This window comes from Enterococcus sp. LJL99 (assembly GCF_054871725.1).
The window spans coordinates 1-57671 of record NZ_JBTXLT010000007.1; the positions used below are offsets into that span (position 1 = coordinate 1).

Genomic DNA, 57671 nt, shown 5'->3' on the forward strand with positions numbered 1-57671 from the left:
TCCTCTTTCCAAGTGAGTGCAAGCACTCGATAGGAAAGAAGCGTTCGACTTGCATGTATTAGGCACGCCGCCAGCGTTCGTCCTGAGCCAGGATCAAACTCTCATAATAAAAGTTGAACACAATCTTTCGATTGTTAAGCTCATTTTGTTTGCTAGCATATTGCTTCGCTTGTTTTAAAAATTGTTGTTTGTTTTTACCATTGTAAAAACAACCTACACATTTGGTTCGTCTTGCTTTGTTCAGTTTTCAAAGGTCTACTTAAGTCGCCGTGCGGCAACTTCTAAATTATATCATGTCTCTTTTTCGATGTCAACTACTTTTTAAAAAAACTTTTTAGTAGTTTGTTTCGATTTGTTATCACTTCATCAGCGACAACTGTTATATCATATCAACTTATTTGTTATTTGTCAACAACTTTTTTGTTGATATTTCAATGTTTTTGAACAACTTGTTTGTTATCCAATTTGTTACTGTTTGTTTCGCCAGCAACTTTTATATCTTATCAAGTTTCTCATCATTTGTCAACAACTTTTTTAAAATTAAAAACTATTTTTGATGACTTAATTTTTTCAATCACTTAGCGTTTTGTGTTTCCCGCCTAGCGACAAGTATTAATATATCAATAAATTCGTTGTAGGTCAACTAAAAATCGCACTTTTTTTAAGTTTTTTTTATTCCCGTTTATTTATTGTTTTATAGACTTAATTGTTCGTATTTTACTATTGATATTTGTAATTTAAAGCAATATTATTTACAAAAAAAGCTTAAGTGAGATTTTTTGTCGTCTCCTTAAGCTTTCTTCTATTTGATTAACGCATAGTTGGGAATAATAAAACGTCTCTAATAGACTGCGCATCAGTCAATAACATAACTAAACGGTCAATTCCGATTCCTAATCCTCCAGTCGGTGGTAATCCGTATTCTAAAGCTTCAATGAAGTCTTCGTCTACTCCATGTGCCTCATCATTTCCTTGCTCACGTTCTTTCTCTTGTTCTTCAAAACGTTCGCGTTGATCAATTGGATCATTTAATTCAGTAAAGGCATTGGCGAATTCTTTCCCTACAATAAACAATTCAAAACGGTCAGTGAAACGTGAGTCTTCTGGATTTTTCTTAGCTAGAGGCGAAACTTCAACTGGATGCCCATAGATAAAAGTCGGTTGTTGAAGCGTTTCTTCTACAAAAGTCTCAAAGAATTCATTTAAAATATGACCTACCATCATATTATCATTGATTTCAACATTGTGTTTTTTGGCTAATTCACGCGCTTCTTCGACTGACATCTCTTGCCAAAAATCGACTCCTGTTTCATTTTTGATGGCATCAACCATATGAATTCTATTGAACTCCGAGCCTAGGTCGATGTCTTTTTCATCATACGTAATCGTAGTCGTTCCTAATACTTTTTCAGCTGCATTGCGAATAATACCTTCCGTCAGATCCATGACATCTTTAAAATCAGTATAAGCTGTATATGCTTCTAACATTGTAAATTCAGGATTGTGGGTTGTATCGATCCCTTCATTACGGAAAACACGTCCAATTTCATATACTTTTTCCATGCCGCCAACAATCAAACGTTTCAAATGCAACTCTAATGCAATTCGTAAATATAAATCCATATCAAGAGCATTATGGTGTGTAATGAACGGACGAGCTGCTGCTCCACCAGCATCATTGTGTAAAACTGGTGTTTCAACTTCTACATACCCATGTCCATCAAGGTAACGACGAATTTCACTGATAATTTGGCTTCTTTTCATAAAACGATCAAAGCTATCTTTATTACTAATCAAATCTAAATAACGTTGACGATAACGTTGCTCGATATTTGTCAATCCATGATATTTATCAGGAAGCGGACGCAATGCTTTAGTTAGCAATACGATTGACTTAGCCTTAATTGTTACTTCACCTGTATCAGTTTTCATAATATCGCCAGTTACACCAAAAAAGTCCCCTAAATCGGCTTGTTTAAAAATAGCATAGGCTTCATCGCCCACTTGATCTTTTCGTACATAAATTTGAATTTGGCCGTCACGATCTTGTAAGTGAGCAAAACCAGCTTTTCCTTTACCACGTTTGGTCATCATACGGCCAGCAACACTTGCTGATTCATTCATATCTGCCAATTCTTCTTTTGAGTAGCTATCAAATTTTTCATGTAATTCTTTTGAATTATGGCTACGATCAAAACGTTTTCCGAATGGATCGATTCCTTCGTTACGTAAATTTTCCATCTTTTCACGACGGACAAGCATTTGATCATTTAGTTCTTCTACTTGTGCTTGATGTTCTTCTGTCACTCTTTTTCCTCCATTCTAAAATCACATACCCTAATAATGCCATACAAAAACAAAAAAAAGCAAGCTGAACTTATGATTCAGCTTGAATTTCTTTTTTTAGCTATTTATGGTTCCTTATTTTGTCATTTGTTTTTCATTTTTAGTAGCAAATTCTTCCATCAAATCAATCATTTCTTGTTGCGTTTCTGCTTGATTAATCGCTACTTTTACTTTAGCTGCTCTTGGTATTCCTTTTAAATAATAAGAAGCATGTTGTCTAAATTCACGTGCAGCAATCGATTCACCTTTCAAATCTACTAAACGCTGTAGATGAAGTTTGGCTATTTCTATTTTTTCTGGAGCTGTAGGTTCCGGTAATAGCTCACCTGTTTCAAGATAATGCTTTGTTCGTTTAATCATCCAAGGATTGCCTAGTGCCGCTCGACCAATCATAACACCATCTGCTCCGACATACTCCAACATCCGTTTCGCATCTTCTGGTGTTCGAACATCTCCATTTCCCATAAAAGGAATGGTTAACTGTTGTTTCACTTCTTTTAAGACATCCCAATTCGCGTTTCCTTCATACATTTGTACCCGAGTTCGACCATGCATAGCTATTGCAGAAGCACCTGCTTTTTCAGCAGCTAATGCATTTTCTACTGCAAACAAGTGATCTTCATCCCAACCTGTTCTCATTTTGACCGTTACGGGTAATTGAACTGCAGAAGAAACTGCCTCGACCATTTCATACACTTTATCAGGATTTAATAACCATTTTGCTCCAGCTTCGGCTTTGATCACTTTACTAACAGGACACCCCATATTTATGTCGATAATTGCCGCTTTGGTATTTTCTTCTACAAATTTAGCCGCTTCGACTAAGGTTGTTTTATCTCCACCAAAAATCTGCACACTTAACGGATATTCTCTTTCATCGATATAAAGCATTTCTAATGTTTTTTTATTTCTAAATTGAATTCCTTTATCACTGATCATTTCACAGACCACTAAGCCGGCCCCAAATTCTTTAACAGTCACTCGAAAGGCTGCATTACTGATTCCAGCCATAGGTGCTACGACCACACGATTAGGAATTTCAACATTACCTATTTTCCACACAAAGGTTACCTCCTATTTTTCACGGGTATTTTTAATTGCTTCATCACGTAATGCAATCAAATCTTCTTCACTATATTGATACTTGTTACCACAAAATTGACAAACAGCTTCTGCGCCATGGTCCTCGTCAATCATTGCGTTGATTTCATCTAATCCGACCGCAATGATTGCTGTACCGAATTTTTCTTTTGAACATTCGCAGTTAAATTGAACAGGCATTTTTTCTAGAATTTCAACATCTTCACCAAGAATTCTGAAAAGTAATTCTTCTGGCGACTCCCCTTCATCAATTAAGCGAGATATCATTGGAATTTCATGTAATTTTTGCTCAATAAAATCGATAGTACTTTCTTCAGCCCCTGGCATTACTTGGATCATAAAACCACCAGCTGCTTTTACACTTTCATCTGTATCAACTAAAACACTTAAGCCAAAAGCCGAGGGTGTTTGTTCTGATACAGCCATAAAATAGGTAAAGTCTTCACCAATTTCACCAGAAACAATCGGAGTTTGACCTGAAAAAGATTCTTTCAATCCTAGATCTTTAACAACTGTAAATACTCCTTCTGTTCCAACTGCACCTCGAACATCAATTTTGCCACTATCATTTAATTTTAAACTGACATGAGGGTTTTTGATATACCCCTTTGTATTTCCACTACCATCACTATCTACAATGACTGAACCTGCTGGGCCGTTTCCATGGATTTTGACCGTCAGTTTATTTTCGCCTTTCAATGTCGCTCCTAATAATAAAGCACCAACCATTGTTCTACCTAAAGCTGCGGTAGAAGAACTCCATGTGTCATGTCTTTTTTGAGCTTCTGAAACTGTATTGGTGGCACAAACTGCATAGGCACGAATCGCACCGTTATACGCTAATGCTTTTACTAAATAATCATTCATTCTATGTTTTCCCTCTTTTCTAATTGGGTAAAGTTCTGACTCATTATCAGATAATACTAGCAATTGAGCTTTTTTTCAACTAAATAATTTCAGAAACTTAATTTAAGAATCCATTTAGTTAATACTTTACAAAAAAACATTCCTGCCATTTCCCAATCTTATCGGGAGTCGGCAGGAATGTCTGCTAATTTTTAGTTTGTTTATTTGTAACGATCTTCAAAGTTATTACGATCATACTCAGAATCTTCTTTTTTTGTTTCATCAGTAGAATTTTCTTCAGATTGAATCGTTTTTTCTGCTTTTTCACTAGCAGCTTTGATTTCTTCTGCTTCTTCAGCGAATTCTTGTTTTGCCTCTTCAAAATCTTGTTTTTCTTCGGCTTGTTTTTGTGCATCTTTTTCTTCTAGTGCACGTTTTGCTTCTTCAAAAGTTTGTGCCTTTTCACTAGGGAACTGACTGTCCACTACATCTTGTGGCATTCTACCTTCTTCAAACAGAGATTTAATACTACGAGCATCCAATGTTTCGAATTCTAATAGTTTTTCTGCGATTAATTTATGTTGCGCACGGTGCGCTTCAATAATCTCATGCGCTTTTTTATGAGCATCCATTAAAATACGACGAACTTCTTGATCAATTTCAAAAGCTACTTGTTCTGAATAAGCTTTAGTTTGGCCATAATCACGACCAACAAATACTTGATGATTTCCTTCGTATTGAACAGGTCCTAATTTTTCACTCATTCCATACTCTGTAACCATACTACGAGCAATGCCTGTTGCTTGTTCAAAGTCATTTGAAGCTCCTGTTGATTGAACGCCAAAGATAATTTCTTCGGCTGTACGTCCACCTAATAAACCAACGATTTGTTCAAACATATCTTCTTTAGTCATTAAGAATTGGTCTTCTTTTGGTAAAGCAATCATATAGCCGCCAGCACGTCCACGAGGAATGATTGTTACTTTATGAACAACTCTAGCACGGCTTAAAACTAAACCGACAATCGTATGTCCTGCTTCGTGGTAAGCCACCATTTCGCGTTCTTTTTTATTGATGACACGATCTTTCTTAGCTGGTCCTGCAATCACGCGATCTTCTGCTTCATCCACATCAGAAGCATCAATTTTCTTTTTATTACGACGAGCAGCAACTAAGGCCGCTTCGTTTAGTACGTTTTCTAAATCAGCCCCAGCAAATCCAGGAGTTTGTTGCGCAACAACTTTCAAATCAACATCGTCAGCCAATGGTTTGTTTCGAGCATGAACTCTAAGGATTGCTTCACGACCTTTAACATCAGGACGACCCACCAAAATTTGGCGGTCAAAACGACCTGGACGAAGTAACGCTGGATCTAATACGTCAGAACGGTTAGTTGCCGCAACAACGATTACTCCTTCATTACCATCAAACCCATCCATTTCAACTAGCAATTGATTCAATGTTTGCTCGCGTTCGTCATGTCCGCCGCCCATACCGGCACCACGTTGACGACCCACTGCATCAATCTCATCAATAAAGATGATTGCTGGCGCATTTTTCTTAGCTGTTTCAAATAAGTCACGGACACGGCTTGCACCGACCCCGACAAACATTTCCACAAAATCAGAACCTGAAATCGAATAAAATGGTACGCCTGCTTCACCAGCTACTGCTTTGGCAAGCAACGTTTTACCTGTCCCTGGAGGTCCTTCTAAAAGAACACCAGCTGGGATACGCGCGCCTAATTCGACAAAACGTCTTGGATCTTTCAAGAATTCAACAACTTCAACTAATTCTTGTTTTTCTTCTTCTGCACCCGCTACGTCAGAGAAACGGACACGGTTTGCTTTTTTATCAGCTTCTTTGGCTTTTGATTTACCAAAGTTCATGACACGGCCGCCACCGCCACCGCCGCCACCTTGTTGTCCCATCATCATATAGAACAAGAAGAAAATTAGAACAACTGGTAAAAAGCTGAATAAGACGGACAACCAAACACCACTAGTTGATTGTTCTTTCACTGTAAGTGCAACATTATTTTCTTTCGCTGCATCTTGAATATTTGCTATTGTTGAATCACTTGGTAACACAACGGTCTTGAAAGACTTGCTTGACACTTCAGTTGATCCCCACAATGAAAGACCACCAGTATTTTTAATTTCTTGCTTTTCTTTATATTCACCAGTGATTGTGTACACACCATTTGTCGGTTGAATCGAAAATTCTTTGATTTTTCCATCTTTTAATTGTGTGTCGAACTTTGAATATTCAATATTCGGTTGTTGCTGGTTGCTATTGCCAAAGACAAAATAGACCACCATGACTAGTGCTAAGACTAGTAGTACATAATACAGGCCATTTTTCATGCCATTATTTTTTTTATTCATGCCTGTCCTCCTTTAATTTCCATTCGTAAATTTATTCACGTTTTTTTATTCAATCTGACCTTACTATTGTAACATAACAATTTCATTCGGAGATATTAATTTGATTTATAAATTTCAGGTTTTAAAATCCCGACATAAGGCAGATTGCGATACGCTTCCGCATAATCTAAGCCATAGCCCACAACAAATTCATTGGGTACATCAAAGCCAACATAGTCTGCTGTGATATCAACCACTCTACCTTCTGGTTTATCTAATAATGTGACGATTTTCACGGATGCAGCTTTTCTATACTTAAATAGATCCACTAAATACGCAAGTGTACGTCCACTATCAATGATGTCTTCAACAATCAAAATATCGCGACCTTCAACATTTGTATCTAAGTCTTTGACAATTTTGACTTCGCCAGAAGAAACAGTTGCATTTCCATAACTTGAAACATCCATAAAATCCATCTCTATATGAGTGTCTATTTCACGAGTAATATCCGCCATAAAAGGAACCGCACCTTTTAAAATACCGATTACTAACGGATTTTTATCTTTATAATCTTCGGTAAGGGTTTTTCCAAGTTCACTTGCTTTTTCTAGAATTTGTTCTTTTGAGATTAAAACACTCTCAATATCTTTTTCTAACATGTTTTGCTCCTTCTCTTCCTAGCTCTAAGTCAACTTAGAGGATTATTTTTTTAAATCGGTTCACTTTCTATTTCATATTTGTCTTATTCTCGCTTGAGAATTAAGATACAAAACATTTAGTTCGATTTAGGTCGAACTCCGTCATCAGCTTTCGATAATCATAAAATAAATTACCTTTTGGTTCTATAACGGATCCTGTAAAACATTTTATCAGTTTCTTTAGGAATACTCAAATATGAATTGCCGAAAGTTGGCAACCAAATTACTTCTTGTTCTGCAGATAAAATAACCCATGCAGTTTCTCTGCTTTCGTTGGGAATTTTAAGATCAATAAACAGCCGATTAACTTTCTTTGTTAACGATTCTGAAAGTTTTAGTCGATCTCCATTTTGTCGATGACGAATAGCTAACGGCAATGGCGTCTGCTGTTTGATTAAGAGAATTTCTTCGTGCCAATCTACTATTTCTCTAGGAAGAACTAATTCTTTAGTTGCTTCTTCCAGTCCAAGCCACTCTGTTTCAGATAAAAAAATTCCTTCGGATAAATTCACTTGATACGTTACATTCGCTAAATCAATCGCTTGTTTCTTTTTTTGATGGATGACTGCTTGATTATATCTTTTTTCAAAAAGCCAGTCTTTACCAAGATTAATTGTTTTTTGGGGTGAATCTTGATTGAGAATTTGAAGAATTTGTTCAACATGTGTTTGGTTGATTTCAACGCCTTTATCAATCAACGTTTTCTGGAAAAAGAAATTGAAAAAAAAGACTTGAATACTTCTATTTTCTTTTTTCAACTCATTTAAATCGATTTGCCAACTACGTGAATTTTGCACAACCCACTGCTCATACTTTGGTTCGACTACTGACTGAATCACTTCATTTGCCAGCGCGATTTGTTCAGTGAATTGCTTGATGTGAGACAAAAAGTTAGCATTTTCTTTTTTTAGCACGGGTATTACTTGATGTCTCATTCTATTGCGAAAATAAGCATTTGTTTGATTGGTACTATCTTCAAAATACACAATTCCTAATGCATTTGCCAATTTTTCCAACTCATCTTTGGGAAAAATTAAGAAAGGTCGAATCAGTTTCCCCTTACCAAACGAACGGACTGGGCGTATACCAACTAAATTTAGCAACGCACTACCTCTCGTCAGTTTCATCAAAACCGTTTCAGCTTGATCATCACTATGATGTGCAGTCATTAAACTATCATAGTTGTTTTTAGTCATGATCTCTTCAAAAAATTCATAACGAAACGCACGAGCTCTCGCTTCTATATTTGATTTTTTGCTCTGAGCTGTCCATTTTATTTCATAATATGGCAACTGTTTTCTTCGGCAATACTCTTTGATATAAGCTGCTTCATTAATGGATTCTGGGCGCAACTGGTGATTCACATGTGCAACACCTATAGTCACTTGCTCTTGCTTAGCTATTTGTTCCATAAAATTTAACAAGACCATCGAATCGACACCACCTGAAATAGCCAATAAGATACGACTATCTCGGGACCAAAAATGGTTTTTTCTCCCATGAGCAAGAAATTTTTTAAACATTTTCGATTCCTTTCATCTTAAATTTAAAATTTATACCACTGCATCCATAGCTAAGAGAAGTCAAGCCATAGAAATAATAGAACACCATTTTGTATTCACCACTATGACTTCTCCAATAATAGCCATTTGATGTATCTTCTATAAAAAAGGCTGTTTTCAACGTTCATTCACAACATAGTATGAGCGAAACTTGATACAAAAGTAATTTGTGCGCTTTTGACTTATTTTTCAATCATTAAGCTAAAACTTTAAAGGCTGAAACAAAACGAATAATCGTTTGCTTCAGCCTCTTTTTTATTTAGTTACGACGTCCGCCTCGTCCGCCTCGTTTACCTTCAGTGTTTCGTTTCAATGAAGATAAGCGATCATCGCTATCTTTCAAGAAAGAACTCATCAATGAGTCAAAGTCTTGTTTTGAGTTAGTTGGTTGCGCACGTGTGAATTGCTTCTTCTGTACAGGGCGTTGATTTCGCTCACGATTGTTTTGATAATCATTGTTTTCACGACGTTGAAATTCGCGTTTTGGTTCTTCTGGTTGGTCTTGAGCTTTTCTGATAGATAAACCAACCTTCCCATCATCGCCTACAGAAGTTACTTTAACGGTCACTTCATCTCCTACAGTTAAGACATCGTGAATATCTTTTACAAAACCATTGGATACTTCACTAATATGAACCAAACCTGTTTTTCCTTCACCTAAATCAATGAATGCTCCAAAGTTAGTGATTCCTGAAACTTTTCCTGGTAGCTTTGCTCCTACTTCAATTGACATAAAAAAAATGTTCCTCCTATTTAATTACCCTAATATATCGTCAGCTTCTTCTTCTGATTATTCGCTATTCTCAGTTGAATTCGGCTGTGATTGACTTTCTGTTGTTGCTTGATTTTGTTCGTTTTTTGTATCTGTATTCGCTGTGAAATCTGGTAAACCTGTATAGATACTTTCGCCCTCTTTAGAATAGAAATAGCGGCTTCTCGCTAATTTAGCGACATAATCTTCATCATTTAAAAGCGCAACCTCTTGTTCTAATTTTTTCATCTTTTGGTCTGCTTTCAATGAATCCGATGTTGCTTGTGCTTCTTGTACTTTAAATTCATTCAAACGCTGATAATCTTTTACTAGCTGGATTCCAGCAAGCAAAAAAACGACAAATGCAATAAAGAAAACAACCGCTAAACGTCGGCGTCTGAAAATCAACTGTTTTTGCTGTTCTTGAAATTCTGCATACTGCTCTTTTGTATACTCATTATCTAATGCAGCAACTTTTTCCATGTTATTTTTCTTTTTTACCATGTTTTCCGCTCCAGTCGTTTTGGATTGTCCGTTTTATTATACCAACATCTAAGAACGTTGTCTAATCTAATTTATCACTATTTTCAACTCTTGTTTCTGAAATGATTTGATACATTTTAGCAGCATCTTCTTTTTTGGTTGAATCGTGTAAAGCTACTACTTCGATTTCAAGCAATTTATTCCCAAATTGAATTTTCACTTTATCACCAATTTTTACACTTGTTGACGACTTAGCTAATAGTTCGTTTACTTGGATTCTTCCCTTATCTGCTACTTCTTTAGCAACAGTTCTTCTTTTGATAATACGGGATACTTTTAAAAATTTATCTAAACGCATACGCTCACCTCTTCATTTTTATTCGTAGTATTTTTGCCCCAAATGGTAGAGATAACCACTCGCGGACTGTAAATAATTTGGTTCGTATAATCATAAACAGAAACGAAATTCCACCAATCACTACTCCAACTAAAGCAACAAGTAGTGCTTGACTTCGATGTTCAATTGGACCAAATAGAATAGCTAAACTACCTTGATAACAGAGTAACACAATTATCATGAAACCTAAACAAACAATTAATTTTCCGATAAAATGATCTTCAATAAAGAAACGATTGATTTCTTTTTTCGAAAATAATAGTAAGCAAATCAACGTCATAACTAAACCAAAAATTGTTGAAATACTTGCTCCAATCGTTCCCCACAATTGGGTTAATGGACTCGTTAAAATTAATTTTGTCACTAAGCCAATTACAGCTGCAATAATCGGCGTAATAAATTTATTCCTACTTTGCAGAACACTTTGGTATGCTTGAATAGTTGCCATAAAAGCAATTGAACATGCATAAACGCCTAAAACACCATTTCCTTTATAATCTTTGAATAGCGTAAAGTTCATATACGGCATCAATAAAATCAAACCGACAGAGGCAGCAGAGGCAATCGCTGTTGTCAAACGGAGAAATATCTTAGCTGCTTGTAAAAAGCGATTTTTATTTTTGGAAATAAAATACTTTGTCAATGCAGGTAAAAAAGTTGAACTTAGAGCTAGAGCTACAACTAAACCTAATTGAACTAACGGTTGACCGCGGTCATAGACACCTTTTTCGACTTTAGCTGCTGTATCACTAAACCCAGATAAAACCAAAGCATTTTTCACAAAGAAAGAATCTACTAATTGGAATAAAATTAAGAAAGCACTATATAAAGAAACAAGCCCACCTTCTAATAATAATCGTCCAAATAACGTTTTAGCTTCTGAATCCACGACCCATTTCGTTAAATATTCTCGGCTACCGACACGAATCTTATGATCATAGTATCCCAAAATCAATGCTGCGACGACACCGCCTAATAAGGCTCCTGCCATTGCAACCGTTCCTGTTCGATAAATACTCCAACTATATTTTGCAAAACAATAGGCAGCCACCCAAATCACAATTACACGAACGAGTTGTTCCATAACCTGTGAAATCGCACTCGGTGTCATAAATAAATGGCCTTGAAAATTTCCGCGATAAAACGAAAGAATCGGAACTAAAAGAAAAGTAAATGAAACGACTTGAATCAACGAAGCCAGTCGCTCATCTCCCATTACCTTTGCAATTTCATGGCTGCCAAAGAAAAAGAACAACCAACATAGGAAGGCAATAATAAAAACAAACGGGAACAGTTGCTTCAAGACTTTTTTTTGTTCACTGACTTCTTGCTTTTCTGCTACTATTTTAGAAATAAACTGCGGTAAACCTGTTAAAGCTAAGGTCATCGCAATCCCATATATCGGATAAACTTGTTGATAGACATAAAACCCTTCATCGCCAACTAAATTTTGAAAAGGAACGCGATAAAACGCACTTAATACTTTCGCAATAAAAGAGGCTAGTGTTAAAACAAATGCTCCTTGCATCATCGCTCGCATTTCTTTATGAGCCATATTTTATCCTCCTACGCCTCTTGCGCAATTTCCTGCGCCTTATTCTTCTCATGGCGTAAAGCATCAGTAAAGGCTGCCACTTCTTGAATCCAAATAGCTTCTCTCATATCTTTCGCTAGTTTCAAGCGAATCGTCATTTTTTCTTTTTCCACAGCTAAATCCGCTTTTAATTGTGTAGCCTTTAACGCTTCAAAAAGTTGTTCTACATTATAAGCTTTCGTTCCTTTTTTACTTAAAGTAAACGTAATAGTCTCTTGACGCTTACGGATTGTTTCTAATAATGCTCGATCCCCATTCATTTTGATTTGACCAGTTGTCAACAAGTGAGCGACTTCATCTGGATATTCTCCAAATCGATCTAATAAATCAGCTTCTAATTCCTCATACATTTCTTGATTTTCAAGCTGACGAATTCGTTTATAAATTTCAATTTTCTGACGTTCATCTGTAATATACTCAGTCGGAATATACGCATCAATTCCTAAATCAATTTCAACCGAAGTTTTATAATCTTGAACGTTTTTTCCTTGTTTTCTTGCCACTGCTTCTGACAACATCTGTGCATACATGTCAAATCCAACAGAATCAATAAATCCGTGTTGTTGCGCACCTAACAGATTTCCAGCTCCGCGAATCGACAAATCACGCATCGCAATTTTAAAGCCTGAACCTAATTCAGTAAAATCTTTGATAGCTTCTAAACGTTTTTCACTAACTTCATTAAGAATTTTTTGTTGTTCGTACATAAAATACGCATACGCAACGCGATTGCTTCGACCAACACGTCCTCGTAGTTGATACAACGTTGACAAACCCATGTAGTCTGCATCTTCAACAAACAGCGTATTCGCATTGGGGATATCAACACCTGTTTCAATAATCGTGGTTGTGACTAAAACATCATATTGTCGCTCAATAAAATCAAATAAGGTATTTTCCAATTGAACCTCAGTCATTTGACCATGCGCAAAAGCGATCCTAGCATTTGGTACTAATGCTTGTAGTTCTTCTACTTTCTGTTCGATTGTAGCCACACGATTATAAAGATAGAAAACTTGACCGTCTCGTGCTAATTCACGTTCGATTGCTTCACGAATCGCTCCAGGATTATTTTCCATTACATAAGTTTGAATTGGATAACGATTCTCAGGTGGTGTCTCAATAACAGATAAGTCACGAACCCCTAACATTGACATATGGAGCGTTCGTGGAATCGGTGTTGCCGTGAGTGTTAATACATCCACTTGAGAACGAAGTTGTTTTAATCGTTCTTTATGTTTTACACCAAAACGCTGTTCTTCATCAATTACTAATAACCCTAAATCACTAAATGATACATCTTGTGATAACAGTCTATGAGTGCCAACTAAAATATCGATTTGACCATGCTTGATTTGTTCAATCGTTTCTGCTTGTTGTTTTTTGGTTCGAAAACGACTCAATAAGCCGACTTTTATCGGAAAACCTTCAAATCGATCGACCATTGTTTCATAATGTTGTTGCGCTAAAATCGTTGTAGGAACCAAAAAAGCGACTTGTTTATTATCATTAATTGCTTTAAACGCAGCACGCAAAGCTACTTCTGTTTTTCCAAAACCAACATCACCAACTAAAAGACGATCCATCGGACGTGCTTTTTCCATGTCCTGTTTTATTTCAGCAGTACTTCGCAGTTGATCATCTGTTTCACTATAAGGGAAAGCATTTTCGAATTCTTCCTGATAGGCATCATCAGGTGGAAAAGCATATCCTTTTTCAGATTCTCGAACCGCATAAAGTTGAATCAAATCATCTGCAATATCTTCAATTTTAGCAGTAACTTTTCGCTTCGTTTTCGTCCACTCACTACCGCCTAATTTATTGACTTTAGGAACTTTGGATTCTGCAGCAACAAATTTTTGAATCAAATTCAATTGTGTGACAGGAATAAAAAGTTTATCATCATTTTTATACAAAATAGTAATGTAATCTTGATGAACACCATCAACTTCTAGCGTTTCCATCCCGATATACTTACCAATTCCGTGATTCGCATGAACCACATAGTCACCTTTTTTCAAATCGCTATAACTTTTCAAGCGTTCTGCATTGGAAACCATTTGCCTACGAGCTCGTTTTTTAGTCGTCGTGTGGAAGATTTCTTTTTCCGTAATGGTCACTAGTTTTTCGGTAGGTAATTCAAAACCAGAGTGCAAGGCTCCTTCAACAAGCTGAACTTTTCCCTCAATAATTTTATCAAAAGAAGTGGTTACACTAGGAATTTCAAATTCACGAAATAACTCTTCTACTTTTTGACTACGTTCTTTCGTCGGCACAAAGACAACGACCGTTTGATCTTGCTTTTGCCAGCGATCCATTTCTGTTTTTAGTAAAGGCATTTGACCAAAAAACTGTTGCATAGAACGGTATTGAAAATTATGGACTGCTTGAAAACGTAAATTTCCCATTCCTTTTTGGAAAAGTGAGAAAAAAGTGGTCGCTAAAAGTGTCTTTCTAATTTGATCATGAAAGTCCAGACTAAATTTTTGCTCAGAAAAAATACGCATTTCCTCTAATTTCATTACTTGCCATTCAGCTTCTTCACGAGTAATTTCACGCTCTGTTTCAGCTAAACGTGCGTAATCATCAACAAAAAGTAGACTACCCTTAGGAAAATAATCTAAGATTGTTTGCTTGTTACTGTATAAAAAATCAGTATAGTAATGAGCCATATCCGTCGGGATTCCTTGTTCCCACGAAGTCAATAGCTGACCATAGTATTCTTGCAAAAATTCTTTTTCTGTCACGTCTTTAGCTACGGACACACGTTTTTCCAATGCTTCTTTAAGCTTGGTTCCGCCTGAAGATAAGTCCTCTTTTGAAAAAATCAAATCCGTCGTAGGGGAAATAGTGACTGATTCAATAGGACTCAATGAACGTTGCGTATCTGCTTCAAAATAACGTAAAGAATCAATTTCAATATCAAATAATTCAGCCCTTATTGGGTAATCTGAATTCAAAGGATACACATCGACAATACTACCTCGAATACTAAATTCGCCTGGTTTACCAACTAATGGCTGACGTTCGTAACCCATTAATACTAATTGTTGGGCTAAATTTTCTAAATCTATTTCGCTCCCCAATGACCAAACGAGCTGTGCCTGCTTCCAATTCTTTTTACTAGGTAAAAAACGTCTTAGTCCAGCAACAGGAACCACAACAATTCCTGGTTTGTTCGTCAACAAGAAATTCAACGTTGCGACTCTTTCAGAACGTGCTTCAGGTGAAGAAAAAGCCATTTCAGCTGCTAATACTTCATCAACTGGAAAATGATAAATTTCTTCTTCAGGCAATAAATTTCTAAAGTCTTCAACTAACTGAGTGGCATAATATAAATTAGGAACCGCAACGATCACTTTTTGTTTTTTTGTTTTGTATCCACTAGTCATTACTAATGTTTTAGCAGAGCCTGCTAACCCAGTGATCAATTGCCGTCCACTTTCAAAAAAGCTATTTTGCCACTCTTTAACTTGAGTACTTTTACCAATACGTTTAATAATATTCAAATCAGGCTCCTCCTTTTCTATTTGCCATTAAACTGATTCATCGTCTCAACGAAACTATGTCCTTCACACGCATAAAACGCAGCATCGGCTGCTTTTTTTACCGCAAGTAGAATCTCTTCATGGTTCTCTTTAGGAAAAGCACTAAGCACGTGATGAACAACCGGTGTTTGTCCTATAGGTCTGCCGATTCCTACTTTTATTCTAGGAAACACATTTGTACCTAAATGGGAAATCAAACTTTTGATTCCATTATGTCCACCAGCGCCACCTTTTTCACGTAAACGGATCTGCCCCACAGGTAAATCTAAGTCATCATAAATCACAATCAAATCTTTTTCTTCCACACCAAAATAAGTCATTAAAGGTCCTACCGCTCGTCCTGATTCATTCATAAAGGTCAAGGGTTTAACCAACATGACTTTTTCAGTTCCAATAAAAAACTCTGCAATATCTGCTTCAAATTGATTTTTGCTGAACGAAAGATTTTGACGATAAGCCATCTCGTCAAGCGTAATAAAGCCTATATTATGTTTTGTTTCTTGGTATTTTGTTCCTGGATTACCTAATCCTACAATCATTTTCATGTTCTCATACTCTTTTCCTTCTAATTTTTTCTCTGCCCAAGTGGTAGTTTTTAGTTGAACTAGAATTAAAGGCAAATCAGACAAAGGGAACTCGTATTAAGTTTACAACTTCTTTATCTGTTTGATTTATTTAGGCTATATAAGCGTTGGTTAATTCATGTTCTCACGTCAATAAGAGATAAAAATTTACGATAGCAAAATTCTATCGTCTTAATTTTTATCTCTTGATAATTTAAAGTAGCATTACTAGCTAAAAAATCTATGTAGATACACACCTAGTTTTATTCACCCAATTTTATTACATTATACCACAATTAACTATTGTTCAAACAATTTCAATTATTAAAAAATGGTGACTGTTACAATAAATCTTAAAATTTCCTTAAGTAAGAATCGTGAATTAACGCACATGTAAGAGTTCGCATTTGTAACAGCCCGAAAAACTGTATTATTTTCAACAGCGAATAACGTGACAAAACTTACAAATGATGGTATTATCCATATATAAAACAAACTATCGAAAGGAATGATACACATGGTCGAAGCAGCACAAAATAAAGATCATCAAAAAGTGATTTTAGTAGGAGACGGCGCTGTTGGTTCTAGTTATGCATTTGCTTTAGTGACACAAAACATTGCTCAAGAAGTTGGTATTATTGATATTGATACTAAAAAAACAGAGGGAGATGCAGCCGATTTATCCCATGCATTAGCCTTTACTTCTCCTAAGAAAATTTATGCAGCAACTTATGCTGATTGTCATGATGCTGACCTAGTTGTATTAACTGCTGGCGCTGCGCAAAAGCCTGGTGAAACAAGAATTGATTTAGTACACAAAAACTTAAAGATTAACAAACAAATTGTTGATTCAATTGTCAAATCTGGTTTTCAAGGTATTTTCTTGGTTGCCGCTAATCCTGTCGATATCTTAACTTATTCTACATGGAAATTCTCAGGATTTCCAAAAGAACGCGTTATTGGTTCTGGAACGTCTCTTGATTCTGCACGTTTCCGTCAAGCAATTGCTGAGTTAGTTGATGTAGATGCCAGAAACGTACATGCTTATATTTTAGGGGAACATGGGGATACAGAATTTCCTGTATGGTCTCATGCAAATGTTGCCGGTTTACAAATTTACGAATGGGTTAAAAATAATCCTGAAGTGGATGAAGAAGCAATGGTTAATCTATTTTTCAATGTTCGAGATGCTGCATACTCAATTATTGAAAAGAAAGGCGCTACGTTCTACGGGATTGCAGTCGCATTAGCTCGTATCACTAAAGCTATTTTAGATGATGAAAATTCAGTTTTCCCACTTTCAGTTTACTTAGATGGTGAATATGGTCAGAATGATATTTATATTGGGGCTCCTGCTGTGATCAATCGTCAAGGAATCCAAAAAGTCATCGAAATTCCTTTAACTGATTCTGAAAAAGATCGTATGGACGCTTCTGCTAAAGCGCTAAAAGAAGTAATCGAAACTGCTTTTGAAAAATTCGAAGCTGAACAAACAAACGAATAAATTAACTTAAAAATAAAAAGAACGAACAACTTTAAAAACAGAGGTTGTTCGTTCTTTTTTTTATTGAGGTAAGTACTCTACCATTACATCCATATTCTTTGTTTCCACATTCCCAGCATAATTTGGTGTTACTAAAGAAACTCCACCATTTTTATTAATAAATGCGTATAAATTCCCTTTCATTTCACGATCATCAGTACTTTGAAGTCGTTGCTCCAAAACTATTTCTGTGTTGACATTGACGGTTCTGATATCATTTGCATTCGAATCAGCAGAAAAAATTCGAATTGCTTGTGCCGGAATTTGTTTATAGGAGACCGCATAATTCGTATTGAACATATCTTTTGTAAATGTAATTTGACCATTTTCAGGATTACTCCATTGAAATGAAATCGTGTTAGGTAAATTTACCCCTGTATGAAAAAAGCTAGTGATGGAACTAAATGTTTCAAAATCAACCTCATAAGGATAAGATTGTCCTTCTAACGAAGTTGTTTCTAATGTCATACTTGTCGAAGAACTAGTAGTTGAACTATTTTCTACTTTTTTTTGGCTCGTTGTACTACTGACTGTAGTCGTTGAAGATGTACTTATTTTACTTTCAGACGGACTATTTGTCTCATCTTTTTCTGCTTTGGAATTTGAGCAACCAACCAATAGTAATGTGCTCAAGAGAATTAATCCTCTTTTCAATTTAGAGCCTCCTGACAAACTAGATTTTCAACTATTTTTGTATAAAAGTCCTTTTTCAGCTAACGCTTTTTTTATTGCTAATAATTTTTCTTCGTTTTGACAACGAATCGTATGCAAATGAATCCCCTCTGTCAACATGGAAAGTAAGGAAGCGTTATTTTTTTTGTAATTTTCTATAAAGTTCGTAACATCTTTTTTCGTTTTAAGTCGCAAATTTCCTTTTAATTCTCCATACAGCGGATGCTCAACAATCACATCCAATACTTCACCGCCAAGAGAGATGATTAGTAAAAGTTCTTCTTCTGTTTGTGCCAAGGTATGTTGACACGCAATTTGGGTCACCATTCCTTGCACAGCTTCTTCTTGATAAAGGTAGCCTCTAGCCGTTGCTACAATTCCATGTCCCGAAGCTCTCAGCAACGCTACATCACCAACAACGATTTGCCGACTGACACCAAATAATTTAGCAAAATAACTAGCACTAATCGGCTTTTCAGTTTTCTCTAAGCAATGAAGGATTTCTTGTCGTCTTTCGTTTCCGTCCATCCCTATTCCTCCTGCCGACTTAGTCGATTTGTTTTTGTTGGAATTTTTTTGAAGCATCCATGATTCCTCGATAGGTTTCTTGAATGGTGGTCTTATATTTTTCATTTTCAACATAATGACCTACTTTTTCTAATACTTCTTGTTCTCGTGAAGTATCTAATACGTTTTTTCCAGTTGCTTTCTTTACTGATGCGATTTCTTCAACCACATCCATTCGTTCTTCAAGTAAAGCCACAATTTTTTTATCTAATACATTAATTTTTTCTCTCTGAATAGCCAATGGTGCTTGCTGTTTTGGTTCATCTAATTCAATCATTTTAAGTACTTTCGCTGGATTACCGCCAATTACACAGTTATCAGGAAACGACTTCGTGACAACAGACCCCGCCGCAACAACCACATTATTCCCTAAAGTAACACCAGGAATCACTACTGAACTTCCACCAAGCCAAACATTGTCACCAATCGTAATCGGTTTGCCATATTCTAATCCACTGTTTCTTTTTACAGGATGTAACGGATGAGTTGCGGTGTAAAGCTGAACATTTGGCGCGCACATACAATTATCACCGATTGTAATCGGACAAACATCTAAAAAGACATTATTGAAATTTGCATAGAAATTTTTTCCTACATGGATATTGAAACCATAATCAAATTGAATCGTTGGTTCGATGTGACTCCCTGTTCCAGTTGACCCAAATGTTTCTTCTAATAATTGACGTCTAACATACGAATCTTGTTCGTTATTTATTAGTTTCATTTGTTCTCTTGCATGGTTTCTTGCTGCAACCAACTCTGGGTCAGCAGCGAAATAAAGCTCTCCATCAATCATTTTTTCACGTTCTGATTTTATTTTTTCCATTTCATTGCTCCTCTATTTTAATGTTTTTAAATGTAGTTAACGCATTTTCCTTTAAAAAATAATACGGTCGTTCTATGTGGAGTGGTGTTTGATTAATTACCAGTATCGTCGTTGTTTCTGATGCATAATGAATCAAATCGCAAAACGGATGAACTTGAAAGCTAGTTCCTACAATCACTAACAGCTCTGTATTACTGACAGCTCTGATTGCTTGTTCAATTACTTTTTCTGAAAGAGCTTCTTCATACAATGTGATATCGGGTCTGATTTGACCACCGCAAGTCGCATGCTCATCAGATTGTAAATAATCCTCCCAGGTAATAGGCTTGCCGCACTTTAAACAATGACAATGATATAGACTACCATGAAAATCAACTAGTTGATGACTCCCTGCTTTTTCATGAAGACCATCAATATTTTGGGAAATCGTCCAAATAGACTTTTTCTTTTCTAAACCAGCGATAGCTTGATGAATCGCATTTGGCTTTGCTGCTGGATGATATAATTTTTTTACAAATTCATAAAATTTTTCTGGCTCTCTCCTCATACATGTATCACTTAATAAATATTCAGGTCGCTCGATTCCTTGATAGATTCCTGTGAGTGAACGGTAATCTGGTACGCCAGATGGTGTTGAAATACCTGCACCAGTTAAAAAGGTAAGTGACTCTGCTGCTTGAATCAAGGCAACTGCCTTTGCGCTTTCAATTTGTTTCAACTCAATCATCTCCTACCATTTTATTATAACGTAACTTTATACTTGTTGGTAAAAATCTTGGATAAAACAAGGACGAAATAAATTCTACTTGATTCACGCAAATTTGTCATCTGCTTCTCATGACAAAATTCAGATAAGATGATAGAATACAAGTTGTATAAAAGTGAGGTGAAACTTTCAATGGTAGCATTTATTATTTATTGGGCGGCAATTTTAGTCTGCATCGCTTGGGGTGTTTTAAGCTTATGGTTCTCTATCTTCTATCTTTCACGTAAAGAAAATGGAAATCTTTGGGCTTTTGCTGCACTTAATGTCATTGCAGGTATTGTTTTAGCAATTGTATTAGTTATCTATAAAACATGGGACTTCGATATTACAACTTACTCAAGTTTGATTTATACTATTTTAGTCTCTTATGGAGTATTAACTGTTTTACAAGCTATTTTAGGTCGTGAACCAAAAACAGCTCCACAAGCATAAGTTAGAACGAAAAAAATTAGAACAGAAGTGAAAAGTCAGGAGAGATTTTTATTCCGACTATTTGCTTCTGTTTTTTTACAGCTAGTTAACTAAGTTATCTCTTTTATTATAAAGTCCTTTTCAAAGCCAATGGCGATAGTAAATCAATTGACATTTTAAGCGAACTAACGTAAACTTTGTACTTAATCTGATAACTAAATAGTACCTCAATTTGAGGTAGAGGTTGCGATTTTTATTACGCTTGTGGAGTGAGAGGACACCGTGAAGCAAGTCTAGGAAAAATCGCCGAAATATAGAATAGCCTCTCTATTCTATGTTGGGTCGTAAGTGAATAATTTACGGACTGTCTTAGTAGTGATGCTAAGTTGCGCTATGTCTTTGTTGAGAACTACAAATCCTAACGATACTAGGCAACCCTGCATCTGCATGGTTGCTTTTTTAATGCATTCAAATGCATGAGTTCGTTAAAAAATGAGCTGAAATGAATAAACCAGCTAATTTTAAAAGCCAACTGATTTTATCTCTACCTTTCACTACTCTAATTGATCTAAGATTGATATTTTTTAGTTGCAGAAAACAGAAAGGTGAAAAAACATGAAGAAAAAAACAACATTTCTAAGTCTATTATTTGCACTTATGATTAGTCTTCTCGTTGCCCCACATTTTGGGTACGCAGAAGAAAAAGCTGAATTTCGTGTAGGAATGGAGGCTGGCTACGCTCCGTTTAACTGGTCTCAAAAAACGGATGCTAATGGTGCCGTTCCGATTCAAGGAAATTCTTCCTTTGCAGGAGGGTACGATGTTCAAATCGCCAAAAAAATCGCCGAAGGTTTGGATAAAGAATTAGTTATTGTTCAAACAAAATGGGATGGCTTAGCTCCGGCTTTACAATCTGGCAAAATCGATGCGATTATCGCAGGAATGAGTCCAACCGCTGAACGTAAAAAGGAAATCGATTTTACTGATCCTTATTATGAGTCACAATTAGTAGTCGTTGTTAGAAAAGACGGTAAATATAGTGAGGCAAAATCAATCAAAGATTTATCGGGCGCAAAATTGACTGCACAACTAAATACATTTCATTACAGCGTTATCGATCAAATTCCAAATGTGAATAAGCAACAAGCAATGGACAATTTCTCCGCTATGCGAACAGCTTTAGCTTCTGGTATGATTGATGGCTATGTAAGTGAGCGTCCTGAAGGCGTCACTGCTACTAGCGTCAACAAAGACTTAGCTATGTTAGAGTTTGATAAAGTAGATGGGTTTCAAACCAATCCAGAAGATGTTCAAATTGCGGTCGGCATGCGTAAAGGTGACCCAGAAATCGAAAAAGTCAATCAAATTTTAGGGACAATTTCTGCTAAAGAGCGAACTGATATCATGGATCAAGCAATTGAAGATCAACCTGCTGCTAAAACAGACGATGAACAAAAAACAAGTGTTTGGACTGATTTCAAAACGATTTGGGATCAATATGGCACTATGTTTTTACGCGGAGCTGGTTTAACCTTATTTATCGCGTTAATCGGTACAGTAGTCGGTACGACTTTAGGGTTATTAATCGGTGTCGTTCGTACAATTCCAGAATCAGAAAATCCTGTTTTACGTATTGTACAAAAAATCTGTAATGCCTTACTTTCAATTTATATCGAAGTTTTCCGCGGTACACCAATGATGGTTCAAGCGATGGTTATCTTCTATGGACTAGCTCTTGCTTTTGGTATTTCATTAGATCGAACAGTTGCCGCCCTCTTTATTGTTTCTGTTAATACGGGTGCTTACATGTCTGAAATTGTTCGTGGTGGTATTTTTGCAGTAGACAAAGGTCAATTTGAAGCGGCACAAGCTATCGGAATGACACATGGTCAAACTATGCGAAAGGTAATTATTCCACAAGTTTTACGAAACATTTTACCTGCAACAGGAAATGAATTTGTCATCAATATCAAAGATACTGCTGTATTAAGTGTTATCGGTGTAGCTGATCTCTTTTTCCAAGGAAATGCTGCTTCTGGCGCAAACTTCCAATTTTTCCAAACCTTTACTATCGTTGGAATCATTTACTTAATCATGACGTATGCAATCACACGTATTTTACGAATCGTTGAAAAGAAAATGGATGGTCCCTCTGCTTACATTAAAGCAGAAGAAACTGAAGAAGTGACCAACGGAAAAGAAAGCTAGGAGGAAAAAAGATGACTGCGATTATTGATGTTGAACATTTACAAAAAAGTTTTGGTAAAAATGAAGTCTTGAAAGATATTAACTTATCCGTGAATAAAGGAGAAGTTGTGACAATTATCGGTTCGTCTGGTTCTGGAAAATCAACCTTGTTACGTTGTATTAATTTGCTAGAAAAACCAACAGCGGGCAAAATCATTTATGATGGCGCAAATGTGTTGGAACGTGGCTATAATTTACCTAAGTACCGTACGCACTTAGGAATGGTGTTTCAATCATTCAATTTATTCAATAATATGAATGTTTTAGATAATTGTACTTCTGGGCAAACCACTGTTTTAAAACGAAACAAAGAAGAAGCAAAACAAATCGCCTTAGAAAATCTGGAAAAAGTTGGCATGAGTCGCTTTATTGAGGCGAAGCCTGCTCAATTATCTGGTGGACAGAAACAACGTGTAGCTATCGCTCGTGCGTTATCAATGAACCCTGATATGATGTTATTTGATGAACCTACTTCTGCTCTTGATCCAGAAATGGTCGGTGAAGTATTGAAAACAATGAAAGATTTAGCTAACACGGGATTAACAATGATCATTGTGACCCATGAAATGGCATTTGCTAAAGAAGTATCTGATCGCGTAATTTTTATGGATAAAGGGGTAATTGCTGAAGAAGGAACTTCAGATGATATCTTTGTTCATCCAAAAGAAACGCGTACAAAAGAATTTTTACACCGAATTTTGGCACAAGAATAAATCAAGTCAAAATTATAGCGGACAACTCCTTACTTAAATTCGGAGTTGTCCGTTTTTTATTTACTTCCCTCTCCTTCTTTCTAATTGACTCACTTAAAATTCAAATTTATTAAAAGTTGTATACAACTTCCAAACACCAATTCATATTTTTAAAATAAATAACCGTTAATTCTATCTAAAAGTCTTTTTATTTTCTATATTCATAAGAATAAGATTTATTAAGAAAGAAAATTACGTTAAATAGAATATTATATTGAAAAAATATTTCGCCAATGGTATAGTATTTTTATAATGATAGCGTTTTAATAAAATTAGGAGGAGTTAATTTTGAAAATGAAAAGAAAAGGAGCACTTGCTTGCCTGTTATTTTTTTGTTCCACATTGATTTCTGGTACTGCTTTGGCGGAAAATCAACCATTGTACAAATACACTAAAAATGCAGAGGGGACTTTAGGCTATGACACAAAATCGCCAGTTCCGTTCTATGAAAATGCCACTGAGTTTGTAACACTTCCAAGTACCTATAGTCAACCAAAACATCAATTTAAAAGTACTTGGGTAGCAACGATCGCTAACTTAAATATGCCACAACCTACAAGTGAAGCAGACTTTAAGGCGAGTTATTTAGAACGTCTACAAACGTTATCGGACTGGAACATGAATGCCATGATTTTCCAAGTCCGTCCATTATTAGATGCTTGGTACCCATCAGAACTGAATCCATGGTCAGAATTTTTAAGCGGATCTCAGGGGACTGATCCTGGCTATGATCCGTTGAAATGGATGATTGATGTCACACATGAAGCTGGAATGGAGTATCATGCGTGGTTTAATCCTTACCGTGTTACAAACACAAAACTGTCTGATCAAAGTACTTTGGATAAACTAAAGATGAGCAAAGATGAAGTTCTGGCATTAAGCACTAGTGAACAAGTCCTCAAATTGAAAGAAGCTGGTATTCTAGCACCAAACAATTATGCCGCACAGCACCCTGAAAATGTCTTGATGTTTGATGAAAAATTATTCTTGAATCCTGGTATTCCAGAAGTACAAAGCTATGTTATCGACTCAATGAAAGAAGTTGTGGAAAATTACGATATCGATGCGATTCATTTTGATGATTATTTCTATCCATACCGCATTACTGTCGGAGAAGATAATGTCTTTTTTGGAGACAAAAATGAAGATCAAGCCACTTTTGAAAAATACGGAAAAGGCTATACAGATATCGAAGAATGGCGCAGAGATAATATTACTCATTTAGTATCTGGTGTTAAATCTATGCTAGATAGCCATAATAAAAATAAGCAAAAAGCAGTCCAATTCGGGATCAGTCCATTTGGGATCTGGGAGCATAAAACCAATGACTCTCGTGGCTCCAACACGCCTACTACTTCTTCCCAATCATACTCTAGTAGCATTTTTGCAGACACTTATAAATGGGTCAAGGAAGAAACTGTTGACTATATCATTCCGCAAATTTACTGGAGTTTTGATCAAAAAGCTGCCCCATACGGCGAATTGACTCGTTGGTGGAATAATGTTGCTGAAGGTAGTCATAGCCAAGTTTATGTTGGACATGCCAACTATAAACATGCGACGAATGGTGGTTGGGAAGTCGCTTGGTTAAATCCTGAGGAAATTCCTAATCAAATGAAATTTAATCAACAATATGACAATATCGATGGTAGTGTTCTTTTTAGTTACAATGATTTGATTCCCTCGGATATCCCTTCATTAGCGGATAACTTGAAAGAACGCAATCAAGCAAAAAATCAAGCGATTGAATTACTAAAAAATGAGTATTTTTCAACACCTTCTTTAGTTCCAGAAAAACCATGGCTCTCACATCAAGCCATTTCTGCACCGATTTCGATGAATTTAGTTCAAGCAAAAAATCAAGCAACTTTGACTTGGAAAGATCAAGCAGCAAATCAAACACGTTACTTTGTTGTCTATAAAGGAACCGGAACTGCTGAAGAAGTTACAGCTAATCCAGGAAATATCGTAAAACGACTATTCAAAAAACAAGATCAAGCTGAATTTTCATTTGTTTCTGAAAATGATAAAGAAGGTACGTCTTACTATGTGACCGCAGTAGATGCGGCTGGTGTAGAATCTGAACCGACAAAAATAGTGGTTCCAGAAGTTGTCCCAGATGAAAAGAAAACAACTGGAAAAATTACTGTCTCTTATCTGACAGAAGATAAAAAACAATTGACTAAAGAAAATCTTGTTTTGGAAGGTGAAATTGATACTCCTTACAAAACAGAGGCGAAAGAATTTGCAGGATATGAACTCGTAGAGACACCTAAAAATGCTACTGGGAAATTCACTGAACAAGAACAAAATGTGGTTTATATATATCGAACAAAGACAAGTACTTCAACAACAGAAGAAACCAAAATATCGACAACTAGTACCACAGAAAAAAAAGCTGCAGGAAATGATGAAACGACAAAACCAACGGGAAAATCTTTCCCTTCAACCGGAGAATCGACAAATCATTGGTTAACACTTGCTGGTATTTTCCTGCTAGGCTTTTCAGTAAAATACTTTTTTTCAAAAAAGCGAAGCCAAATAACTAAGTCTTAATTTTAGAGGTAGTTTTCAGCTACTTTATTCATAAAGAGCGCTCAATCCAAAAGTAATAAGAACTTTTGAATTGAGCGCTCTTTTTATTTATTTTTCAATTAAATACTTGTTTAATTTTTCAAAGTTAACTAAAAAATAATTTTGTTTTTTAGTAAGAATTCCTTCCTTTTTAAAGCCATCAATCGTATAAGTTAGATGTCGATAACTTACACCTAAAAACTCCGCTGTTTCGGTATGTTTCTCTTGGTAATGACCCGCTACTTCTGTTTGCTTGATATATGCAGCTAAACGATACTTTAATTCATAATTCTGATTCTGTGAAAAATGATCAACTCGTTTTAATACTTTTCGACCTAGAAAGTTACTAAGCTGCCGTAAGAAAACTGGATTTTCTAATAATTCCTTTTTCGCTTGAACAAATGGGATGGCAAAACAAACGCAAGAATCAATCGCAACAACATCCTTCACTTGATCTTCTACTGCTAAAAGTGAAAGCTCTCCAATTAGATTCCCTTGTTCTAAAAACTGTAATAATGATCGTTTTCCATTTTCATGAACCATATAAATCTTCGCTTTGCCACTAAGAATCAAAAATAAAAAGTCTAATTTTTGATCAAATCGAACAATAAACTCCTTCGAATCAAACTGAAAGATAGATCCTTGAGCAAGTAATTCTGTTGAAAAATATTCCTGCGCTTGTGCAAGATTAAGTTTTGCTCTGTTTGGGTAGTCTAAAAATCGATATTTTTTCATTTCTCCCTCCAAAACAGGAGATATCTCCTATTATTTTTTTCTACTATAGCATAAACTTCGAAATAACAATACTTATTAGGAGGCAATAACATGAACAACGTATTTAAATCGCTTTGTTTTTATATCTTGAGTGGCATCGGAATTAGTTTAACCTTGAAAGCAGATATCGGTGTCAGTAGCTTTAATTCCTTGAATGCAGCTCTTTCGGCAATCAGTAGCATTAAAATCGGGACAATCACTTTTTTAATGAATGGAATTTTTTTACTCTTCTATATTTTGTTAACTGGTGGAAAAGAAATCAAAAACTACAGTTTAATTTTTTTATCGATTTTAGGCTTAGGTTCAATCATTAATTTCTTTTCTTACTCAATTTTAAATGATTTAACTATTGAATCTTACTTCCTTAATATTCTACTTTTTATTTCAGGAACATGTATCGCTGGTTTTGCTACGGGTCGCGTGATTCACTTAAATGTTCTTCGTTTTCCAATCGAAAGCGTTTGTCAACAACTAGGCAACAAAACAAAGATTCCTTTTCGTTTTTTTAGATACGGTGTAGATCTTTTTTCAGTCATTACTTCATTGTTGATTTCAATGATTTGGGATCTTCCGCTTTATATTCGTGAAGGAACAATCATCAGTTTATTTTTACTTTCTGGTGTAATTTCCTTTACAACTTCCGTTTATGAAAATAAAGAAAAAAATAGTGCGGTTATAGAGATTCATGAGTAATCGTTCTTATGAGTAAATCTTACTGAAATTCATTTCTTCTTTGAGCAAAAAATTGTTCATAAAATTTAACGGTTTCCAGCTGTGTCCAACGACTTTTTTGTATCCCTTCCAAATCTAAATTGTAGATTGTTGCTTCCAATGAGCCTAACAAAAATGGAGAATGCGTCGCGATAATAAATTGACATCCTAGTAACCTTGAAGCTTCGTTGATTAATGCTGCTAATTTCACTTGATTTTCAGCGGATAATGAAGCTTCTGGTTCATCTAAAAAATAAAGTCCATCTGGCGCTAGGTAGTCCTCAAAAATTTGCATAGCTGTTTCCCCATTCGAATATTTTTCTTGAGCAAACATCCGGCGTTCCATTTGTTGTTGCATTGCATAGGATTCTTTATGTACAGACCACTCTTCTTTAGTCATGCCAAATTGTCTTCGTTCATAATGATACCCTTCTTGTAAAATAGTTTCTTGCTGAATTTTTTTAATTTCATATAAAATATCTTCGCTTTTTAAATATCGACTATTTTCAGGGATTTTTTGTAATCTTGAGCTATCTTCCAACGTTTCAAAGCTAACAGTCATCTCTTTTATATATCGTTGAAAATAATCTAATTTGCCGTATTTAGGTGGTGGTACCGCCCCTTTAATCTTTAATTTCGTTGCTAAAAGATTAAGTAGCGTTGATTTCCCAGAACCATTATTTCCATAGAAAATAGTGATTCCATCAAGTAAAATCAGTTCACCAGATTTATTTTTAAGAACATTATAAGGATAAATATTGGGATTTTTGACTAATTGATTGGATAATTGAAAACATCTAATATAACGCATTTTTGAACTCCTTTTAAATAAGAGATTGGAACAAAAGCGGTTAGCTCCGAGAACCAAGTAGGTACGATGTATCATCGAATCACTGCATTCTTCGTGAGTTATCGTAATAAGAAGGAATTTCCAAAAATGACAAGAAACACGAAAGGTTTCTTGTCGATGTTGAATGATTCCTACTTGGTGCTCTTCAAATTTTTGGTAACCGAGTAGGTATTGTGCAACATCAGCTTATTTCATTCCCTGTGTTTTACAACAATTTCGGCTTATTTCTGAAGCCTTCAATTCTTAGAGATTTAACTCTTAGAAATTGTTGTGATCGAAACGCAGCGTAGTAGCTGCTTTTGCACCAATGTTTATCAGGTCATAAAACAATCGCTTAGAATTGAGCAATTGGACGAATCAGCAGTTATTGCGCTTTTTGCAATGAATGCTGATTAGGAAATTGCCGAGATTCTGATTGTTTTATGCTGTTTGTTCGGTTTTAAGAGATTAAACAAAAGTGTTCTTTACTTTTGTCTCACCCACCTCATCCACGAATAAATTTAACGCTTTTAGTATCTTAAGTATAGCTCATCACTGCTAAATAGCAAAAAAGATTCTAAAAAACACGTCAGAAAATAAACGTACGCAATTTTTTCTGACGTGTTTTTATGTTCACGATTTTACTTTGATATATTTAAAACTATAAGGAGAACCAAAACTATGTTTTACAACTCCTGTGATATTTTTATTTTGTAGTAAGGCTGTTTGTTGTTGATAAATTGGAGCAATTGTATAATCTTCGGTAAGCAGCACTTTTTCAGCTTGCAATAAATCTTGCCAACGTTTTTCTTCATTTCCTGCATCTGTTGTCGTTGCCGCTTGGATTAATTGGTCATATTTAGGATTATTATAATTCACATGGTTCAATCCTGATGTCGATTCAAACATATCTAAAAAAGTAATCGGATCTTTAAAATCTGGCATCCATTGCCCAAAAGCAATATCATACTCGCCAGCCAAATAGCGTTCTTGTAAATTATTACTTGGTAGCGTTGCAATTTCAAAAGAAAGTCCAGGCAACGTTGTTTCGACTTGTCCTGCTAAATACTCCGCAATTTTTTTATTTGAATCTGAGTCAGTTGTTAAATAGGTCAGTTTAATCGTTTCTTCTCCAAGCTCTTTTTTCGCTTGTTCGAAGGCTTGAACTGCTTTGGTTTGATCAAATGTTTGTAATTCTCCATTTTCAGTGCGGAAATCTTCTCCCGTCTCAGGGTTTTGAACAAAATTTTTCGGTACAAAGCCCGTCGCAGCTAACGACCCGTCCCCTAAAATATTTTTGACAAACGCATTACGATCAATTGCTAAGGCAATAGCTTTACGTAAATTTACATTTTTAAGCGTACTTTCGCCTTGATTAAAACGTAAATAGCCCATTTTTGTATCATTTTGATTGACGAAATCAGCATCATTTTTATATTGTTTAGAAAATTCACCATCTAGCACTACTCGATTGATTTCATTTGTTTGATATAAATTGACCGCCGTACTAGTTTCTTTAACAACGGTGGTTTTAATTTCATCGATATTCACGTTCTTAGCATCCCAATAGTGTGGATTTTTTACATAACTCCAACTATCAGCATTTTGTGTCCAACCTTCTAAAACAAACGGACCATTATAAAGGGTGGTATCACTTGATGTTCCATAATTCGTCCCTTGTTTTTCTGCAAAGGCTTGATTAATCGGGAAAAAGGTTTCAAATGTTAGTAAGGAGGTAAAGTAAGGGATTGGTTTAATTAATTCAATAACTAAGGTATGATCATCTGGTGCTTGAACCCCTAACTCTTCTGGTTTCATTTTCCCATCATAAATAGCTTCCGCATTTTTTATCGAACCAACAAATAAACTAGCATAGGATGGTGCTGTTTCAGGTGTCACAGCTCTTCTCCAAGCATAAATAAAATCAGCTGCTGTTACTGGGTCTCCGTTTGACCATTTTGCATCGTCTCGTAATTTAATCGTATAGGTTTGTTTATCTTCACTAATTTTGGGCAACTCTTTGGCTACAGCAGGGATTGTTTCGTCTTTTTCATTTAATTGATACAAGCCTTCCAATACTTGATTCTGAGCATTAAAACTAGTAAAATCTTCTTCTTGTGTCGTATCTAAAGTAAGTAACTCTGCAGGTTCAGTGAAATGAATACTAGTTTTTTCCGTTTTGTTTTCAGAAGTTTCTTCTTTTTTAGAGGTGCCACAACCAACGACCAACAACAGTGTGATGATACTTAAAGCAAGTACTTTTTTCATTTTCTTCTCCTTTTCAAACCCAAACAATTCTAAACCAACAATAGCTCTTTTCTTTAAATAAAACGAACAACTTCACTCACTTCAATAGAGGCGTCCAATGATTGAATGACCGGACAATTTTTCCCAATCAACCCCATCGCGCGTTCTGCTTTTGCTTGTTCATTTTGCGGTACATTACTTAACACAAATAAAATACTGATTTTGCTAACAGGTTTTGCTTGTTTATCCTCTGCCCGTTCGTAATCGATTGTGACATTTTCTACTTGGTAAGTAATTCCAGAATTGGTCAAAACTTTTTCGTAAACATAGGCACCACAAGCGCCCACCGAAGCAACCAGCATTTCGACAGGTGAAAAACCAATCTCTTTTTTCAAAATCCAATTACCATTTTCGCTAACCAATTCAAATCCTTGTTTTCCCGAAATTAATTCCATTTTTTTCCTCCAGCATCCTATTCAATTACTATTTTATAAATTTTTATCTTATCAATTATTATATACTTCTATCATAAATCAACTTTTATCGTAATGGCAATAACTTTTGACTCCACTTGATAGTTATAAACTATCACCAACTAGCGACGAATCAGCGGAGCACTCTATTCTCTATGATTTATCGTAATAAATGCATTTTTTTGCTTTTGTCCTTCTCCTCATCTATAATTCCTTCAACTTCTAATCTATTTCAATCCACGCTTTATAGTAGTCGATATATTTATTTTCTTCATTCGTCATCGTCATAACATAGCGACCAATAAGCGTCCCTGTTGAAAAACCAGCTTTCTCTAAACGACTTCGTTTCTCTTTAGCATTATTATTCTGCGGATTTTCTGATTCTAAAATCAATAGAAACTGTTGATATTTTCTCGTATGTGGACTTTCTACTTGCCAAATCGTCGGCTCATCAATAAATTCATCTAGCTCCACCGCAAAACCATTAACAATTTCTGAAGGATTTTTCTTATCAATATATATCACTAGATTGGTCGGATTTTCAATATACCCTTGTAGTTCTCTAGGATCATTTAAATCAATCGAAATAATTCGTCTGATGTCAAAGGGAACTTCAATAAATTCATGTTCTTTTAATTCAATTAAATCAAGTAATTGTTTTTTTCGTTGTTTGAGTCCAGCATGTTTTATTTCTAAATTCGCCATTTCTAAAGAAACTTTTTTTTCTGTTTCATCTAAAATCGCCCATAATTCTTCTGGTGAACGTCGGTATAGGTTTTTCATTTTATTGATTGGAATGTCTAATTTTCGATAAAAAGCAATATCGCTGATCGTCAAAATATCTTCTATATCAAATAAACGATAGCCATTTTCCTGATTTCTTGATGGAGTAAGCAAGCCCATGTCATCCCAATAACGAATCTTTGACTTTGATAAATTCATAAACTCGGCTACTTGTCCGACAGTAAAATGTTTTTCTTTTTCCATATGATCACCTCATCTATTATTATAAACAAAAAAAGTTGACCTTCAAGTAACTTGAAGGTGTAGAATTCTTTAGGATTAACTAAAGGAGGAATAATTGATGAAAATTATTCATTTTTTTATTAAGAAAAATAAGCGTTTAATGTTTTGGACTGTTATTTTCTTATGTTTACAAATTATCGGTACATTAGGCGTACCCATGCTAGTTGGGCAATTGATTGATGAAGGAATTGCCAGCGGTGAACGAAATATTATTTTATTCATTGGCATTCAAATGATTGCTATGGCTTTATTTGGAGCTATCTCAGCAATTGTAGCTAGTTATTTATCCGCAAAAGTTGCTGCGAAATTTGGTTTTGAAATACGGACACTTTTCTTTGATAAACTGCAACTTTTTTCAATAAAGGATACGAACTCATTTGGAACAGGTTCTCTATTGACTCGAATGACGAGTGACGTTGATAATATCCAGCAGATGATTGTTTTATTTTTACAGTTGATTTTACCGGCACCAATCATTGCAGTTTTTTCATTATATATGACGTATACATATTCGGCTACGCTAGCCCTTGTACCCTTGATTGCAATTGTCTTATTTGGCATAGTCGTTACCTATTTAATGAAAAAAGGAACTCCTCTTTCCTTAGAGATTCAACCGAAAATGGATAAAGTGATTGTCACGTTAAGAGAATTTTTTACTGGCATCAATATGATTCGTGCATTCAATAATCAAGATTATGAAGAAAAACGAACGAATCAACAGTTTGCTGATTATGCTACAGGTATGATTAAAGTCAATAAAATTTTTGCTTGGATTACACCACTCGCTTTTTTACTGATGGGCATTGTTTTTTCTTCTATTTTATGGGTTGGCGGTCACTTTGTAGCCGTTGGAACTCTTCAAATCGGGACACTTTCTGCTGTTGTGGAATACTCGTTACTGACATTAGCCTATTTAATGATTGCTGCGATGGTTCTTGTTATGATGCCTAGGTCTTTCGCTTCTGTTCAACGAATCGAAGAGGTTTTAAACAAAACAGTTGAAATCACTGATCCAGAATCAACTATAACCAAGACGAATGAAGAAAATGAAGGAGCATTGATTACATTTAATCATGTATCTTTTAGCTATGGTAAAGCAGATGAGCCAGTACTTGAAGAAATTGATTTTACCATTCCTGTCGGGAAAACAACCGCGATTGTTGGTGGGACTGGTTCTGGAAAAAGCACGATTGCAAAATTATTGCTACGATTGAATGATGTCACTAAAGGGGCAATTCTATTTAGTGGCAGAGATCTTAGAGAGTTATCCCAAACTGAGATTCGAGACAAAATCAGTTATGTTCCACAAAAAGCTTTTTTATTCAGTGGTACGATTAAAAGTAATTTAGCTATGGGCAAATCAGACGCAACGATTGCTGAAATGGATCAAGCCGCTGAAATTGCCCAATTGTCTAGCTATTTGGCTACTTTAGCTGATGGGTATGATTCTTTTGTCGCCCAAGGCGGAACGAATTTTTCTGGTGGACAAAGGCAACGTCTTTGTATCGCTCGGGCATTGATTAAACCTGCTGATCTCTACGTCTTTGACGATAGTTTCTCAGCTCTTGATTATCAAACGGATGCGGCTTTACGATCATCACTGAAAAAAAATATGAAAAATAAAACCTTGTTAATCGTTGCTCAACGATTGAGTACCATTAAACAAGCCGATCATATTATCGTTTTAGATGAAGGAAAAATTGTTGGACAAGGAACGCATGAAAATCTGCTACAAGAAAACACGACCTATCAAGAATTCGCCCGTTCGCAAGGCTTATTAGTAGAGGAGGATGCCTGATGGAATCATTAAACACAGAAACAACAAAAATCGACAAAAAGACATTTAAGCGTTTTTTACAATTGATTCGCCCTGAATATCCCATTTTTGTGGGATTGATTGTCTGTAGTTTGATTGGAAATGCGCTTGTAATTGCTATGCCTTTTGTAATGGGGATTGCTATTGATGACTTACTTGCATCCATTCAACGCGTAGGATTGTCCAACATGACTTTTTCATTAGCCCAAGAGGCATTGCTGATACCAGTAATTTTACTAATTGTTTTCTCTATTTTAAGTAGTCTTTTTTCTTATATTCAAGAAAGAGTAATGTCTTCTTTAAGTGAAAAAATTACTTTACGTGTGCGAAAAGAAGTGACGAAAAAATTCAAGGCATTGCCTTTATCCTTTTTTGATACGCATCAAGTCGGTGATATTTTAACGCGAACAACTACAAGTTTAAATCAATTATCACAAGTATTATTGACAGGCATCAATCAATTTTTCACCTCAATCTCAACAATCATTTTTGCAGGGATGATGCTTTTTTATATCGATGTTAAATTAACATTGATCGTCATTTTGCTAATTGCGACTAGTTCATTTTTAACCGGAAAAATAGCCAACAAAAATAAAGAATTAGCTGAAGAAAGTCAAGCAGAATTAGGGGAACTAAATAATAAAACAGAAGAATTTTTATCAGGAAATTTAGTGACAAAAACGTTTAATCAACAAGAACAAGCCAAAGCAACGATTGCTGAAACAAACGAAAAACATTATAAAGCTTTCTTAAATGCTCAGTTTCTCAATTTTGCCATTTACCCTGCAATTCGTTTAATCAATCAATTAGCTTTTATTATTAGTGCGATTTTAGGTGCCTTTTTAGTTGTACAAGGGGCGATCACAATTGGACTACTGCAAGCGTATTTACAATATATCAATCAAGTTTCTGAACCAATTTCAACTGCTTCATATGTCATCAACTCGATTCAAGCAGCGATGGCTGCCATCGATCGAATCTTTGAGATTTTAGATGCGAAAGAAGATGTTCCAGAAGCTCAAAAGCTACAAGTCATCCACCAACCTGAAGGAGCCATTGCCTTTAAAAACGTACAGTTTGGTTATACGCCAGAAAAAATCTTAATGAATCAAGTTGATTTTGAGGTCAAACCAAAACAAATGGTTGCTATCGTTGGTCCAACAGGCGCAGGAAAAACAACTCTGGTCAATTTATTAATGCGGTTTTATGAATTAAATCAAGGAGCCATTGCCTTTGACGGAATCGATATTACGTCTCTTTCACGTAGTAATTTACGCGCAATGTTTGGTATGGTTTTACAAAATACGTGGTTATTCGAAGGAACAATTGCCGATAATATTGCTTATGGTCGAATGGATGCCAGCCGAGAAGAAATCATTGAAGCAGCAAAAATCGCGCAATGTGATCACTTTATCCGAACATTACCTGATGGTTATGACTCGATTATTTCTAGTGAAAGTGGGTTATTATCTCAAGGGCAGCAACAACTATTAACAATCGCCCGCATTATTTTAGCTGATCCACCTGTCGTCATTTTAGACGAAGCAACTTCTAGTGTTGATACACGAACAGAGGCACATATTCAAAAAGCAATGAATGAAGTAACGAGTGGTCGAACAAGTTTCGTAATTGCTCATCGTCTTTCAACAATCGAAAATGCAGATTTAATTTTAGTCATGAGGGATGGCGATATTGTTGAAAAAGGCACGCATAAAGAATTATTAGCTGAAGATTCACTATACGCTACTTTATATAATAGCCAATTCCAGCAAACATAATGAAAAAGGTGAAACAAAAGCGTTCGCTCAATGCCAAAATTGGCAAAGAGTTGCTTTTGTTTCACCTTTTTATTTTAGTAAAAATCAATACGTCTTTTTAAACATAAATAGCTCTGCTTTACGATAATCGTAACAAATTTTAGAAAAAGCAAATAATTCCCCAGAAATCAAAAAGGTATCATCCCTTACTATCAAGGTGGGGGCTCCTACTGGTAAATTGAAAAAATCGGCGCCAACTTCCATTAACGGTGCACAACTAATCACTTTATCAAGAAAACCTATTTTCAGTGCTTTCTCCTGTTCAAAAAAATGAAAGACTGAATCATACATAATTTTTTCGGGAATTTCTTCCGCTAAGTTTTTTAGATAATACGATTTTTCGATTTGATAAGGTTCATCATCCAAAGTCCTATATCGCTCGATTTCTATCAACTGTAAATCAGGGAATAATTGATAATTTTCCGGTAAAAAATCAGCTTCTGCAACCGTAAGTATTTGCTGTGTAGCTTTTACAGTTTGGAGCGTTCTTCCTTGCCGAGCAATTTCTTCGGTAAAATCTAGTGAATTTTGTAAAGTCATCACTCGTTCATGGCGTCTTGGTCGTACAAAGGAACCCACTCCCCTTGCTTGATAAAGATACCCCATTTCATTCAACTTACTCAAAGCTTCTCTTAATGCGTAACGAGAAACTTGATAGTGATCCATCAATTTATATTCACCTGGTAATTTGCCTTTTTCATCGGCTAATGTTCCATTTTGAATAGCAACAATCATTTCCTGTACTAAGGTTGTGATATCGATTGATTTTTTAGGTTTGGTCATTTAATAAACCTCTTTTCACTTAAAAATATGAAGCGAAGTGATCTCTTAGCTCAAAGTAGCCGCTTTTGCTTGTTCTTCATGATACAATTTACCATCGTAGAATTTAATGAATGGGAACCAAATCACAAAAGCGATAACGGCACAGACAACACCTAAGACAAAGGCACGCCAATCGCCACCTGAACCAATAAATCCTGATAAACCTAATGGAGTTGGCCATGGAACTTGAGCAATCGGTGGATTAACTAAGTGCCACTTAATGGCAAAATAAGCAACAGACATTGAACTCATCGGAGCTAAAAAGAATGGAATCGCTGTATAAGGATTATATACTACTGGCATCCCAAATAAAATAGGTTCATTGATATTAAAGAAAGAAGGAACAATCGCTGCTTTCCCTAAGGCACTTAATTGTGTTGATTTAGCAAAGAATGTGATGAAAATAACCATTCCTAACGTTGCACCTGAACCACCGATGGTAACAAAGCTATTATTAAATTCACCAGCAAATGGAATATTAGCGCCCCCTTGATTCAAAACCATATTAGATAAAACGATTGGCGTCAAGAATGAAGTTACGATTGTAGCACCATGAATCCCCACGATCCAAAGCGCATGCATCAAGAAGTAAATGACTAATAATCCTAACCATGTATTCGTTAAATTAGTGACAAAGCTAAATGGAATCGCGATCATCTTGAAAATATCTGTTCCTAAAGCAACTAAAAGACCGTTAATAATAATTACTGATAATGCGGTTAAAACAGTAGGAATCAATGCAGTAAATGAACTAGAAACACCTGTTGGAACAGTTTCAGGCATTTTGATGACCCATTTACGCTTAACACACAATGCATAAATTTTGACGGCAATGATTGACATAATGATTGCTGTAAAAATACCTGTTGTTCCTAAACGTGTAACCCCACCAGACATTTCCCAACCATCGATGATTTTTTTATCATCAGTCACTAGAGTAATCAATGTAGCTGTACCATTTTCAAAAATCAATTCTGGTAAACACATAAAATAGGCCATCATTGACAATAAAGCACCATTTAATGGATTTAGATTAATTTTTTCTTCTTGCGCTTGAATTTTAGTATATTCATACCCAAAAACAATACAGAAATACAAAGCTAAAATACCCATTGTTGCCATATTACCAAGCATATATAAATTTTGAACTCGATTAAATGAAACATCCCAAATTCCTTGTAATGCTGAAAACGTTTGTGGTAAGACACTTATAATCAAAAACATTGAGCCAACAATTGTAAAAGGAATCGAAGCCATCCCAGCAGCCATTACGCCTCGTACAATTCTAAATTGAGAAATTTTTCCCATTGGTCCCATTAAATAATTGTTCAAAAATTTAAATAATTTGTTCTCTGAATCCATAGTAATCACCTGTCTTCTTTCATCATATTTTTTATAGTATTCATATGCGTTAAATATGAATCTTTATTATGTTCAATTTGCCAAGCACGCCATTCAATAAAAGAACTGATTGCACAACCTAATAAAAGTAAGACAATTAACAGTGGTTGTCCTTTTTCATTGAAAAATGGGAAAAGAAGCTGTTGATAACCAGATAAAATAAAGATGACACTAATCAAATTAATAACGATTTGAATGCTATAACCGATTCTTGTCAGTGTCAATTGATTGGAGGGATTCCAATATTTTCTAGTCTGTTCTACTATGATAGCGGTATCAATCATTAATAAAAAAATCGGTAATAGATTTCCTTTACTAATCGTTTCAAAAGATAACATAGTCCAATATAAGTTAATAAAGAAAAAAATAGCTGTTGTGTATCTAAAGACTAAAAAACGATTAAATGAAAGATTCGTTAAATTATAGCGCTTATTAATTTTATTCGATGTATTTTCCATAATTGCTTACTTCTCCTTTTCCTTTTAGTCTTTTTTAACTAAAAGATTTTAAATCTTACCTAGTTTTTTATCACCAAATCATAAATCCCCTCCTCCCACTTGTTCGAACAAGTATAGTTTAGCATAGCTTTTTTTATTTGTAAACGTATACAGCTTAATGCAATATTTTACTACAAAAAATAGACTTGCTAGATTAGTTAAATTTAGCAAGTTTATCTTTTTTTCTTATTTTTTTGATTCAATTGTTTTTCGGCTTGCTTAATTTCCACCAAAACCTCTGAATCTGTTTCGTCTTCTTTCATCACTTCTAGCTTTTCTAGCCATTTTTCTGGCTCTCGGTTACCTAATTTGCCAATAGCCCACACTGCAGTTCCTCTAATTACAGGACGAACATCTTTGGTACATGTATAAATATCGGGAAGTGCGCTACGATCGCCAAGATTAGCTAAAGCAATCAAGGCATTTCTTTGCAACGGTTTTTTTCCGCGCCAAGAACCTGCTAAATGACCAAATTTCGTTTTAAATTCTTTATTGGACATTTGTAACATTGGTCTCAACTTAGGATAAACGGTCTCTACTTCAGGTTCCATTTCTGAATGAAAATGAAAATCCTTGCCTTGATTATAGGGACAAACTAACTGACAAATATCACAACCATAAATTACATTGCGCATTTTTTTTCGATATTCTTCTGGCATCATCTCTTTGGTTTGGGTTTGATAGGATAGACATTTTTTGGCATTCATCCGACCATCTCCTAGTAATGCTTGTGTTGGACAACCAGTAATACAACGCGTACAGTCTCCACAACCAAAAACTCCAGGTTCATCTACTTCAAATTGGATGTTTGTCACAATTTCACCTAAGTACACAAAAGAACCAAATTCTTCAGTAATCAATAACCCATTTCTACCGATAAAACCTAATCCTGCTCGCTGGGCAACTGCAACATCCACTAGTTCTCCCGTATCGACTTGCGGAGCAAAACGCCATTGTTCCTGTTCTTGAATTGTATTTGCTTGTGATTGAATAAATGAAATCAATTTTCCTAAGCGGTCACGAAGAATTTCATGATAGTCAATTCCCCAAGAGGCTCTGGCAAACTGTCCTCGTTTTTCATCTTTTGGAATTGCTTCCTTTATTTTAGTTGGATAGGCTAACGCAATGGAAATAATTGTTTGCGGATTTTCAAATGTTTTTTCTAAATAAATCCGTTCTTCTACTACTGGATGTTCAAATCCTGAATTGTAGCCGCGAGCTTTTTGCTCATTTAATGAATCTTCTAGCTCTATGAAAGGAGCCGCGGAAGCAAAACCAATTTTATCAATCCCTAAACGTTTACTTTCTGCAATTATCTGCTCTTTGAGTGTCATATACGCCACCTTATCTATTAATCATTTATTGAATCTGTCTAAAAAAATTATAACCGAAGCCTACATTTTTTACCTTTATATTGTGCTTAAGCTAGGCTTTAGAACGAAGTTTTTCAACTAAATTAGAAAAATAGTCATCCTATTCATTTTCTGTTCTATAAATATAAATTCAATTGTTGTAAAATAAAAGTAGAATTTGTTTCAAAAAAATAACTTGCTATAAAAGGAGAGTAGGTTCATGCGCAGAAAAGAACGCGAAATTATCGAAAAAGAAACACTCAAAGCAATAGTTGATTCAGCTCATATCGTACATTTAGGATTATTTGATGAAAGTTATCCCTATGTTGTCCCTGTGAATTATGGCTATGAGTGGACTGAAAATGAACAACTAATACTTTATATTCATGGAGCTAGACAAGGAAAAAAGGTTAGTTTAATCAAGAAAAATCCAAATGTTTGTATTCAATTAGATACCAATCATGCGTTGATTGAAACGGGAAAAATTGCTGAAAAATATTCATTCGCCTACCAATCAATTATTGGCTATGGAACAGCCACATTTATTGATGAATTCGAAGAAAAAATCCATGCGTTAGAACGCTTGATGATTCATGAAACAAAAAAAGATTTAACTCATTTCAATCCTCTTCCAGAAAACGTGGTAAAAGGAACAGGAATCATTAAAATCATGATTGATTCACTAACTGGAAAAGAGCATTTAACAGAATAACTGGCACAGTAAGCTAAGAAATCGTTCATTCTATTTTTAAGTTTCCTAATCTACTGTTCACACTCTTTTTTCAAAATTTGCTTCCCCTTTTCTTCAAAAAGCAAAGCCGATTGTAGAAGATAGGATTCTTGATATTTTAGCGTCAACTGTTTTAAAAACGGTTTTAGTTCATCTGTGTCTATCGAAAAGGCAATTAACAATTGTTCATAGTGTTTTTTTTCTTCTAGTGTTGCTATCGTTTTAAAATAGCCCCAAACATGTTGGTAAGCATTTATTAGATTTCCTTTCTTAGGTGGTTCAGCCATTGCATGTTGAAGCAACGCTTGAAATACAGCTTCCTTTTCAGCGTCCCAAGAATGATTTTGAAATAATTTTCTGATTTGTCGATAATCATTTTGTGATTTTGAAAGAATCAAATATTTTAAAATTGCCCATTCTTTCTGTTTAGCTCCAATCATTAGCAAAGCCCCTTTCGTTTTTAATTGACTTTTAAATAAAAATATGGAGAACCATTTATGACACAAACTATCGTATTACATCCTGTAGATGCAACCACTATCGATGAAGTCTTAGATCTTAAGGTTAGAGAACATCAGGAAGCCTACGTCGCTTCTACAGCAAAAAGTTTAGCTTATGCTTACGTCTTTAGGGAAGTCACAACTCCCTGTGCTATTTATTCAGGTAATCAATTGGTTGGCTATCTGTCAGTTATTTTCGATACAGAAGAACAACTTTATAACCTTTGGCATTTCTTGATTGATAAAACGTATCAAGGTCAAGGCTATGGTAAAAAAGCCCTAGCGGAAATTATTAGCGTCATCAAACAGGAAAATAATCGTAAATCTGATACTCTCGCTTTAACGGTTGAAGAAGAGAATCATGTTGCGCGAAAGCTATATGAATCAATGGGATTTTATTATACAAATCAACGTGATGAAGAGAACGAGCTAATTTATATGTATCATTTTTAACGATACTTGAATGTTTACTTTTACTATTTTTGATTCATTTCTTGATCTTTGGCGATTGTTGCGTCAATCCCTTTTACAACCGTTGCAATAAATGCTTCTTCTTCTAAAGCGAGTAAGCCCGCAACGGTTGTTCCTCCAGGAGAACAAACCCGATCAATCAAGGTCCACGGATTTTCTTCACTATCTATTATCATTTTCGCACTACCTAAAACCGCTTGTGCCGCATATTGTGTAGCTAATTCTTTAGACAAGCCATGTTTTACCCCTGCACGAGCTAAGCTATCAATAAACAAATAAGCATAGGCGGGTGAACTGCCAGCCAACGCTGTAAAAGCGGAAAAATCTTTTTCTGACACTTTCCAAGCACATCCAACTGCTTCAAATAATTCGACCACCGCCTCAATTTGTTCATCACTTGCAAATTGATTACCACAAACGGCGGCTGCACCTAAACCAATCATAGCATTGACATTTGGCATCACACGCACAATTGAAACTGCCTGCTCAGTATCCAGGTACCCATATATTTTTTCTAGCGGTGTCCCAGCAGCAATTGAAACGAGCACTGGTTGTTTAGCTAAAATAAGTTCTTTAGTTTGATTTAAAACTGTTTCGACCACATTTGGTTTCACTGCCAGTACAACTATATCCACCGCATGAATCAATTCTTCCACCGAATCACAAGCGTGTCCATTTACTTTTTTGCTAAGTGCATTTACCTTATCTGTCAATACATCAAATAAGTACACTTCTTCCGCTTTGATAAATTCTTTTTCCACTATCCCTTGAATAATAGCTGTTGCCATATTGCCAGTCCCAATAAAACCGATTTTCATAAAATGACCCCTTCCTTTTTCCTACTTTCAACTATATTCATAAACTGTCCTTTGCTTCTTTTAGAGTAGCATATCCTTCAATTGAATACTAGAAAATAAGAATTGAATAAAAATAGAAACTGATTGTTTGTGTATTTGATAAATTTTGTTTCACCTATTGCGTCGATCTATCGTTATCTATACAATAATACAAAAGGAGTGAGTTAATTTATGCATGAATCAGCTCAAAGAAAAATTGCTTTATTAATAAATGAAATGGAAAAGGTTATTTTAGGAAAAAAAGAGGTGATTCAGTTGACTGTCGCTGCATTTTTGGCTGGTGGTCATGTACTCTTTGAAGATATTCCTGGGGTTGGTAAAACCGTTTTAGTCAAAGCATTGGCGAAAGCTACTCATGGAACCTATAATAGAATTCAATTTACACCTGATCTTTTACCAAATGATATTTTAGGTGTTTCAATTTATAATACCGCTTCACAAGCATTTGAATTTCGTTCAGGACCTATTTTCACCACCGTTTTGTTAGCCGATGAGATTAATCGAGCAACCCCTCGAACCCAAGCGGCTCTACTAGAAGCGATGTCTGAAAATCACGTAACAATCGATAACCATACGTATGAATTGAATGAAAATTTCTTTGTTTTAGCTACACAAAATCCAATTGATTATGAAGGAACCTTTCCCTTACCTGAAGCACAACTGGACCGTTTTTTATTTAGACTGCACATTGGTTATCCAGAATTTTCTGACGAATTATCCTTGCTACTAAACCCTACCAATGAACAGCTAAAGCAAGTTCAACAAGTTTTATCGATTGAAGATGTCCGCGAATTAAAACAATTAGCTCAATCGATTTACATGGATCCACAAGTTGCAAGATATGCCCTACAGTTAGTACATGCGACGAGAGAATCAGAAGAACTATTATTGGGCATCAGTCCTCGAGGCGCACTTGCTTTTGTTAAAGCGGCGAAAGCTTTTGCTTTGACAGAAGGACGTACCTTTGTTACACCAAAAGATTTACAATATATTTTACCAGCTACTTTTGCCCATCGACTCATATTAAAAAATGGTGCAGCTTCTTCTACTGAAAGAGTTCAAAGAATTCTTGATCAAATCATTCGCAGAATTCCTGTTCCTGTGAGGCGATAGGAATGAAAAGGTTATTGAATAAACATCTCACTCGTCTCTTAGTTTTTTTATTTTTTTATCTTTTCGTCTTTTTTTATACAGTGAGTTTTAACAAAGAAGCTGGTTGGGTTTTATTTTTCTTTTTAACTTTTTTATTACTGATTGATGTCCTTAGTTTTCTTCCATCAACGAAAAAAATACACGTTGAAACTTTAGAGCAGTCAAGAATGGTGGTTAACAAAAAAAATAGACTTAAGCTCACTTTTTTTCGTTATCGTCCAACGCTTGTTCCAATTCCGCTTGTATCTATTTATTTAGCTTCAACCAAGGAACAATGTGCTTCACTTCCTTTGTATACTGGCAAGAAGAAAATGATTGAGATTGACTTTACGCCTAGTCAGAGAGGAATTTTTGAAACCTTATCTCTCACAATGAAAAGTTTTGACTTATTGGATTTTTTTTCTAAAACATCGTTTTATCAAGTAAAAGGCCCTTTTATGGTTCTTCCCGAGTACAAGCATGAACTAGCATTAGAATTGAAAAAACAACTTGTTCTTAGTTCAACTTCTTTTCGCAATACATTAGGGCAACCAACAACAATGATTCGAACGTTTAGAACTTATCAACCTGGTGACGCTCTTAAAGTGATTGACTGGAAGCAATCCAGTAAAAAAGGTGAGTTAATTGTCAAAGAATACGAACATGAAACAGAAAATACTTTTCGGTTAGTCTTTTATGGCGTTGTTCATGAACAATTTGAAACAATTTTAGCTATTTACTATTCTTTTTCTCATGTTCTTTCTACGCAAACAAAGTTTAAAGAAACAATCTTGGCGGATAAACAAGAACAACAAGATCGTGATTCTTTGTTTGCTTCTATGCGACCGATTGAACCCCGGCTGCTGCCTACTTTTCCTACAGGAGAAAAGTTGCTTATTTTTGCTCCAGAGCTGACCGAACCATTAACTACTCAACTGCTAGAGTTAGCAAATAGAAATGAAGTTTCGGTTATCGCTTTTAAAGAAAAACAACTTTTTCTTTTTTCTCAAGATCAAGTGCTTTTGATTGGAGAGGAGGGCGACAAGCATGCTTAATCGAATCAAAGAAAAATGGGTTTATGCCTTAATTTGTTTTCTCGTGTTGCTTTGTGCTTATCCACCTTTTCTAACAGTTTATAAGCTAGAGCATTCATTATTTCTTGGCTTAATGATTGGTTTATTTTGTTTAATCAACCTGTGTTTTGAACATTGGTGGCTTCGTCTAAGCTTCTTGATTACCAGTTATTTTTTTACTTTGTACTATTACTTTCCTAGTGATCATTCGTTTGGTTTTACTTGGCTTGCCAGTTTTTTCGCTAGATTACAAACTATTTTTAAAAGTATCTCTAACGGAACATTGAGTTATATGCCTGCCTCGGCTGCTATGCTTTTTATTTTAATGTTGATTATCGCATTGAGCGTCTTGGTTATTCATTATGAAAAATGGGTACTTAGTTTTTCAGTGATTATCGGCTACCTTTTTTCACTTATGTTAGTCAATCAATTACAGCTTGAATGGTGTATTTTAAGTATTGCCAGCCTTTTTCTATTGCTGTATCTTTACCAAATTTATAGTCAAGCGTTAAGTAAAAATGACAGCCGAAAACTATTTGTCCTAGCTACTATTTTATGTGGGGTAATCGGACTAAGTGCTTTTTATGTTCCGACCCTATTTCCAAAATCAAAGCTATTTTTGATAGAGCAGACACTTCCGATTAGAACCTATTTAAATTCAAAAGGAATTTATCAACAAATCAATCGTTATGGCTTGCCTAATCAATCTGCAACTGGTTTTAGCGATGATGACAAGCAACTCGGTGGGCCGATTAATGATGACTTGACGATACTGTTCACCGCAGAGCAAACAACCAAACATTATTGGCGAGTTGAAACAAAACGATACTATACGGGAAAAGGCTGGATGGCAAATTCAGAAACGACCAAAACCAAAACTCCTCTCACATTTTCAGATACTGATTATCGCGGACGCTTCAAGGAAGAAACAACGAGTAAGCTAGTCTTCAATACGAATGATACCTATTTACCACTTCCATATGGAAACGTTCAAATTCCATTGACTGATAATAAACGAGTAGAACTAATTGAGATGAAAAATCGTTTGAATTTTGAGCAACGACCTAAAGAATTACTATTATCCTTTCAAGAACCAGATTATACAATAAATGATTTAGAACAAGTTCCCGTGAATGCCCTGTCTTCCCTACAAGCAGAAAGACAACTGCCAGATACGTTACCTGGGCAAGTTCAGGAATTAGCCTTATCTTTGACTGAATCGAAAACTACTTTATATGATAAAGTCAAAGCGGTCGAACAATACTTAAAAACAGATGGTTCCTACCGTTATTCTAAGACAGATGCTGCCTATACGCCGGAAGACAAAGACTATGTCGATCACTTTCTTTTTGAAACAAAAACTGGCTACTGTGATAATTTTTCCAGTGCTATGGTTGTTTTGTTAAGATCCGTGGGGATTCCTAGTCGTTGGGCCAAGGGGTTTGCGCCAGGAGATGTGGTAGAAACTTCTAACAAAAATAAAAAATATGCCATTCGTAATAGTCATGCTCACTCGTGGCCTGAAGTCTATTTTGAAGGCTATGGTTGGATTCCTTTTGAACCCACGCCTGGATTTGAAGCGACAAATGAATCCACTGACAGTAATAGTAGTGAAACTCAATCCACTAATTCGAAGGAATCATCATCTACAAGTAATGAGCGTTCAACGACAAGTGAAACATCGACTTCTAGTAGCACGACTTCAACTTCTAGTCAAAAAGACGAAACGGATGCTGAATCACTTGATTGGACAAAACTAGTGAAATTGACAGGTCTCTTTTTAGGCTTTCTTTTGTTGAGTATTATCGGATTTTTCTACTATAAAAACTTTTTCTGGTTATATTTTAATTTGTATCAAAAACGAACGAAAGCTGATTTTGCATCTAGCTATAGCCTATTACTAAAAAAAGCTGAAAAAATTCTTGCTCGGGAAAAAAATGAACCCTTAAAAGATTATGCGCAACGCTTTGAAAAAAAATATCCTGAATGTCATGGTGCCTTCATTCAAGCAACCCTAATGTATGAACAATCACTTTATGGTCAACAAAAACCAAGTGCCTCTGATTATGCAGGGTTATTGACACATCTGGCAAAATTATTAACTTCTTTGAAAAAAGCGAACTAAAAAAGCGAGGTTGGAACAAAAGGATTTTTCCTTTTATTCCAACCTCTTATTTGGGCTCATCGCCCCAATTGCTCAGTTCATTGAATTATTTAGAAGCACGTTTTAAGTACGTACCTTCTTGCGTATTAATCTCTAATAATTCACCTTCTTCAATAAAGTCAGGCACATTAACAACTAAACCTGTTTCCATAATCGCTGGTTTACCAGAACCAGAAACTGTTGCTCCTTTAATTGAAGGTTGTGTTTCTTTAACAGCCAAAACAACTGTAGTTGGTAAAGTTACACCGATTACTTCGTCGCCGAAGAATTGAATTTTAACTTCCATATTTTCTAAAATATATTTTAATTCTTCATCGATAACAGAAGTTGGGATTTCGTATTGTTCATACGTTTCTAAATCCATAAAAATAGCCATGTTATCTTGACTATATAAATATTGTACTGGTTTTGTTTCAAGGAATGCTTTTTTCACTTTATCATCTGGACGCATCGTTGTATCTGTCGTTGCTCCCGTACGAACATCTTTCAATTTCATACGCATAACTGTGTTTCCTTTTCCAGGTTTATGGTGATTGGCATCCATTACTCGAATTAATTTACCGTCTTGCTCAAATGTCATACCTGCTCTAAGATCGCTTACTGATATCATTGTCTGATTCTCCTTCTCTTGTAGGGGCGAATAAGTAGATGATTTCCACTTACTCCACCAAAATAAGCGGTAAAATAGAAGACCTGTATCTGACAAGAACTCTTCTGACCAATGTCTTTTCAGTTTCGTGCAAATAACGGCATCTATTTGACCCTATTATCTTCGTTTTAATTCAATCCAAAAACATTATAGCAAATTTACAAGGCTTAATCTAGATAATCGGTAGACTTTCCTTAAAGAGATGAGCTAAATCGCACTTTTATTCAAATTAATTTAATAAGTTGCTAAAAAGCACGCTCAAAAAGCTGACTTTTATTTGTCCGTTAGCAAATTTAGCGCCCCACAATAAACGTTAGTTCACATTCACAAACTTTTTTGTCTTCAACAAACGCAGTTGCTTTCCCAATTCCTACATAATCTCTGATTTTGACAATTTCAAAATGAAGTTTTAACACATCACCTGGAACCACTTTTTGACGGAATTTAGCTTTGTTGATTCCACCAATATAAGCCGTTTCACCATTGAATTGTTCCATTTTTAAAATCAAAATCGAACCCACTTGCGCTAATGCTTCAATAATTAAAACACCTGGCATCGTTGGATTACCTGGAAAATGTCCTTGGAAAAATTCTTCATTGATTGTGACATTTTTTGTGGCAATAATTTTCTTTTCAGGAATAATCTCATCTACGTAATCGATAAAACAAATCGGGTAACGATTTGGGATCATTTCCATAATTTCAGTTGCATCCATAATTTTTTTCATCTTAAGCTTCCTCCCATTTCTTCAAACAAATCACCGCATTATGACCACCAAAACCAAATGAGTTACTAATGGCATAGTTCGTTTCAACTTCACGAGCACCTGTCGTCACATAATCTAAATCACATTCTGGATCTTGTTCTTGATAACCGGCCGTTGGATGAGCGATATTTTCTTCTAATGTTTTTACACAAGCGATTGCTTCAATTCCTCCTGCGGCACCTAATAAGTGTCCTGTCATACTCTTTGTACTGGAAATAGCAATTTTTGAAGCATTTTCACCAAAAACTTTTTTAATTGCAGCAGTTTCAGCTGCATCATTTGCTGGAGTTGATGTCCCATGAGCATTGATGTAACCTACTTCATTTGGATTGACACCGGCTTCAGCTAAAGCTAATTCCATTGCATCAGCAGCTCCACTTCCATCTTTTAATGGTGCTGTCATATGATTAGCGTCGCAATTACTTCCATAGCCGACCACTTCAGCTAAAATCGTTGCTCCGCGTTCTTGCGCATGCTCTAATTCTTCTAAAACCAACATTCCAGCACCTTCACCCATCACAAATCCTTTCCGTTCTTTATCAAAAGGAATCGAAGCTCGAGTCGGATCTTCTGTTGTATTTAAAGCACTTAAAGCCGCAAATCCAGCAATCCCAATTTCACAAATTGTTGCTTCAGTTCCTCCAGTAATCATGACATCTGATAGACCATATTTGATGGTTCTAAACGCTTCACCGATTGCATTGGTAGCGGAAGCACAAGCTGTTACAATTGTTTGCGAGGTTCCCTTTGCACCAAATTTGATGGAAATATTTCCCGAAGCCATATTAGCAATGACCATAGGAACAAAAAATGGTGTCACACGTTTCGCTCCTTTTTTATCCATCACTCTTACTTGATCTTGTAACGTTGTCATGCCGCCAATTCCACTTCCCACAATTACACCAAATCGTTTAGGATTAATCGATTCAACTGATAATCCGCTCATCTCCCAAGCCTGAGAAGCCGCTACAATTCCATATTGTGAAAACAAATCCATCCGTTTTTGCTCTTTTCGATCTAGAATCCCCGTTGGATCAAATTCCTTAACTTCTCCAGCTAAAGTAACGCCTGTGTTTTCTGAGTCGAATTTAGAAATTTTTTCAATACCGATTTTTCCACTAAGTAAATTTTTCCAATATTCTTTTACATTATTTCCTAATGGGGTAATGGCACCCATTCCTGTAATTACTACTCGTTTCATTGGTTTCCTCCATTTTATTTGATAATCAAATCAAAATAATTTATTAACTACAACCACTTTTTCTTAAAAACTCAGATAAATAGTTTGACAATCAAAGTATTATAGTTAATAATTCAGACATAAGAAAAATGTCTGTCTTTTTTTTATTCTCAATTAGGTGGTATTATTATCATAACTAAGACAGATGATACCAGTTGTTTTTTCATCCGTCAACTTTATTAAACCATCATTTGGCATTATTTTACAGACATTTTATTCTTTTCACAAACTAAATTTAATATTAAAAGGAGATTACTTAGATGTTTTTAAAAGATAAGAAAGTCGTCGTTATGGGCGTCGCTAACAAAAGAAGTATTGCATGGGGTTGCGCTAAAGCACTAAAAGAACAAGGAGCGGAAATTATTTATACGTATCAAAATGAGCGTATGAAAAAACAATTATTAAAATTAGCAGAACCAACAGATTTACTTGTAGAATGTGATGTTGCTTCTGATGAATCAATTGCTGAAGCTTTCCAAACAATTCAAGAAAAATATGAAAAAATCGATGGCTTAGTTCATGCGATTGCTTTTGCTAATAAAACGGAATTAGAAGGAAATGTTACAGATATTACTAGAGACGGCTACATTTTAGCCCAAGATATCAGTAGTTATTCATTTTTAGCAGTCGCTAATCATGCAAAACCATTATTAAATCCAGGCGCTGGTATCGTAACAATGACATATTTAGGTTCAGAACGCGCTGTACCAAACTACAATATGATGGGTATCGCCAAAGCTTCGCTAGAAGCCGCTGTTCGTTATTTAGCGGTTGAGTTTGCTCCACTGAATGTTCATGTCAACGGAATCTCAGCAGGTGCAATCAAAACATTAGCTGTTACTGGCGTGAAAGATTACGATCAATTAATTAAGCTCTCCGAAGAACGTACACCTGATAAAGTTGGCGTAACGATTGAAGAAGTTGGGAATACTTGTGCCTTTTTAGTTAGTGAATTGGCGGCGGGAATCGTTGGCGACATTATCTACGTTGACAAAGGGGTTCATTTAAGCTAATTTCTAAGCAAAAAATGATTATTTGCGCGAATCAGAAACTTGTGTAACAATAGTGAATAATCATTTTTTAAGGAGCAACGCATGAAAAAATTAGCAATTATTGGTGGCGGCATCATCGGCATGACTTTAGCCAATTATATTGATGAAACAAAATATACAGTGACTCTTTTTGATTCATCGATCGGACAAGCCACAAAAGCCAGCGCTGGAATTATTTCTCCTTGGTTATCCAAAAGAAGAAATAAACAATGGTATCACTTAGCAAAAGATGGTGCTGCTTTTTATTCGAAACTCAACCAAGATTTTGGTTTACCTGATTCTGTTTATCAGCAAACGGGAACTCTGATTTTACGAAAAAAAGAAGAATTAAATTCTTTGATGATGTTAGCTGAAGAGCGGAAGATTGATGCACCTGAGATTGGAAATATTTCATTAGTATCAGAACTCGAAACAACTGAAAAATTACCCCTTTTAAAAAAGACTCCTGCCCTGTACTTAACAGGCGGCGGAAAATTAAATGGAGAAAACTACCTTCAGACGCTGAAAAGCAGAGCGATTGCTAAAGGAATCATTTTTAACTCCGCTTCTGTGACCCTTAAAGATAAGAAAGATTCTTGGTCAGTTTCTTTTGAAGATTGTACCGAAGAATTTGATATGATTGCTTTGTGTGCAGGCGCAGGAACAACTGATTTATTGGCACCTTTGAATTATTCCGTTGATATTCGACCACAAAAAGGACAACTTTTAGTTTTTGAAACTGAGTACAAAAATAGTCAACATTGGCCTGTAGCGATGCTTGACGGTGAAAGTGATTTAATACCGTTTGCTAATGGGCAAATCATTGTTGGCGCTACGCATGAAAATGATGCTGGTAATGATCTAACACCAACAAAAGCGGCGTTTTCACAATTAGCAAACTCTACACGTCCTTTTTTAGCTGATGAACGATTTTTTGATAAATTTCCAGTCTCTTATCGCGTCGGAACACGGGCTTATACAGCTGATTTTGCGCCATTCTTTAATTGTTTACCTGATAACGATACCGCTGTAGTTGCTAGTGGTTTAGGCTCTTCGGGATTAACGACTGGCCCTTATATTGGGTATCTTCTGGCTCAGTATTTTAATACTGGACATTCTGAATGGTCGCCTTATCAAAAACCAATCGATACTTATATAAAAACTAAAAAATAAACCTTAATTTAAAAAGCTTTAAAAACAAACTATAGCTGTTTGTTTTTAAAGCTTTTTTCGTTTTTATGCGCTGGATAATCGCTCTAATTATTCAAAAGAAAAAATCGGTGCTATACTACTAATAAAAACAGGAGGTTCTGACAATGAATCAATCAGATCTACAACAAATTTTAAAAAAACAACGAGCATTTTTTAACAGTAATCAGACAAAAGATCTTTCCTTTAGAAAAGAGCAATTAGAAAAACTTTTACTCAACCTTCAAAAACATGAAACAGATTTCTACTGGGCTTTTGAACAAGATTTGAACAAACCTGAAATGGAAGTTTACTCAACAGAATTCGGTATAGTAATCGCTGCAATCAAAGATATGCTGAAAAATGTTGAGCGTTGGACTAAAAAACAAAGTAAACCTCGAGCTTTAGCTTCTTTATTAAATAAAAATGAAGTTTATTTTGAACCTTATGGTGTTGTTTATATTATCGGTCCTTTTAATTACCCGTTACAACTGACTTTAGTCCCATTGGTTGGTGCATTAGCGGCTGGAAATTGTGCATTGATTAAGCCATCTAGAAAAACGCCAAATGTTGCTGCCGTTATTGGAACAGTCATTGCTGAAGTATTTGATGAAGAATATGTTAAAGTCATCTCACCGACTGCTATCGACGATGAAGCCGTTCTTAAAGAGCGAATGGATTTTATTTTCTTTACTGGTAGTTCACATGTCGGCAAATTAATCATGAAAGCTGCCGCTAATTTTTTAACTCCAGTCGTACTAGAACTTGGTGGAAAAAGCCCAGCAATCGTTACCGATACAGCTGATATCGAGCGTGCAGCGGAACGAATCATCTGGAGCAAACTGATAAATACCGGTCAAACTTGTATCGCAACGGATTATATTCTAGTAGATAAGAAAGTAAAAGAATCATTGATAGCCGCCCTTAAAGCAAAAATTACTACTTTTTACGGAAATGAGATTCAAAATAATTCCGATTATGGGCGAATCGTTCAAGGACCTGCAATGGAAACCTTCAAACAACTAATTGATGAAAATCAAGAACAAATCATTCATGGTGGATCATACGATTTAGCTACCCGTTTTGTTGAGCCAACACTGTTTGACCTTCCTCTTTCAAGGGAGAATTCATTGATGCAAGAAGAATTATTTGGTCCACTACTGCCTATTTGTACGTACGATAATTTAGATGAAGCAATTGATTTCGTAAAATCTGGTGAAAAACCACTAGCTCTTTATCTGTTCTCAGAAGATAAAGCCATTCAAAAAAGAATTCTAAACGAAATTTCCTTTGGTGGCGGCGGAATCAATCAAACCATTTTGCATATCACCAATGATGAGTTACCGTTTGGCGGCGTAGGTTACTCTGGTATGGGAAATTATCATGGAAAATACAGTATTGATACTTTTTCTCATAAAAAAGCAATTACTTATGGTCGAAATGATTCCATGGCGAATTTAATTTACCCTCCCTACTCCACCAAAAAATTGGATTGGATCAAGCGTCTATTATAAAATGATAGAAATTCAAGCGATTTTTTTCATCATAAATTTAAGTTATATTTTGACAATTTGGCAATTACTGAGTCAAATAAATTGTATATCCAAAGATAACCGCTTACAATAAAAGTAACTTTATGAATGGAGGAAGAAAAAATGAAAAAAATTTATGAAACAGCGATGATAAATCATGGGGGAAGAGAAGGCGATGTAGAGGCACCAAATGGCTCTATGCATATGAAAATTACAGCTCCTGGTTTACATGCTGAAGGAACAAATCCAGAACAATTATTTGCTGCTGGCTATGCTTCTTGTTTTAATGGTGCCCTTCAACATGTTCTAAAAGAAGGCGGGATTACTGCTGACAGCACAGTTAAAGCACGTGTGTCACTTTATTCTACTGATGATGGTGGTTTTACAATCGGTGTAATTATGGAAGTTCACATTGAGGATTTAGATGAAAAAACAGCGCAAGAATACCTTGAAAAAGCACATGCTTTTTGTCCATATTCAAAAGCCACTAAAGGAAATATCGAGGTAGAATTGGAATTAGTATAAATTAAAAAAAAATAATCCTAAAAGAGCAAAAGCTCTTGCAGGATTATTTTTTTGCTATCAATCCAATTCAACTTTTCCTGTATACAATTGGTGATAAATACCTCGTTCTTCTAACAAATCTTCATGATTTCCACGTTCAATAATTCGTCCATGATCCATTACCATAATCGCATCTGAATTTTGAATTGTTGATAAACGGTGGGCAATTACAAACACCGTTCTCCCTTTCATCAATTGATCCATACCCGCTTGTACATATTTTTCAGTACGAGTATCAATACTTGATGTTGCTTCGTCCATAATCATTACAGGAGGATCAGCGATTGCAGCTCGAGCGATTGCTAGTAATTGACGTTGTCCTTGTGATAAGCCGTCTCCATCTCCCGAAATCATCGTATCATATTGTTGAGGTAAATTATGAATAAATGTTTCTGCATTCGCTAGTTGTGCTGCTTTGATAACTTCTTCATCACTAGCATTTAAATTCCCATAACGAATATTTTCGCGAATCGTTCCAGTAAACAAATGCGTGTCTTGTAAAACGATTCCTAATGAACGACGTAACGAGTCTTTTTTTATCTTTTTAACATTGATACCATCGTAACGAATTTTCCCTTCTTGAATATCGTAAAAACGATTAATCAAGTTGGTGATTGTTGTTTTCCCCGCTCCAGTAGCACCAACAAAAGCAACTTTTTGACCAGGTTCAGCATACAAATTAATATCCTTCAGCACACGATCTTTCCCGTTATAACTGAACGAAACATCTTCAAAGCGTACATCTCCTGTTAATTCCGTGTACGTAATTTTTCCATCTTCATGTGGATATTTCCAAGCCCAGATCCCAGTTCTTGTTTCACTTTCTTCTAGGTAACCGTCAACTCGATTAACATTGACTAATGTCACATATCCATCATCCACTTCAGGTTTTTCATCAATCAATTCAAAAATTCGCTCCGCACCCGCCAACGCCATAATGACAAAATTGATTTGTTGAGAAACTTGGCTGATTGGCATATTTAGTGAACGACTTAATTGTAAGAAAGAAGCGATCATTCCGATTGTTAACCCAGATATGCCATAAACAGAAAAAAGTCCTCCGATGATTGCAAGCAGCACATATTGAATATTAAGTAGATTCATCATGATTGGCATCAAACTATTGGCATATTTATTAGCCTGTGTCGCACTTTCTCTCAAGGATTCATTGATTTCGACAAATTCTTTGATTACTTGAGGTTCATGATTAAAAATTTTCACTACTTTTTGGCCATGCATCATTTCTTCAATATAGCCATTCACTTTTCCTAAATCTTGCTGTTGTTTACCGAAATAACGACTACTACGTTTCACAATTGTACGGATTGTAAAAATCATTAGTGAAACTGAAAGAATAACAATCAAAGTCAACGGGACGCTGATTGTGAACATCGCAATAAACACACTGATAAAACTGACAACGGCCGCTAATAGATTGGGAATACTTTGAGAAATCATTTGACGTAATGTATCTGTATCATTGGTATAATGACTCATAATATTTCCATCGGAGTTAGAATCAAAATAACTGATTGGTAAAGTTTCCATGTGGGTAAACATATCATCACGGATAATTTTCTGTGTTCCTTCACTGATTTTTACCATAATCAAATTATAAAACAGATTCGCAACAATTCCGACTGCATAAATCAATGCCATTGTCGTAATCGCTTTGAGTAAGCCAGAAAAATTCGGATGGCTTTGACCAACCAACGGTGTGATGTAATCATCAATCACGACTTGCAGGAACAGTGAACCACGCACATTGGCATACGTACTTAAAATAATCAAAACAAATACTAGCGCTAAATAAATTTTGTATCCGTTAAACATATATGAAAATAGTCGTTTTAATGTTCGCATTGGATTTCGGGTCATACTTTTTCTTTGTTCATTAGGCATCGTCTTCACCAAATCCTTTCGCTTGAGATTCATATACTTCTTGATAGATTTGATTATTCGCTAACAACTCATCATGAGTTCCGATAGCATCGATTTTCCCATTGTCCATTACGATAATTCGATCAGAATCTTCAACCGAAGAAACACGTTGTGCAATGATAAAGGTTGTTGTCCCAGGAATTTCTTGTTTCATCCCTTCACGAATAAAACGATCGGTTTTTGTATCTACCGCACTCGTTGAATCATCTAAAATCAAAATTTTTGGTTTCTTCAGTAACGCTCGAGCAATACACAAGCGTTGTTTTTGTCCACCAGAAACGTTGTTCCCACCTTGAACAAGCATCGTATCATATTTATCGGGAAATTCTTCAATAAATCCGTCCGCTTGAGCAATTTTACAAACACGAATCAAATCCTCATCTGTCGCTTCTTCATTGCCCCACCGTAAATTCTCTTTAATTGTCCCAGTAAATAAAACATTATTTTGCAATACCATACTAACTTGATCACGCAACGTTTCTAAGTCATAGTCTCTGACATCATGTCCGCCAACTTCAACCGCACCTTCTGTCACATCATACAAACGAGGAATCAGTTGAACTAACGTCGTTTTAGAACTTCCCGTACCACCAATAATCCCGATAACTTCACCAGATTTAATTTCCATAGACGCTTGTCGTAGCGCTAGTTTATTAAGATCATTCGTGTAACTAAAACTAGCCTGTTTGAACACAACAGAACCATCTTTTATATCGTAAATAGGTGCTGCATTGTTCTTTAAATCACTTTCTTCAGACAAGACTTCTGTGATTCGTTCAGCAGACGTTCGCGCAATAATGACCATTACAAAAACCATTGACATCATATTTAAACTCATTAAAATTTGCATCGTATAGGTGAACATACTAACTAATTCACCTGTCGTCAACGTACTACCTACTACAAATTTTGCCCCTAGCCATGAAATCAACAACATACATGTATAAACAGAAAATTGCAAAATAGGGTTGTTGAAAGCTACAATACTTTGAGCTTTTGAAAAAGTTTGATAGATTTTTTTTGAAACCGTCGTAAATTTTTCATCTTCAAAATCTTCACGTACGTATGATTTCACTACGCGGATTCCTTGGAGATTCTCTTGTACTACGTTATTTAAACGGTCATAAATCCGAAATACTTTATTGAATTGTGGATGAGCAAAATAAATGACTAAACTCAATCCAATAATCAAAAAAGGCACTACACCTAAATAAATCATCGATAAACGACTATTAATTCGAAATGCCATTGCTAATGAAAAAATAAAGATCAATGGGCTTCGCACTAAAATTCGAATAATCATTTGATAAGCATTTTGTACATTCGTCACATCTGTCGTCATCCGTGTAATCAAACTAGGTGCAGAGAAACGATCAATATTAGAAAATGAAAAACCTTGAATCCGCGTAAATAAATTGTCTCTTAAATTTTTCGCAAATCCCGCAGAAGCTA

General features: G+C 35.5%; 49 protein-coding genes and 1 riboswitch (1 of these 50 running past the window's edge). Of the genes, 17 read left to right on the plus strand and 32 right to left on the minus strand.

The features are described from left to right. Positions 1 to 810 precede the first annotated feature (810 nt). The 12 genes from lysS to pth all read right to left on the minus strand — a co-directional run bounded on the left by lysS (position 811) and on the right by pth (position 16240). A complete protein-coding gene (gene lysS / locus ACYSNW_RS11420) occupies positions 811 to 2307 on the minus strand; it encodes a lysine--tRNA ligase (protein WP_461744635.1) in 1497 nt (498 codons plus the stop codon). A gap of 114 nt (positions 2308 to 2421) precedes the next feature. Beyond that, on the minus strand, positions 2422 to 3408 hold the full coding sequence (gene dusB, locus ACYSNW_RS11425) for a tRNA dihydrouridine synthase DusB (RefSeq protein ID WP_461744636.1): 987 nt from the start codon (positions 3406 to 3408) through the stop codon (positions 2422 to 2424). 12 nt (positions 3409 to 3420) lie between these two features. Continuing rightward, positions 3421 to 4314, minus strand: a complete 894-nt coding sequence (gene hslO, locus ACYSNW_RS11430) for an Hsp33 family molecular chaperone HslO (RefSeq protein WP_461744637.1) — start codon at positions 4312 to 4314, stop codon at positions 3421 to 3423. A gap of 200 nt (positions 4315 to 4514) precedes the next feature. After that, a complete protein-coding gene (ftsH, locus tag ACYSNW_RS11435; protein ID WP_461744638.1) occupies positions 4515 to 6680 on the minus strand; it encodes an ATP-dependent zinc metalloprotease FtsH in 2166 nt (721 codons plus the stop codon). A gap of 95 nt (positions 6681 to 6775) precedes the next feature. Further along, positions 6776 to 7321 carry a hypoxanthine phosphoribosyltransferase gene (hpt, locus tag ACYSNW_RS11440; RefSeq protein ID WP_461744639.1) on the minus strand — a complete coding sequence of 182 codons (546 nt, stop codon included), beginning with the start codon at positions 7319 to 7321 and terminating at the stop codon, positions 6776 to 6778. A 170-nt stretch (positions 7322 to 7491) separates the two neighbouring features. Further along, positions 7492 to 8883: a tRNA lysidine(34) synthetase TilS gene (tilS, locus tag ACYSNW_RS11445; protein WP_461744640.1), complete on the minus strand. Its 1392-nt coding sequence runs from the start codon at positions 8881 to 8883 to the stop codon at positions 7492 to 7494. 298 nt (positions 8884 to 9181) lie between these two features. Then, the gene (locus ACYSNW_RS11450; protein WP_461744641.1) at positions 9182 to 9655 is read right to left on the minus strand and encodes a S1 domain-containing RNA-binding protein; all 474 of its coding nucleotides are present in this window, start codon (positions 9653 to 9655) and stop codon (positions 9182 to 9184) included. A gap of 57 nt (positions 9656 to 9712) precedes the next feature. Then, a complete protein-coding gene (locus ACYSNW_RS11455) occupies positions 9713 to 10177 on the minus strand; it encodes an FtsB family cell division protein (protein ID WP_461744642.1) in 465 nt (154 codons plus the stop codon). Positions 10178 to 10238: 61 nt separating this feature from the next. After that, on the minus strand, positions 10239 to 10514 hold the full coding sequence (locus tag ACYSNW_RS11460) for an RNA-binding S4 domain-containing protein (RefSeq protein WP_461744643.1): 276 nt from the start codon (positions 10512 to 10514) through the stop codon (positions 10239 to 10241). Between the two features lie 4 nt (positions 10515 to 10518). Beyond that, the gene (locus ACYSNW_RS11465) at positions 10519 to 12108 is read right to left on the minus strand and encodes a putative polysaccharide biosynthesis protein (protein WP_461744644.1); all 1590 of its coding nucleotides are present in this window, start codon (positions 12106 to 12108) and stop codon (positions 10519 to 10521) included. A gap of 11 nt (positions 12109 to 12119) precedes the next feature. Next, entirely contained in the window at positions 12120 to 15656 is a 3537-nt protein-coding gene (gene mfd / locus ACYSNW_RS11470; RefSeq protein ID WP_461744645.1) for a transcription-repair coupling factor, read from the minus strand. 17 nt (positions 15657 to 15673) lie between these two features. Then, complete coding sequence (gene pth / locus ACYSNW_RS11475; RefSeq protein WP_461744646.1) at positions 15674 to 16240, minus strand: aminoacyl-tRNA hydrolase; 567 nt, start codon at positions 16238 to 16240, stop codon at positions 15674 to 15676. A 535-nt stretch (positions 16241 to 16775) separates the two neighbouring features. Between pth and ACYSNW_RS11480 the strand changes: the two genes are divergently transcribed. Further along, complete coding sequence (locus tag ACYSNW_RS11480) at positions 16776 to 17762, plus strand: L-lactate dehydrogenase (RefSeq protein ID WP_461744647.1); 987 nt, start codon at positions 16776 to 16778, stop codon at positions 17760 to 17762. A 60-nt stretch (positions 17763 to 17822) separates the two neighbouring features. Here ACYSNW_RS11480 and ACYSNW_RS11485 read toward each other — a convergent pair whose 3' ends face one another. From ACYSNW_RS11485 to ACYSNW_RS11500, 4 genes are read right to left on the minus strand one after another with little or no spacing between them, the layout of a single operon-like run. Next, the gene (locus tag ACYSNW_RS11485) at positions 17823 to 18455 is read right to left on the minus strand and encodes a hypothetical protein (RefSeq protein ID WP_461744648.1); all 633 of its coding nucleotides are present in this window, start codon (positions 18453 to 18455) and stop codon (positions 17823 to 17825) included. 27 nt (positions 18456 to 18482) lie between these two features. After that, positions 18483 to 19001 (minus strand): 3H domain-containing protein, encoded by a 519-nt coding sequence (locus ACYSNW_RS11490; RefSeq protein WP_461744649.1) that lies wholly within the window; start codon positions 18999 to 19001, stop codon positions 18483 to 18485. A 19-nt stretch (positions 19002 to 19020) separates the two neighbouring features. Beyond that, positions 19021 to 19866, minus strand: coding sequence for a chorismate mutase (locus ACYSNW_RS11495; protein WP_461744650.1), 846 nt, complete (start codon positions 19864 to 19866; stop codon positions 19021 to 19023). 1 nt (position 19867) lies between these two features. Further along, positions 19868 to 20584, minus strand: coding sequence for an NAD-dependent protein deacylase (locus ACYSNW_RS11500; protein WP_461744651.1), 717 nt, complete (start codon positions 20582 to 20584; stop codon positions 19868 to 19870). 180 nt (positions 20585 to 20764) lie between these two features. Here ACYSNW_RS11500 and ACYSNW_RS11505 point away from each other — a divergent pair, with 180 nt between their 5' ends. The 4 genes from ACYSNW_RS11505 to ACYSNW_RS11520 all read left to right on the plus strand — a co-directional run bounded on the left by ACYSNW_RS11505 (position 20765) and on the right by ACYSNW_RS11520 (position 26598). Continuing rightward, positions 20765 to 21064 (plus strand): hypothetical protein, encoded by a 300-nt coding sequence (locus tag ACYSNW_RS11505; RefSeq protein ID WP_461744652.1) that lies wholly within the window; start codon positions 20765 to 20767, stop codon positions 21062 to 21064. Positions 21065 to 21273: 209 nt separating this feature from the next. After that, positions 21274 to 21445: riboswitch (Lysine riboswitch) on the plus strand. Between the two features lie 213 nt (positions 21446 to 21658). Continuing rightward, positions 21659 to 23251, plus strand: coding sequence for an ABC transporter permease subunit (locus tag ACYSNW_RS11510; protein ID WP_461744653.1), 1593 nt, complete (start codon positions 21659 to 21661; stop codon positions 23249 to 23251). Between the two features lie 11 nt (positions 23252 to 23262). Beyond that, positions 23263 to 24003, plus strand: coding sequence for an amino acid ABC transporter ATP-binding protein (locus ACYSNW_RS11515; RefSeq protein WP_461744654.1), 741 nt, complete (start codon positions 23263 to 23265; stop codon positions 24001 to 24003). A 333-nt stretch (positions 24004 to 24336) separates the two neighbouring features. Then, entirely contained in the window at positions 24337 to 26598 is a 2262-nt protein-coding gene (locus ACYSNW_RS11520) for a family 10 glycosylhydrolase (protein ID WP_461744888.1), read from the plus strand. Positions 26599 to 26685: 87 nt separating this feature from the next. On the opposite strand, the gene yeiL is transcribed toward ACYSNW_RS11520, so the two are convergent. Next, positions 26686 to 27351, minus strand: a complete 666-nt coding sequence (gene yeiL / locus ACYSNW_RS11525; protein ID WP_461744655.1) for a transcriptional regulator YeiL — start codon at positions 27349 to 27351, stop codon at positions 26686 to 26688. Positions 27352 to 27441: 90 nt separating this feature from the next. On the opposite strand from yeiL, the gene ACYSNW_RS11530 reads away from it, so the two are divergent. Next, positions 27442 to 28083, plus strand: coding sequence for a YczE/YyaS/YitT family protein (locus ACYSNW_RS11530; protein ID WP_461744656.1), 642 nt, complete (start codon positions 27442 to 27444; stop codon positions 28081 to 28083). 19 nt (positions 28084 to 28102) lie between these two features. Here the strand turns inward: ACYSNW_RS11530 and ACYSNW_RS11535 are convergent, their stop codons facing one another. The 4 genes from ACYSNW_RS11535 to ACYSNW_RS11550 form a co-directional block, all read right to left on the minus strand. Further along, on the minus strand, positions 28103 to 28912 hold the full coding sequence (locus ACYSNW_RS11535) for an AAA family ATPase (RefSeq protein WP_461744657.1): 810 nt from the start codon (positions 28910 to 28912) through the stop codon (positions 28103 to 28105). A gap of 651 nt (positions 28913 to 29563) precedes the next feature. Further along, entirely contained in the window at positions 29564 to 31198 is a 1635-nt protein-coding gene (locus tag ACYSNW_RS11540; protein ID WP_461744658.1) for a peptide ABC transporter substrate-binding protein, read from the minus strand. 53 nt (positions 31199 to 31251) lie between these two features. Beyond that, complete coding sequence (locus tag ACYSNW_RS11545) at positions 31252 to 31632, minus strand: OsmC family protein (protein ID WP_461744659.1); 381 nt, start codon at positions 31630 to 31632, stop codon at positions 31252 to 31254. A 240-nt stretch (positions 31633 to 31872) separates the two neighbouring features. Further along, positions 31873 to 32637 carry a MerR family transcriptional regulator gene (locus ACYSNW_RS11550; protein ID WP_461744660.1) on the minus strand — a complete coding sequence of 255 codons (765 nt, stop codon included), beginning with the start codon at positions 32635 to 32637 and terminating at the stop codon, positions 31873 to 31875. A gap of 97 nt (positions 32638 to 32734) precedes the next feature. Between ACYSNW_RS11550 and ACYSNW_RS11555 the strand changes: the two genes are divergently transcribed. Together ACYSNW_RS11555 and ACYSNW_RS11560 are read left to right on the plus strand one after the other, a co-directional pair. Further along, positions 32735 to 34474 (plus strand): ABC transporter ATP-binding protein, encoded by a 1740-nt coding sequence (locus tag ACYSNW_RS11555; protein ID WP_461744661.1) that lies wholly within the window; start codon positions 32735 to 32737, stop codon positions 34472 to 34474. Then, positions 34474 to 36270: an ABC transporter ATP-binding protein gene (locus ACYSNW_RS11560; RefSeq protein ID WP_461744662.1), complete on the plus strand. Its 1797-nt coding sequence runs from the start codon at positions 34474 to 34476 to the stop codon at positions 36268 to 36270. The genes ACYSNW_RS11555 and ACYSNW_RS11560 overlap by 1 nt, the downstream gene beginning before the upstream one ends. Positions 36271 to 36354: 84 nt before the next feature. Here ACYSNW_RS11560 and ACYSNW_RS11565 read toward each other — a convergent pair whose 3' ends face one another. The 4 genes from ACYSNW_RS11565 to queG form a co-directional block, all read right to left on the minus strand. Continuing rightward, positions 36355 to 37092: a GntR family transcriptional regulator gene (locus ACYSNW_RS11565; protein ID WP_461744663.1), complete on the minus strand. Its 738-nt coding sequence runs from the start codon at positions 37090 to 37092 to the stop codon at positions 36355 to 36357. Between the two features lie 45 nt (positions 37093 to 37137). After that, positions 37138 to 38493, minus strand: coding sequence for a PTS cellobiose transporter subunit IIC (gene celB / locus ACYSNW_RS11570; RefSeq protein WP_461744664.1), 1356 nt, complete (start codon positions 38491 to 38493; stop codon positions 37138 to 37140). A gap of 5 nt (positions 38494 to 38498) precedes the next feature. Then, positions 38499 to 38990: a hypothetical protein gene (locus ACYSNW_RS11575; RefSeq protein WP_461744665.1), complete on the minus strand. Its 492-nt coding sequence runs from the start codon at positions 38988 to 38990 to the stop codon at positions 38499 to 38501. Positions 38991 to 39202: 212 nt separating this feature from the next. Beyond that, positions 39203 to 40363, minus strand: coding sequence for a tRNA epoxyqueuosine(34) reductase QueG (queG, locus tag ACYSNW_RS11580; RefSeq protein ID WP_461744666.1), 1161 nt, complete (start codon positions 40361 to 40363; stop codon positions 39203 to 39205). A gap of 238 nt (positions 40364 to 40601) precedes the next feature. On the opposite strand from queG, the gene ACYSNW_RS11585 reads away from it, so the two are divergent. Next, positions 40602 to 41093 carry a pyridoxamine 5'-phosphate oxidase family protein gene (locus tag ACYSNW_RS11585; RefSeq protein ID WP_461744667.1) on the plus strand — a complete coding sequence of 164 codons (492 nt, stop codon included), beginning with the start codon at positions 40602 to 40604 and terminating at the stop codon, positions 41091 to 41093. A 50-nt stretch (positions 41094 to 41143) separates the two neighbouring features. Here the strand turns inward: ACYSNW_RS11585 and ACYSNW_RS11590 are convergent, their stop codons facing one another. Continuing rightward, complete coding sequence (locus ACYSNW_RS11590) at positions 41144 to 41551, minus strand: YbgA family protein (protein WP_461744668.1); 408 nt, start codon at positions 41549 to 41551, stop codon at positions 41144 to 41146. A 57-nt stretch (positions 41552 to 41608) separates the two neighbouring features. Between ACYSNW_RS11590 and ACYSNW_RS11595 the strand changes: the two genes are divergently transcribed. Next, positions 41609 to 42064 carry a GNAT family N-acetyltransferase gene (locus tag ACYSNW_RS11595; RefSeq protein ID WP_461744669.1) on the plus strand — a complete coding sequence of 152 codons (456 nt, stop codon included), beginning with the start codon at positions 41609 to 41611 and terminating at the stop codon, positions 42062 to 42064. 23 nt (positions 42065 to 42087) lie between these two features. Here ACYSNW_RS11595 and proC read toward each other — a convergent pair whose 3' ends face one another. Continuing rightward, positions 42088 to 42900, minus strand: a complete 813-nt coding sequence (proC, locus tag ACYSNW_RS11600) for a pyrroline-5-carboxylate reductase (RefSeq protein ID WP_461744670.1) — start codon at positions 42898 to 42900, stop codon at positions 42088 to 42090. A 210-nt stretch (positions 42901 to 43110) separates the two neighbouring features. On the opposite strand from proC, the gene ACYSNW_RS11605 reads away from it, so the two are divergent. Genes ACYSNW_RS11605 through ACYSNW_RS11615 form a run of 3 tightly spaced genes read left to right on the plus strand, consistent with a single transcriptional unit; the run spans position 43111 to position 47268 of the window. After that, the gene (locus ACYSNW_RS11605) at positions 43111 to 44052 is read left to right on the plus strand and encodes an AAA family ATPase (protein ID WP_461744671.1); all 942 of its coding nucleotides are present in this window, start codon (positions 43111 to 43113) and stop codon (positions 44050 to 44052) included. Between the two features lie 2 nt (positions 44053 to 44054). Next, positions 44055 to 45125, plus strand: coding sequence for a DUF58 domain-containing protein (locus tag ACYSNW_RS11610; protein WP_461744672.1), 1071 nt, complete (start codon positions 44055 to 44057; stop codon positions 45123 to 45125). Further along, a complete protein-coding gene (locus ACYSNW_RS11615; protein ID WP_461744673.1) occupies positions 45118 to 47268 on the plus strand; it encodes a transglutaminaseTgpA domain-containing protein in 2151 nt (716 codons plus the stop codon). The genes ACYSNW_RS11610 and ACYSNW_RS11615 overlap by 8 nt, the downstream gene beginning before the upstream one ends. A gap of 85 nt (positions 47269 to 47353) precedes the next feature. Here the strand turns inward: ACYSNW_RS11615 and efp are convergent, their stop codons facing one another. The 3 genes from efp to fabF form a co-directional block, all read right to left on the minus strand. Further along, on the minus strand, positions 47354 to 47917 hold the full coding sequence (efp, locus tag ACYSNW_RS11620) for an elongation factor P (protein WP_461744674.1): 564 nt from the start codon (positions 47915 to 47917) through the stop codon (positions 47354 to 47356). A gap of 332 nt (positions 47918 to 48249) precedes the next feature. After that, a complete protein-coding gene (fabZ, locus tag ACYSNW_RS11625; protein ID WP_461744675.1) occupies positions 48250 to 48684 on the minus strand; it encodes a 3-hydroxyacyl-ACP dehydratase FabZ in 435 nt (144 codons plus the stop codon). A gap of 1 nt (position 48685) precedes the next feature. Then, positions 48686 to 49924 (minus strand): beta-ketoacyl-ACP synthase II, encoded by a 1239-nt coding sequence (gene fabF / locus ACYSNW_RS11630; RefSeq protein WP_461744676.1) that lies wholly within the window; start codon positions 49922 to 49924, stop codon positions 48686 to 48688. A gap of 299 nt (positions 49925 to 50223) precedes the next feature. Here fabF and fabI point away from each other — a divergent pair, with 299 nt between their 5' ends. The 4 genes from fabI (at position 50224) to ACYSNW_RS11650 (ending at position 54239) form a co-directional block, all read left to right on the plus strand. Continuing rightward, positions 50224 to 50976, plus strand: coding sequence for an enoyl-ACP reductase FabI (gene fabI, locus ACYSNW_RS11635; RefSeq protein WP_461744677.1), 753 nt, complete (start codon positions 50224 to 50226; stop codon positions 50974 to 50976). Positions 50977 to 51057: 81 nt separating this feature from the next. Then, complete coding sequence (locus tag ACYSNW_RS11640; RefSeq protein WP_461744678.1) at positions 51058 to 52167, plus strand: NAD(P)/FAD-dependent oxidoreductase; 1110 nt, start codon at positions 51058 to 51060, stop codon at positions 52165 to 52167. A gap of 143 nt (positions 52168 to 52310) precedes the next feature. Further along, a complete protein-coding gene (locus ACYSNW_RS11645; protein WP_461744679.1) occupies positions 52311 to 53696 on the plus strand; it encodes an aldehyde dehydrogenase family protein in 1386 nt (461 codons plus the stop codon). A gap of 141 nt (positions 53697 to 53837) precedes the next feature. Further along, positions 53838 to 54239 (plus strand): organic hydroperoxide resistance protein, encoded by a 402-nt coding sequence (locus ACYSNW_RS11650; protein ID WP_461744680.1) that lies wholly within the window; start codon positions 53838 to 53840, stop codon positions 54237 to 54239. 57 nt (positions 54240 to 54296) lie between these two features. On the opposite strand, the gene ACYSNW_RS11655 is transcribed toward ACYSNW_RS11650, so the two are convergent. After that, positions 54297 to 56180 (minus strand): ABC transporter ATP-binding protein, encoded by a 1884-nt coding sequence (locus ACYSNW_RS11655; protein ID WP_461744681.1) that lies wholly within the window; start codon positions 56178 to 56180, stop codon positions 54297 to 54299. Then, positions 56173 to 57671, minus strand: partial view of an ABC transporter ATP-binding protein gene (locus ACYSNW_RS11660; RefSeq protein ID WP_461744682.1) — the 3' portion only. The gene runs 238 nt beyond the window's last position; 1499 of the gene's 1737 nt are visible here — the last part of the coding sequence; the start codon falls outside the window, past its right edge — the gene reads right to left on this strand; its stop codon occupies positions 56173 to 56175. The genes ACYSNW_RS11655 and ACYSNW_RS11660 overlap by 8 nt, the downstream gene beginning before the upstream one ends.

Excerpts from the sequence above, each read along its gene's own strand:
- hslO (WP_461744637.1), bottom strand. The coding sequence starts at position 4,314 with ATGAATGATTATTTAGTAAAAGCATTAGCGTATAACGGTGCGATTCGT.
- ftsH (WP_461744638.1), bottom strand. The coding sequence starts at position 6,680 with ATGAATAAAAAAAATAATGGCATGAAAAATGGCCTGTATTATGTACTA.
- hpt (WP_461744639.1), bottom strand. The coding sequence starts at position 7,321 with ATGTTAGAAAAAGATATTGAGAGTGTTTTAATCTCAAAAGAACAAATT.
- tilS (WP_461744640.1), bottom strand. The coding sequence starts at position 8,883 with ATGTTTAAAAAATTTCTTGCTCATGGGAGAAAAAACCATTTTTGGTCC.
- ACYSNW_RS11450 (WP_461744641.1), bottom strand. The coding sequence starts at position 9,655 with ATGTCAATTGAAGTAGGAGCAAAGCTACCAGGAAAAGTTTCAGGAATC.
- ACYSNW_RS11455 (WP_461744642.1), bottom strand. The coding sequence starts at position 10,177 with ATGGTAAAAAAGAAAAATAACATGGAAAAAGTTGCTGCATTAGATAAT.
- ACYSNW_RS11460 (WP_461744643.1), bottom strand. The coding sequence starts at position 10,514 with ATGCGTTTAGATAAATTTTTAAAAGTATCCCGTATTATCAAAAGAAGA.
- ACYSNW_RS11465 (WP_461744644.1), bottom strand. The coding sequence starts at position 12,108 with ATGGCTCATAAAGAAATGCGAGCGATGATGCAAGGAGCATTTGTTTTA.
- pth (WP_461744646.1), bottom strand. The coding sequence starts at position 16,240 with ATGAAAATGATTGTAGGATTAGGTAATCCAGGAACAAAATACCAAGAA.
- ACYSNW_RS11480 (WP_461744647.1), top strand. The coding sequence starts at position 16,776 with ATGGTCGAAGCAGCACAAAATAAAGATCATCAAAAAGTGATTTTAGTA.
- ACYSNW_RS11490 (WP_461744649.1), bottom strand. The coding sequence starts at position 19,001 with ATGGACGGAAACGAAAGACGACAAGAAATCCTTCATTGCTTAGAGAAA.
- ACYSNW_RS11495 (WP_461744650.1), bottom strand. The coding sequence starts at position 19,866 with ATGGAAAAAATAAAATCAGAACGTGAAAAAATGATTGATGGAGAGCTT.
- ACYSNW_RS11505 (WP_461744652.1), top strand. The coding sequence starts at position 20,765 with ATGGTAGCATTTATTATTTATTGGGCGGCAATTTTAGTCTGCATCGCT.
- ACYSNW_RS11510 (WP_461744653.1), top strand. The coding sequence starts at position 21,659 with ATGAAGAAAAAAACAACATTTCTAAGTCTATTATTTGCACTTATGATT.
- ACYSNW_RS11515 (WP_461744654.1), top strand. The coding sequence starts at position 23,263 with ATGACTGCGATTATTGATGTTGAACATTTACAAAAAAGTTTTGGTAAA.
- ACYSNW_RS11520 (WP_461744888.1), top strand. The coding sequence starts at position 24,337 with ATGAAAAGAAAAGGAGCACTTGCTTGCCTGTTATTTTTTTGTTCCACA.
- yeiL (WP_461744655.1), bottom strand. The coding sequence starts at position 27,351 with ATGAAAAAATATCGATTTTTAGACTACCCAAACAGAGCAAAACTTAAT.
- ACYSNW_RS11530 (WP_461744656.1), top strand. The coding sequence starts at position 27,442 with ATGAACAACGTATTTAAATCGCTTTGTTTTTATATCTTGAGTGGCATC.
- ACYSNW_RS11535 (WP_461744657.1), bottom strand. The coding sequence starts at position 28,912 with ATGCGTTATATTAGATGTTTTCAATTATCCAATCAATTAGTCAAAAAT.
- ACYSNW_RS11540 (WP_461744658.1), bottom strand. The coding sequence starts at position 31,198 with ATGAAAAAAGTACTTGCTTTAAGTATCATCACACTGTTGTTGGTCGTT.
- ACYSNW_RS11545 (WP_461744659.1), bottom strand. The coding sequence starts at position 31,632 with ATGGAATTAATTTCGGGAAAACAAGGATTTGAATTGGTTAGCGAAAAT.
- ACYSNW_RS11550 (WP_461744660.1), bottom strand. The coding sequence starts at position 32,637 with ATGGAAAAAGAAAAACATTTTACTGTCGGACAAGTAGCCGAGTTTATG.
- ACYSNW_RS11555 (WP_461744661.1), top strand. The coding sequence starts at position 32,735 with ATGAAAATTATTCATTTTTTTATTAAGAAAAATAAGCGTTTAATGTTT.
- ACYSNW_RS11560 (WP_461744662.1), top strand. The coding sequence starts at position 34,474 with ATGGAATCATTAAACACAGAAACAACAAAAATCGACAAAAAGACATTT.
- ACYSNW_RS11565 (WP_461744663.1), bottom strand. The coding sequence starts at position 37,092 with ATGACCAAACCTAAAAAATCAATCGATATCACAACCTTAGTACAGGAA.
- celB (WP_461744664.1), bottom strand. The coding sequence starts at position 38,493 with ATGGATTCAGAGAACAAATTATTTAAATTTTTGAACAATTATTTAATG.
- ACYSNW_RS11575 (WP_461744665.1), bottom strand. The coding sequence starts at position 38,990 with ATGGAAAATACATCGAATAAAATTAATAAGCGCTATAATTTAACGAAT.
- queG (WP_461744666.1), bottom strand. The coding sequence starts at position 40,363 with ATGACACTCAAAGAGCAGATAATTGCAGAAAGTAAACGTTTAGGGATT.
- ACYSNW_RS11585 (WP_461744667.1), top strand. The coding sequence starts at position 40,602 with ATGCGCAGAAAAGAACGCGAAATTATCGAAAAAGAAACACTCAAAGCA.
- ACYSNW_RS11590 (WP_461744668.1), bottom strand. The coding sequence starts at position 41,551 with ATGATTGGAGCTAAACAGAAAGAATGGGCAATTTTAAAATATTTGATT.
- ACYSNW_RS11595 (WP_461744669.1), top strand. The coding sequence starts at position 41,609 with ATGACACAAACTATCGTATTACATCCTGTAGATGCAACCACTATCGAT.
- proC (WP_461744670.1), bottom strand. The coding sequence starts at position 42,900 with ATGAAAATCGGTTTTATTGGGACTGGCAATATGGCAACAGCTATTATT.
- ACYSNW_RS11605 (WP_461744671.1), top strand. The coding sequence starts at position 43,111 with ATGCATGAATCAGCTCAAAGAAAAATTGCTTTATTAATAAATGAAATG.
- ACYSNW_RS11610 (WP_461744672.1), top strand. The coding sequence starts at position 44,055 with ATGAAAAGGTTATTGAATAAACATCTCACTCGTCTCTTAGTTTTTTTA.
- ACYSNW_RS11615 (WP_461744673.1), top strand. The coding sequence starts at position 45,118 with ATGCTTAATCGAATCAAAGAAAAATGGGTTTATGCCTTAATTTGTTTT.
- efp (WP_461744674.1), bottom strand. The coding sequence starts at position 47,917 with ATGATATCAGTAAGCGATCTTAGAGCAGGTATGACATTTGAGCAAGAC.
- fabZ (WP_461744675.1), bottom strand. The coding sequence starts at position 48,684 with ATGAAAAAAATTATGGATGCAACTGAAATTATGGAAATGATCCCAAAT.
- fabF (WP_461744676.1), bottom strand. The coding sequence starts at position 49,924 with ATGAAACGAGTAGTAATTACAGGAATGGGTGCCATTACCCCATTAGGA.
- fabI (WP_461744677.1), top strand. The coding sequence starts at position 50,224 with ATGTTTTTAAAAGATAAGAAAGTCGTCGTTATGGGCGTCGCTAACAAA.
- ACYSNW_RS11640 (WP_461744678.1), top strand. The coding sequence starts at position 51,058 with ATGAAAAAATTAGCAATTATTGGTGGCGGCATCATCGGCATGACTTTA.
- ACYSNW_RS11645 (WP_461744679.1), top strand. The coding sequence starts at position 52,311 with ATGAATCAATCAGATCTACAACAAATTTTAAAAAAACAACGAGCATTT.
- ACYSNW_RS11650 (WP_461744680.1), top strand. The coding sequence starts at position 53,838 with ATGAAAAAAATTTATGAAACAGCGATGATAAATCATGGGGGAAGAGAA.
- ACYSNW_RS11655 (WP_461744681.1), bottom strand. The coding sequence starts at position 56,180 with ATGCCTAATGAACAAAGAAAAAGTATGACCCGAAATCCAATGCGAACA.